The organism is Bradyrhizobium sp. UFLA05-109 (assembly GCF_054185165.1).
Map to the genome: position 1 here is coordinate 1 of NZ_JBBIAR010000043.1, position 56,763 is coordinate 56,763.

A 56,763-nucleotide genomic window follows, 5' to 3' on the forward strand; every position below is an offset into this window, starting at 1 on the left:
TACGGCTTCGACTCGCAGACCGGCGAGTACGGCAACCTCGTCACCAAGGGCATCATCGACCCGACCAAGGTCGTGCGAACTGCGGTCCAGAACGCCTCCTCCGTGGCGGCGCTGCTGATCACAACCGAAGCCATGGTCGCCGAGTTGCCGAAGAAGGCCGCTCCAGGCCCCGCCATGCCCCCGGGCGGCGGCATGGGCGGCATGGGAGGGATGGACTTCTGATCCAGCCGCGTCACGCCGAACAAGAAAATGCGAACCCCGGCAGCAATTGCCGGGGTTTTCTATTTGCGGCGCGCTCACATGCGTCGCTTTGGCTGGCCGCGAGCGACGAAATTTCTCCGAATATTCGAGAACATCCCCGCCTGCATCTTACGGAATGCGGCTCAGTAGACGTCATCGGCAAAGCCGGGAGGAGAATGACCTGTCGTCATGTTCTTAGGCCAAGACGGCGAAGTCTATAGTCGAGCTTTGGTCTACTGATCTTCAAAAGGCGCGCGGCGGCCGACACGTTGCGGTCCGCCTGGGCCAGTGCCGAGCGATAGGCGGCGATCTCCATCTCTGCAAACGACTTATCTGGCAACGATGCGCCTCTGCTGAGTGAGGCGGTGCTCTTGTCTTCAATTAACGGCGCGTGTCCGAGCCGCCCTTCACTGGTGAGCTGGATCGAGAACGGCGGAAGCAGCTCTGAGCCGCTGAACAGATGACCGATATCTATGGTGCTGCCGTCATCTGCATAGACGACACCGCGCTCTATCAGGTTCTGCAACTCGCGAATATTGCCGGGATAATCGTATTTGAGCAGTGCGTCGGTGGCACGACGGCTGAAGCCCATAAGGTGCCGGCCGTGCCGCGCGCAATAGATGCCGAGAAAATGCGCCATCAGGAGTGGGATGTCGTCGCGCCGCTCCCGCAGCGGCGGGATAGCAATCGGGAATACGCAGAGCCGGAAATAGAGATCCTGCCGGAAGCGGCGGCCGCGACCTCGACGGTCAGATCGACGTTGGATGCCGCCACCACACGGACGTCGAGTGAGATGGTTTTCGTGCCACCGACGCGTTCGACCTTACGCTCCTGCAGCGCCCGCAGCACTTTACCCTGCGCCGAATAGGTCACTGAAGCGATCTCGTCGAGAAACAACGTCCCGCCGGAGGCGCGTTCGAAATAGCCCGCACGCGAGGCGATGGCGCCGGTGTAGGCGCCTTTTTCCACGCCGAACAGTTCGGATTCGACCAGCTGCTCGGGGATCGCCGCGCAGTTGATCGCGACGAAAGGACCCGTACTGCGTCGACTCATCGCGTGCAACTGGCTGGAGAACAGCTCCTTGCCGACGCCGGATTCGCCGACGAACAGCACGGTGGCGTCGGTCGCGGCGACGCGCTCGAGCTGGCGGCGGGTGCGGATGAACAGTCGACACGCCGACCGCGACGTTGTTGTTGTCGAGTGCGGGGGCGGGGCTTTCATCGGCTGCAACCGGAACGTTGCCGACCGTATGCACTGAGCGGCTCTTCCATTCCAACCCAAAATAGTTGCGCTCAGGGGCATCGTCGCCCCAGGCATCCGCATGCTGACCAACGATGATGCAGCGGGATGCTCCCATGCCGGCGCATTCGATCTCTCGGAAGATTACCGGACTGCCGAAAAGCTTGGTGGTGTAGCCCGATGGATAGCCCACCTGCATCCAGCAAACCGGCTCGGTTGCGAGGCCGTAGCTTGCGACATGTTCGGCCGCTTCAGATGAATCGTCCCAATAAAACTCGCCGAAATAAACGCCCTTGTCGCGATCGAACTCGAAATGCCGCGTGGTGACCTTGACGAAACCCTCCAGCGTGTGAACGCGCGGTCCTGCGGCGAGCGCGTGAGTGAGATCCTCATTAGGAAAGCGCCTTTGTATCAGGGCCGCATCCCGTGTGCCCTGCATATAGCCAACACGCATGAACAGCGCCTTGGCGGTTTCGATGCCGAATGCGTCGATGATCTCCGTACGCAGGCGACCGAGCACCTGAGACTGCATCAGCACCATGCGCTGTCGTTAAGCCAGATGCGGCCGTCGCCGAGCGCGAAATGCAGCGACTCAGCAAGATCGTTGAATGTCGGAGCCGCGCCATTGTCGAGCTCGCTACTGGCGCCGCGTGTGAGAATGCGGGCGGCTCGGCGGGACGCTTCCGCCAGTGAAATCCGAGAGTCACGCTCCGCCATCTGCGCCTCGATTTTTCATGAAATGGTGAAATGTCTGGTGAAATGACTTTCATTATTTCACGAAAGCCGGACGATGGAAGGCTTATGACGTAGAGCGCGTAGATATTTGTCACCGTTCTGATAAGCACCTGTTTTATCGTGATTAATTTCAGAAATTGCTAGGCGGTCCTGGGGCGCAGGTATGGGCTGGCATCGGTCTTGCTGACTGCTGAGGCGTCGTGGGAGGAAGCGATGCAAGAAGACCGACCAACGGTCTCGACCATGTGTGCGGCACGCGTCACGGCCGCGCGGCGCGCAATGGCCGTCTTGCCCCTCTTTCTCCCCCGCACGGCAAGCCGCGGTCGCAACGACCGCACAGTCAATCGATCCGCACGATGCGGAGGGAGAATCTTTCGATGAACATGCAGGCTCGCGATTTCATTGCCGTCGAGCGTTGGCGCGGCAAGGCGTTTCTCGGCGAATGGTGCGCAACCGACGGCGGCGTGATGGAGATCAGCGAGGCGGCGACGCGCACCGTGCTCGGTTCGGTCGGCATCGCCGATCCGAAAGACATTGCCAACGCCGCACGCGAGGCGCGCCAGGCCCAGCCCGCATGGGCTTTGAGACTGCCGCAGGAGCGTGCAGCGATCCTCAACAAGGCGGCCAATCTGCTTGAGCAGAATGGCGAGGAGCTAATCGGTTGGATCATGCGCGAGAGCGGTTCAATCCAGCCCAAGGCTGCGATCGAGATCGAGCACGGAGCGGCCTTCGTGCGCCATGCAGCGGCGATCGCGATCGAGCCCAACGGGATTATGTTGCCGTCGATGGAGCCGGGGCGGTCGAACACCGCAAAGCGTGTACCCCATAGGGTAGTCGGCGTGATCTCGCCGTTCAACTTCCCGCTGGTGCTCTCCATACGCGCCATTGCCGCGGCGCTCGCAGTCGGCAACGCCGTGGTGCATAAGCCCGATCCCCGCACCGCGGTGTCCGGCGGCATCATCATCGCTCGCATTTTCGAAGAGGCGAGCCTGCCCAAGGGCGTGCTGCAAGTGCTGCCGGGTGGCGCGGCCGACGGATCGCCCACCGGCAGATGCTGCGCCTTCTCGGCGACCTTGCTCGCCAATGCCTCGACAACGCTCGCATGGGCAAGCACGAGACCGGTTGACATGCAGATCTGCCCCTTGATGCAGGAACGCGCCCCAGGCTGCGTTGGATGCTGCGACATCGATGTTCGCATCGTCGAGCACGATCAGCGAATTCTTGCCGCCGAGCTCGAGCTGCACCTTTTTGAGATGGCGCCCGGCGACCTCACCCACCTTGCTGCCGCCTTCTGCCGAGCCGGCGGGCGAGGCGATGTGCGCTGATCCCAACATTGCGATGATCTCCTTCACCGTCAGGCGCCGACATCGCCCTATCTCGCGCCGTTGAACGGCGAGCTGTCGAAGTTGCCCCCGACCTTGATTCATGTCGGATCGTGGGAACTGCTGCGCGACGACAGCATGCAACTCGCTGATCGGCTACATCAGGCAGGTGTCTCCGCCGAGCTGAAGATCTGGGACGGCATGTGCCACTCCTGGCAGCTGTTTGCGCCGATGCTTGACGAAGGCATGGCCTCTATCGAAGAAGCAGCAGTCTTCGCGCGCGAGCGCCTATCGCATTGATCCTTCAGGTGTTCGTTGCAGGTTCACAGCCGGCGGAGCATCTGCCTCAAATCGCGACTTGAACCGAATTGCGGTATTGGTGCTTGCGTCGCACGCGAGATGTCGGGCTTCATCAAGCTGGTCAACCGTTTGGTCAAGGAAAGCGGCAATTGCCAAGTTCACTATGCTAGAATTAAGACACAGCTCGCGCACCGATACGGGCCGCCATGATCGTGCAGCTGCAGCACGCGAACCCGCTCGATCCCCTCAAGGGCCGTGCTGCTTGGCCGTCTTCGCGAGCATCATGCGGCGGGGACAGTTCTGATATGGCTGCAGTGTCGGGGAGCGCTTCCGCCTTCATTCCGACCTTCCGTCTCATAACCTGAAGGTCATAGGTTCAAATCCTATCCCCGCAACCAAGATTTCAAAATGAAATCAACGAATTAGCCCGCCTCTGGCGGGCTTTTTCATATCCTACAAATCATTCGCAATCCGTTCGAACGAAAACCATTATTTTGCAATGAGTTAGAAGAATTCCGGCTTGGATTCCCAAGCTCTCCCAAGAATTCCACGGCACAAAACTGGCACAAAACGGCACAAAAATTTGTGCACCAAACCTGAATTGTTCATGCCGCCGATCGGCACGTGGATACGAGCCGACTTCGTTCGGTGTAAGCTGATACATCGTGAAAACTGGGCGCAATCAAACCTGCCCGTGTGGCAGCGGACTGAAATTCAAAAAATGCTGCGGAAGCTATGCCGCTGGCAACCAAGCGCCCGCGTCGGACCGTACGGCAGACATCCGACGTGCTTTCGAACAGCAAAGAGCAGCCGAAAGAATTCGCGAACAGCAACAGGGTTTCGGCCGTCCGATCGTTGCCTTCAAGGCCAACGATCAGCAGCTCGTTGCGGTTGGAATGACGCTGTATCATTCGCCAACCTGGAAAACATTTCCTGATTTTCTCGCCGATTATATCAAGCAGGTTCTGGACCCCGCATGGGGCAATGCCGAGTTGGCAAAACCCTTTGCCGAGCGTCACCCTCTTATCCAGTGGTACGACACCTGCTGTCGCTATCAGCAGAGCATGATCAAAAAGGCGGGTGAGCCCACCGCCATGACCGTCACCGGCGTCGTCGCCAGTTACCTCGGGCTTGCCTACAGTCTTTACCTCATCAAACACAATGTCGAGCTGCAGGAGCGTCTTGTTCAACGGCTCAAGATCGTCGAACAGTTTCAGGGCGCCTACTACGAGTTGGTGGTGGCAAACATCCTGATCCGTGCGGGCTTTGAGCTGACCCTGGAAGACGAGACCGACGGGAAGACCAAGCACTGCGAGTACGCCGCCGTATCAAAGCGCACGGGAAAGAAATATTGGGTCGAGGCAAAAATGCGCTCGGTCGCGGGCTTGCTGGGTAAAACGCAGCGCGATGGAACAAAGGATATGAATCCACTGAATCGCCTGATCCCCCAGCTTAATGATGCGCTCGCGAAACCGGCGGCGGATGAGCGCCTCATTTTCATCGATCTCAATACCGAACAGATCATCGATGCTGCCGGCAAGCCACCGTGGATTGAGAATGCCGCCAGGCGACTTGAGCAATATGAAAAGCGAGAACTGGCGCCGGGCGTGACCGCCTATGTGTTTGTGACGAACTTTGCGTTTCATCGCTTCCTGAATGATCAAATGCCTCTTGCAGCTTTCCCCTTCGGTCTTGGCTTGCCCGATCTAAACCGACCGGGCATGCGTCGCGTATCCGAGGCGTACCGACTGAAGCAAAAATATATCGACATGCACCATATTGGTGAGGCGATCCTGTCCTATGGTCGTTTCCCGACCACGTTCGACGGCAGTCTGCCATCCGAGGCACTTCAGGGTCGATCACGTGCCATCATCGGCGAGACATACTGCTTTGGTGATCCAGCGAAAGGCGGCATCATCGGAAGAGTTACAAGCGCGTGCGTCAATGAGGATGCCAGTGAAGCCTGCTATGCCATCGTCGATACGAACGGCAACTCCTCGCTTGTCAAAGAGTCGATGTCATCCGACGAATTGGCCGACTATCGCGCGCACAGGGACTCGTATTTTGGAAGAGTTAGGCCAGTGGCGCGGAAGACCGAAGATCCATTTGAGCTATTCGAGTGCTTTGTGGAGAGCCATAGCTCCATCACGCGTGAGCAATTGCTTAGCAATCTCGCGGGCTCTCCTGACATCGCAGAACTTCGTGCCTTAAGCCGTGATGACCTGCTTTACGAATACTGCGAGCGGATGGTGGCCAGTGCGATGGCCCTGCCGAAGGCGTCTTAGCGGCCTTTATCCTGCCCGGAGGGTCTGGGGGCTGAACTCGCAGGTTTCATAATTGACCGGCTTGAGAGCAATGATCTAAGCCATAGTAGGCTCTCACGATGTCAGATTCAGATTTAGATCGTCACTTCCAAGCGGTCTGGAACCGCGCATGCAATGCATCGTCGCATGGCACGGTGACGCCCGAGCTGATTCAACTTTGGGCTACGGAACGCGGCCTCGACGTGACAAGCGTGGAAGAGCGCGAGGTCGGGGTTTTCGCAAGGACTCCCGCCGTTGTGCTTACGGTCGGCGATGTCAAGGCATGCTTCCCGAAGATCCAACCAACCGGCGATCCGAACTGGGAAGCCCGGCGGCAAGCCGCCGAAGCAAAGGCTACGTTGTGGGAGAAAGTGGAGTGGTTCTCTCCCTTTTGGATTCCAAGGGACAAGACGGAGAAAATTCTTGGTGACGCAAGACTCCGATCGCGAGAGCAGGCCATCCAGCTCTTCAATTATCATACATCGACTTTGTACACCTTGTCTTTCCAGGCCGTCTGCATTGCGCAGATCTTGCCGAGTGCGCGGAGCCTGCAAGATGTCCGTGCCTTAGCGCGTGAGGCGTATCTCGCCTTCTATAGTGGCTATCGTGCCGCGAGTATTTCCGCGCTCATTCCGGCCATCGAAGGAGGTTTAACGCGGATCGTTTCCGGCTCGGAAAGCGAGCTGCCCATAGGCGTCAAGATCGATCGCGTCATCGATCGTTGCATTGAAAATGCGGCTCGACTTCACTATGAACGAATGTGGGTACCTCAGGATTATCTGACCAAGGATTACCTGCTTGGTCAGGACGAGCGCATCTTCGCGTTTGAAACTTTCCGACGTTGGCTGCAGAAATCGTTCTTTCAGAAGACGGGCGAGTATGACGGTCTAACGTGGCTCAATCGGCACATGTTCGCGCACGGAACCCACTCCGACTGGCAGGAATCAGGAAACTTCAGCCGTTTGGTCGTGGCCTTGGCAACACTGGCCTTGATTGAATCCTGGTACGACGAGACGCACGTCGTGTCGCTGTTCTTCCCCGAGATGAATGAGGACAGCACGCTGCTGTGGCAACAAGCCTTGTTCCAAGCCAATGCGCAGATGAGCCTCAAGCTGATCGAGCAGCGGCGCTATCAGAAACATGGACGGCTTGTGCCGGAAATGCCGACGGACGATGGTGCCCTTCTGCGAAAGGCACTCTTGTCTGAGGAATGTATCAAAGACCTTGTTCGTCCGTTGCGGGACGCTGGATGGATGGTCGAAGTTGGCGAACCAGATGAAAGCGGCCTTTATGTAAAAGTAGTGGCAAAGGCAGGTGGGCAGCAGTTTACCGTGGCTCTGCTGCACTATTGCGCGACGGAAAACAGCATTTATCGCAAGCTGGCCGAAACCTGCTTCGCAATTCTGTATCGCGGAGCGCCGTACAAGCAGCAGCAGTTTGCCTCCGGAATTAATGTCCACGTCGGTCCAGTCGCGGGGTGGCTGCCGCCGATCGCCCCCAATCGAAAATCGACTTGGCGGTCGCATCCAACATGGAGGCGCCTCCGACGACGGGTCACACGGGGCACGGATTTCATGAAGTCCGCTTGGAAAGCCTGGCGGAGCCGTGGCAAGGGCGCGTTTGGCAGTTGATAGAAGTGGGCTTCGTCACCCAGCAGCCCAGCTAGCTAGCCGGCTTTGCGGCCGCCATCGGGATTGGTGATCTTTTCCTCGACGATGCGTGCTTGGGCGACGCCCGACTGGACCAAGATATCGAGTGAGTTGAACAACTCATCGGCCCGGTCAACCAGGACAGCATGCGACGTGGCATCGTTAGCGAGGGTATGATCGAGCCAGGCGCACACGCGGTTGCCAATGTTCTTTTCTGCCCAGAAATTTCGGTCGACGCCGTACGCCGAGCACCAGGCCGTCATGACCTGAACCACGAATGGAATGAGCGCCCTGTCATGCGACGATTCGACCAAATTCAAGAACAGGCTCGCCAGATAGCCTGACGTCGGAGCTCCAACCACGAGGTCCGTCAGCGTTGCTATGGTCGCCTGCAAGCCCGGCCAATTGACGGGAATTGTCGGACGTCCCGTGTTAGCCCAGCGCGACGGCTGATAGAACATCGCATTCAAAGCGTCGCCGGCATGAGTTTCGCTGGTAAATCCTTTCTCGCGGCCCAGACGCCGATAGTTCCGGGCGCGTTTGATGCGGGACGCGAGCAATTCACGGACACTGGCGGGATTTTCAGGCTCTCGGGTATCCGTTGCGACCGTCGCGCTATCATACCCGCGAAGGAATGATGCCATTACGTCATGAAAGGCTTCGTCGTTGAAGCTCTCGATGCGATTTAAGAACAGGTCTACGGCTTGCGCGTGCGGCAGCGCGACACTCAACACCCCGATAAAATTGAAAAACGCGATGTTCCAAGTGTCGGGTCGATGGTCGCGCTCGCGCACGTCTTCGCCATGCGGGCCGTTCGCCGCGTCGGTCCAAGTCATCAAGTGGACGGCCAAATCCTTAACCCAGACAGGCACGTCGGTGATCGCGAAACGGATAAGATGATGCGCAAGCTTGGCGATCGCGTCTTCATCGACGTAATGACTTGGTAGCTCCTCGCCGTCATCGTCGTCTTCAATATGTTCATCGTTGCCTAGGCGAATGCCCCGACGCGGCGCCGTCCGCCACGATGCCAGCTCGGGCCATGACGGTTCCGTGCCTTCTCCGTCAAGCCAGCGCCGTTCGATAGCGATCGCGGCATCGATTGCGTCGCGGTGAAGGCGGTCATTCTCCTTCTGTCGCTCAAGACCTAGAACGCGGCGCTGATGGACCGCGCTGACCATGACGATGCGGATGATCGACCGCGGAATTCGATCGTTAACTTCACCAAGACGCAACAGAGTTTGAGCCAGCGCTTCCAGCACCGCAGGGTGTTCGTACCCAGCCAGCTCCAAGATCATATCGCGCGTCGTCGTGTCGCGATCTCTCAGGAAGAGAGAAATGATGCCGAGCGCGGCACAGGCCGTAGCGTTATATTCGATCTGATCGTTGCCACGATATTCGCGATCGTTTTGTGCCGATGCTGTCAGCAAGATTGGCCGTGCCCAGGTCAGGGCATCCTCGCGATCCGCGGCCTCGTAGTCGCGTGCCACCAGCGCAGCGGTCATCACTACCGCTCGCCGATTCCATTCCGCGTCGTAGTTGTCGTCGTCCTCGTCTGACTTCGGTTCGACTTCCAGAGGCTGCGCCTTTGCCCACGCGAGGGCTTCCTGGACGAGAGCCGGCGTGGATTTGTCAGGCTCAATAAGAGCCGACTGAATCCGAAGGCGGATATTCATCCGTTGAAGGCCAGCGTTTGCTCGCGAAGCTTGGTCTTCTCGCTTCTGCTGCTCCTCGGGAATTTCCTTGAACTGGTAGACTTCGACTTCTGCGCCGTCCGGCAACGTCCGCGTCACGGCCTCCCAATTGTCAGCCTCCATCATGCGAAGGGCGCGGGTGACCGTCAGGTGAAGCTCTTCGATCCGATTTGCACGCTCGTCGTCCTGACCACTGAGATCATCACGCGATTGTTCCATGGCCGCTCGGAGAAGCCCAAGGGTGCTGGCATCTTCGCGGAAGACGTAACGTCCAATCATGTCGGCCAGGCGCGTCCGTCGAGACGGTTGCGCATCGAGATCCACGCGAACGGCAGCCTGCATCTGCTGACCTCGCACACGAGGAAAGCGATTGACGCCAGAGATGTCGTGCCGGAAGCGATCCTCATCCAATTGAAGCAATCGAGGGTTTGCTGCCAAGGGCCAAGCTACATCAGCAGTCGCTTGCCAATGCGAGAGAGCGAGGTCAACCGCGACGCTGAGAAACGCAACGCTTGAGCCATTAGGACCAAGGATATCCTCGAGGACTTCCATAAACGGGCGTCCAGCCTCGATCTCGAGGTGGCCCCAGGCCTCAAGTGCTCTCAGTGCCGTTGCCGCGATCAGCGAGGGACCGGAGGCCCGCGCCCAGCGATAGACGGTTAGATCGCCTTCGAATCTCTTCGCTTTGCCCGGAAATGGGACATCGATTTGCGGAAACGGCCTTCGTTGTGCTTGATATTGCGCGCGCCGCCAATCCGTCGCGTGCTCGACGAGCCCGCGAACAAGCCGCAATCCGTCCTCGCGCGAGGCCTTCAAAACCGTGAGGAACGGACCGCCATCGGCTGGCGTATCCAGGAAGACATGCTCGTGAATCTCGAACGGACCGTAGTCGCGGCGCCGCCTATAGTAGCGGTCTGGATCATCTTTCTCGATCAACGTTCCCAGCACAAAATCCGCGTATGGCCCAGGTGCGGCTTCAGGCATGGTTCCGGGTGACTTGAGCAGGGTTTCCTGATCATGATGGTTGATCGGTCCCGCGTTGATGCCTGACAGATATCGTGCCGCGGCGGACGGGTTCAGGTTCGCAAAGGTGAACACGATCATTCGGATTTCGCTACGCACGTCATCCGCGTGATCAATGTTAAGGGATGGCGGAACTTCGCTGATGTCCCGATAGACGCGATGCCTCAATCGGGATTCGATAAGCGCGAGCCAGCAAAAAAGAACATCGACGATCTGGGCGTTGATGGGGTGGTTGTGACCTTGCGTCACGATCAACCATGCCTGAGACACCTTCACGGCATCCGGAATGATTTCGGGCGGCAACGACTTCGCCGATATCGCGAGCCAAAGCACGAGCGAAACCCAGGCCGGGCCTTTCGGTGCGATCAAGTCGCCCGCTCCGCCTGGAATGGATATGTCCGGCCTCACGCGCGCGATCAACGCGGCGAGCGGCTCAGACTCGACCGCGATCATTAGCCGGATGACTTCCCGCAGACGATGTCCGCCAGCTTCCAGCAGAACGGGTGTCAGGGTCAAAAAGTAGGTCAGGGCATCTTCCGAGCGCGGAAGCGCCAGCAAGATCGGCCGCTTCCAGCTTCCATGGCATCCTTCGCGCTCGGTGATCGCAAGCAATGCCAGCCAGCGTTGCCCGGTCGGATCATCAGCCAACCCAAGCCTCGCCGCGATCTCAAGGCCGCGTCCCAAAATGGTCGGCAGTGGCCGGTCCATCGGTACCGCCGCCAACAGGCCGGCATCTTCGTGGATCTGAAAGCCGATCGTCCAATCACGAAGCACATCGTGGCGGAACGTTATGCTTGCGCCTCGGATTTCCTCGCGCAGACTTTCGAGACGCAACAATTCGGCGACGGTCGCGGAATCGAGTTCATCGACCTTGAACGTCACCTGCGAGGGATTCGTGATCGCTTGCGCGCCGATTGCACGCAGCAGCCTCAAGCGCGCAAATCTCCGGTCGTCCTCAGATCGTCCGCCGCCGTAACGCCACCACAGGCGCGCGAGATCGAGTTCGGTCGCGATGCCGGCGTCCTGTCCGACACCAAGCTCGATCAGGCGCGACAGATAGAAGAGGTTTTCAGCAATTCCCTTTGCCGGATGGCCGTCGGCCAAAATCAGAGCAAGTGCTTTGTTCTGCGCGGACAGCTCGACTTTTTCTTCATCCGACAAGGCTCCGACCACCAAAGTGCCGATGCCCGCCGTTCGTACGCGCGCGGGAAGTTTGGTTTTCCAGTCATCACTTTCGACGCCGCAGGTTGCGACGACGCGCCAGCCCTGACTCCGGGCCGCTTGCGACAGCAGATCGGTGACGGTGGCCCACTCGCCCGGATCGTCGATCTGGTCGATGTTGTCGACGAACAGTACCGCTCCGCCACCCGTCCCAAGCTCATTGAACAGGTCCGCCTGCGAGCCGGCCCAGCCGATCGTGTGAGCCATCACAGCCCAACCGCCTGGAACAATCCTGCCGCGGCGCAAGGCCAGGATGCAGCCTTCCGCTTGCAGACGTACAGCGAGATGCTTCATGACCGCGGATTTGCCGACACCCGGCCGGCCTTGAATCAGTACCGTAGGATGCTGGTGGATGGCGTCGTACGCCCCATCAATCAGTGTGTTCCGCGCGAGGCGTACACCACCAACGGCTTCGTCGATTTCATCGAGGGCGTGTTCGGCGGCTTCCGCGAGGCGCTCATAGACGGGGCGCAGATAGGCATGCGGTGTGAGCCGAACACCATGCTGCTGTTCCAAGAGCGTGGCGATTGCAGGCCGATCCGTTGTTCCGGCCGCGCGAGCGCTGGCGCCGACATAATCAATGAGAACCGGCCAAAGATCGTTGACGCGGTCGGTTTGGTCGGCGCTAAGCATCCAGCGCAAATTCTCGCGCGCGCGATGTTCGTAATCCGAGCCTGCCGACTCAAAATCAAAAACCAGAATCTGGAAGCGACGAAGCAGCCGCCAAACCGTCTCGTCGTCTGTCGGCGCCTCGGCCAGCCCGAGGTTGGTACGAAAGACTTCGACGAAACTGCGCATGTCGTTCGATGCGAAGGACGGCCGGTTGATATGCGCGGCGAAGGTCGCGCCGTCGGGTAACTGGCGAGCCCAATGCAGGACTTCCTGGCAGGCTTGCTCGATACGCGTTGTCGTTCGCGCGATCGCCGCTGCCAGTTCGTACCGGCTTGCCACGAAATCGGGCTTCTGCGCCGCTTCCCAGATTTGTCCGACGACGTCTCGAAATTCGGTGTCGGAGGCGGTGAAGGTGAGGGTGCGCTTGACCTGGATCTCCAGCGTGGCTGGAGAGCCATCGCGATTGACCGCTTTAATGACCACATCGTCGAGAGGATGGTCCGCGACCCTTTGCTGAAAGGCGACGCTTCGGACGGCGGCTCCGGGCAGGCCACGGGGCTCGCCTCCCGACAGCAGCGGCAGAACGTAGAACGCACCAACCTTGGCCTCAAACTGAGGCCCAGCACCGCCCGTCGCTGCGGGGGCCGCGACTTGGGCTGGTTGATACGTTTCATTAGCCATGCGGCATTCTGTTCCGTATTTGTTCGATTTTCAACGCTTCTTCTAGTATTGTCCCCTTCGGCCAGGTTCATGTCTAAGCAAGTACTTGAAAAATAAGCGAGTTCTGAGAAACTATAGCTTCTTAATCGAGCCTTAATTCGCTTAAGGTAACCTATACCTTATCTATAGGTAGAAAATCTCAAAAAAGGAAGCTATATTTTAGTTCCATGGCCAAAATTTCTCTGAAATCAGAAAGGTTTTAGCATGACCGTGAGAAGCGCAGAAATCCTGTTCAAGGACGAGGTGGCCGGAACCCTTGAGGAAACCGCCACCGGAGGCTCGCGCTTTACCTATAACGCAGACTGGACCACCGAAGTCGGCTGCTGCTTTCCCGTCAGTCGGCGCGAGCACGAATGGAAGCAGGGTCTGCACCCCTTTTTTCAACATCTCGGCCCCGAAGGCTGGCTTCGCGACAAGCAGGCCCACGTTGCCCATCTTCAGGAGCAAGATGACTTCGGGCTGCTGTTACGCTTTGGTGCCGACTGTATCGGCGCCGTCAGCGTGCGCGGCAAGGACGACGCTGCGCAGAACCTTCCACCGGTGAAGGAAGTCACGGCCAGCCCCGGCCGAACAATCTCCGGCGTGCAGCGCAAATTGCTTGTCATAAAGGAGGGCGATCATTTCGCCCCAGCGGCCGCAACCGGTCCGGCGCCTTATATCGCAAAATTCAATTCCGAGCGGCTCGACAGCCTGGTCCGCAATGAAGCCCTAAGTTTGCGATGGGCTGCCGCTCTACTAGGCGCCGATGAGGTAAATACCTTCACGCAAGGGCAAGTTTCCAAACTCAACGAAGTTGGCCTTGTCGTCACGCGCTTCGACCGAACGTCGGACAATCAAAAGATTAGGCTTGAGGATTTCGCGCAGATACTCGTTAAGCCCCGAGGCGCCGACTTCGGCGGAAAGTACGACGCTTCGTACGAAGAGGTCGCCGCAGCTCTCAAAAAGCATTCCGTTCGCCCCGACATTGACCTCCTTAAGTTCTTCCGGCGCGTGATCGTTTTTGTCCTGGTTGGCAATTGCGACGCTCACTTGAAGAATTTCTCGTTGCTAGAAACGGAGCAAGGTCTTCGCCTATCGCCTGCCTACGACATCCTGAATACCGCCTTCTATGATGGCTACGATCAAAACATCGCGCTTTCGATCGATGGCAAGAAGCCCAATCTTGATGAAGTTGCGTGGCCCCTGCTGTCCTCATTCGGCAAAAGTATCGGGCTCTCCCAAGCGGCCGTCGATCAGACTCGCACTGATCTAAAGGCGCGCGTCAAGAAAGCCGCTTCCATTATCGAGCCTCCGCAAGGTGAGCCGCCGGACGGGTTCGTTCATCGTTATTCTGACATCGTGAGGGGCGCATGCCTGCGAATCCTGGAAGAGTAGAGCAGCTCAATTGGAAATCGGTCGTCGCGGAAGCGATCAGGCGCCGAAGGGCCGAAAAGCTGACACAAAAAGAGCACGCCGCACTTGCGGGCGTTTCCATTCCAACGATGGTCGCCTTCGATCGTGGCGAGGAGACGCTCACGCTTGCCAAGGTGTTCGACATTTTGCGCGTCGTGGGTCTCGTCTTTGAGCGCGATTCCAATAGCGTTCAAGGAGCGTTCGTATCGGAGGCATTCGCGCGATGGCGCGAACTGACCAAGAAGCTTCCTGACGATTCACCGGGGCGCTTTCCCGGTGGTTCGTACCAATTTGACTATGCGCTCGAAGGCGACCTTCCAACTTTCGAGCTGCATAAATTCAGAGACCTGCTGGAAAGGGCCGTCGTTCGGCACACGGGTTGGCCTCTGTTCCTGTTTCTTACCCGGCACGAACTGGCACCCTACGAAAAAGATGGCACGATTGAATGTTGGCTTAAGCCGACGGATGAGACGGGAGCGAACCGTCCCCTGGGCGATCCCGCCCATTGCGATTTCTGGCGCGTTGCGCCGACAGGTCGCGCCTTTCTCATGCGAGGCTACCAGGAGGATTCGCAAGATACGTTCGCACCGGCAACGATCTTTGACACGACTCTTCCGGTCTGGCGCATGGGCGAATTGCTGCTGCATGCAGCCGAACTCGCAGCGCTCATGAAACGCGACACCACGGATATAAAGGTCCGCATGCGTGCGCACTACATGGGCCTGACGGGGCGCGTCCTCCGGAATTGGGGTAACCCATCCAGCGACTTGATGTTTGAGGGTGGAGCGGCGCGAAGTGACGAAGCCCTGCTCGAAACCACTGTTTCGGTGGAAGACATCAAGGACAAATTGGCCGACGTGCTCCATCCACTCGTCGCTTCATTGTTTGAACGATTTGGCGTAAGCGGGCTGACCGTTGAGCGCGTTCGGGCGGAAGTGGAGCGCCTCACGTCGAATTCATTCCACTCCGTAAGGAGCTAAATAGCCGCCGACGAGGTTGGAGATCGATATGCTCAAAGACGGTCGCAATCTTCTTTCGCCAGATCCCTACTACGCCGGCTCGGCCGGCTTTGTCGGCAGCACGCTTGACGCCCTGCATGGCGATATGAGCGGCCTAGCGCTGCCTGACTACGTTCCCGAATCCGTTCGAGGCTGTCACGATGGTATTCGCAACGCCTATATCTACTCATACTTCGCCTACGATCTCCTGACGCTCGCCGCCGCCCAGACATTCCCCTGCCTTGAGTTGGCGTTGCGCCTGCGCATCGGCCGTCAGTTCGCGGGACGTACGACGCGCAAAGGAAAGCCCATGCGGCCTGCGATGCTTGGTGAGTTACTTGAGGCGGCCAATGCGCAAGGCTTGATTGCCGCCGATGTCCGTTCGATCACGATGATACGCAACATGTTCGCCCACGGCAGCGACACCGTCCTGAACGCTCCCATGTTCCTTCAGCCCTTTCGTTACGTCACGGCCATGATTGCCGAGCTTTTTGATCCGGCAAAAGCCTCGCATGTTCCGTAGACGCGCCGCCATGAGGATTCGCCCCGTATGACCGAAGCTGATCCAAAGACAAATATCCTCGGCCATTTCGAAATTCAGGGCGTCGACCATGCCGGCGGCCTGAAACTCGATGGGATGGCCACCGAACTGCAAATCTACTCTGAAGATTTTTTCCATCTCAAAGACGAAGAGATGGATTGCGTGCGAGGTGTATCGAACGAAGGTGTCAGTATCTCAGCACTTCACTGCGTCCCGCTCACGCTTTCGGGTAGCGCCACCTATCACGGTAAGCATCGGCACTATATCACGTTGCGTCCCAATTTCGTGACGCTCGGTCCTCGTCACCTTGAGCCAGCCGAGTGCGTGCTTACCTCGATTACATTTGGCTTTTCGGACGCGAATAATCTTTTTTACGATTGGGGAACGTTCGGAAGTATTTTTGAAGATCGCAAGCTGTCGTTTGGACAAGGTAGGGAACTCCTTCGTAAGATTAAGGAGAAGCCGCGCCATCGAAGACGTGGAGGCTGGCTGCGGCTCTACTACCACTGGGATCGAGGCCCCATCGTCGAAACAAATTGTGCGTTCGGTAAGATCAGCGTTTGGAATGCGACGTCGGGAAAATTTCCATCACCCAATGGCATCGAGTTGCGCAACAAAGTGCGTGTCACCTTGGAATTCGGGGCGCCCGTTGATCTCGACGCTGCCTTGAAGGCCATGTATCAAATGGTCTCACTCTTCGAATTGACGGCGCAAGTTCAGCAAGACATCGAAGAGATTAGTTTGCGGCATGCTCATGCTGAGGATCGTGAGGCCTCACTTTCGTTGCATGTCATGCATGCCGAGCACCGCAAGGCCGAGACGCTGCATCCGACGGACGCGCTTCTCAATGGCGGTCTGCAAGAGGACGAGTTCGCCAGGGTTCTCGCGCGGTGGATGGATACGACGGGTAGCCGCGATCCCGCTCGGCAACGCTTCATCGGAGGCTTCCGGCGAGGTTCTAACTACACCACGGATCGTTTGGTCGGCGCTGCGAATGCTTTCGATCTGCTGCCGTCGGATGATTTCATGAAAAAGGTGTCAGCCGAAATAACGAGCCTTGTCGATCAGCTCATAGGACAGGTGCGGTCCGCCGCTAAGGCAAGCGCGACGATCAACGAGAGCAAGGAGATGTTCTTAAATAATCTCGGTCGCATCGGCGACCTCAATCTACGTAGTAAAGTGTTGCAGCGCTGGTCCACAGTGCCCCCGTCTATTTCTTCAAAGCTTGCCGGTATGCCTGAGGCAATTGCTCACAGCGTACAGGCGCGAAATTTCTTCGTGCACGGCAGCGAAATCAAAACATCCAAGGAGGCTGCCTACGAGCTTGCGCCCTTCTTTACCGACACGCTTGAGTTTGTATTTGGCATATCCGAACTTTGCACCTGCGGATGGAATGCCGACCGGTGGGCGACCGAAAGCTACAGTTGGAGCCGCTTCAAGTGGTACATAAGCAATTTTTCTCAGAATATGGAACGGCTCAGCGGGGCGGTTGCTGAGTTTCGGGCGAATGCGAGTGAGGGAGGGGCAGGACGTGACGGCTAAGCGGAAGGGAGACCTCTTGGAAGATCTCGTCGCGATGATGCACGAGGTGCCGGGAGTTGTCGTCGAGAAACGGAAGAAGCTGCCCGTCTTGCATAGCAAGAACGGGCGCCGCCGCGAAATCGACGTTCTGATTACATCCAGCGTGGCGGGCTATCCGGTACGCCTTGGTATGGGATGTAAGAACGAGGCCAAGGCTCTCGACACCGCTGCCGTAGATGGCTTCATCCGCATTCTTGAAGAAGTCGGCATTCCTGTGCAGCAAGGCATACTTATCAGCGCCAACGGATATACGGCTGACGCGCAGGATGCGGCGAAGTCGCGGGGCATCAAGACGCTTGTCTTCGAAGGCCTAAGCGCGGACCGTCTCAAGCAAGAAATCAGTGCGGCGATGCAGTCCACGGTCTTCGTGCTGATAACCCAAACGGCTATCACCGTGCTGCCTTATGTCGAGGAACGCTTTGATGACAATCCACAGTTCGTCAATGCAACCTTAGACCTGCTCGATGAGCCATCCGGCCCGCAGTTACTTTCGTGCATCGCCTGGCTTTGGATGAACGGCGCGATCCCCCTGATCATTGGCCAGCATATCATCAGTCTGAAGTCGGCGCGGGAGGAGGCGACATGGCATGTCATGGCCACGACGACCGCGACCGGTTTGATTGCGTCCCTGCCAGGCACCTTCAGCCAGAGCGTTCTGCGCGATGCCGAGGCCGGGCAAGTCGAGCGCCTGCACATTTCCGCGAAGTTCGAAGAGATCAAGGGCCCGCTGACACTCCAGCCGGTTACTTCTGAGGAAACCTTGTCGGCCATCGCTTACAAGGAGCCGATGTCGCTGGTAACGCGGGTACGCGTCCCGCGGCTGGTGACCGACTTCGGCTACTGGCCTCCCTCCGAGGCGGCAATGCAGAAAGCGAAGGCCCTGTTCGACGCGGGCAAGCCGGTAGCTTTCGAAGACATCGAGACTTCAAATCTCGCGGATGCATGGCCGTTCGGGCAGCGTCGCAAATGACATTTTGTGGGGCATGCGACATCATGTTCAATATTTTTCGAAACTCGGGTTGCAATCTCGGCTGGCAAATTCCCCAAGCACTGAGCGAGCTGTGCGCAGCGCCTTGAGGGCTAGGGGGGTCGCTATCTCCTTCAGCGGAATCTCTTCTCTAGAGAGTTTAATGGCGAGACGCAGAAGAACGGCCATCGCCTCGCGAACGAGATCGAGCGTGGGTTCGTCGGCCCAGAAGTCTCCAAATTCGCGCTTGCGTATCTCGCCATGCCATCTGGAGTTCCTCGCATACACCAGTGTACTACCGAGCGTCATGGCCACGCCGTGCGCGATGTTGTGCCTGATCGTGAAGCCGTCGCGTGCTGACTTGCACCACCCTTCGAGCAGGGCCTTTTCGTCTCCCGGTACCAGGTCGGCTGCAAAACGTTCAAGCATTGAGATCAAATCGGTGATTACTCGTGCATCTGTTTCGGGTTTGACGCCTCTCGGATCGATGCGTCGGAGCCGCCAGAGCGCGCGCTCCAAATTATATTCGATGCTGCCAGCAAAGGTGATGATGGCGGCGAGCTTCTGGCCAATCGACGGACTTAGGCCGAGTCGTTGCTGAATGATGTCCGCCCTGCCGTATTCTTTCATTGCATCTAACATCGGAGGTGCTCCTTCGGCGAAGCTGCACGATATCGCGCGGCAGCAGTCGAGGGCTGGCGGGCCCGCTGCTAGGCGATACGACGAATGTAGCTTTGTCGGGCATTACTTTAGGTGGAAATAAGTCTCTTACCAGAGGCCTCTCCGTCGAGCATACCGTTCACTCATTCAGGTCGCGGGATGGAGCAGCCTGGTAGCTCGCAAGGCTCATTACCTTGAGGTCGCTGGTTCAAATCTGCTCCCGTAACCAACAATCCGAAATAGCGCGTTCGAAAGCTCTATCGCAGTCACCCTACAAGACATTCCCTGTCTCTTCGAATGCTCTCCCAGGTCGCAATGGTAAATTCGCGGGGGCTATTGCCCGTCAGGAGAGCGCCTATGTGGGAGCCGTTAACAGCAACGGGTGAGCGTATATACGGTCCCACCGCTGACCAGCGCGTCGAAGCGGAACGGGCGCAGGCCTGGGCCCATTACGCCAATGGGGGAGGCGGCGAGATCTCTTATTTCGACGGCTACAGATGGTATGAAATGGCCTGCCGGCACATAGCCGAGGACGAGGAACGCAGGCGCGAACAGTCGCGCTAGGCGCTGTACGGCCCCAACGCTTTCGCTCGCGGGAGTGGGAACAATGGGCTTCGTTCAGTTTCCGCCCGCGGTTGCCTTCGACCTCGCTTCGATCCGCTTCAAGGGTTTCCTGCCCTGCTCAAGGATGCTGGCCCTTTTCTGGCCCTTGCGTTCGAGCCTTCTCAAGGCCGCTCGCCGTAGCTCACGCCGTTACAAAGGTGCGAAGCTTAGATATCGCTGTTGTGCTCGAAATTGTCCTCGCCGGCCGCGCGTCCATGCCGTCTCCGGGAGCGATATTCCCTCGGTGGCAAGACGCGTATCTCCTGTGAAGCAATGAAATCCAGTAACACCGACTTGCGTACGCAAAGGATCGCGCCGAGCCTGAAAAACGGAAGCTGGCTGTTCTCCGCAAGATAATAGACCTTGCGACGATTGCGGCCGCGCTCGCGATCGCTCGTACCGCAAAAGAGGAAATCGGCAATCGCTTCCGCTCCTTCAAGTATGTCATCCGCGAGGTGAACATGGTTCTTCTGAGGCGCGGCGTTTGACTGCATATATCCTCCCAGCTGTTTGAGATATCCCTCGCGGTCGCGAAGGCCTTCAGAGATGGGAGCGATCGCTTCTACCTCGCTGGCGGGACTTTTCGTCGCCTGCCAAAAATAGGTAACCCCCTCATTCTTTACGCTCCCTCGGCCAATGAAAGCGCCGAACGAGCAGCCTCATTGTCTTTTTTTGGTAGGCTTAAAGCAAACATAAAATGTTGCATCGCAAAACGTTCCCGATCATTCCGCCAATGAGGACGGCTGTATGCTGGGCGAGTGCGCGCCATCTCGCCAAACGTTGCGAGATATTCCGGAAGATTCCGATTGCTGATCTCGATTCCGAATCTTTCCCGACGGCTACGCCACGATTCCCAATCCTTTCGGTCCTTCTTCGCGCACTCCTTCGCTAGCGTTGTGCCTCGAGCAACCAAGTAAAAAGGAGAATGTGATGAAAGTCGTTACCATCGGAAAGAGACTCGTGCCCGTTGAACAGGTCGCGTTTGTCGAGCACTTCGATCCCGCTGCCAACCCAGAGTTCAAGCCGGAGAAGGAGTTCAAGGCGCGCCTTGTTCTCCTGAACCGCGATATCGTTCTTTCAGAACAGGCCGTACAGGAATTTGCGGCCGAACACGAGCTGCTGCTGTTCGCGGAGGACTGCGTTGCGGTCAATAGGGCGATCCCCTTCCGGGTCGAGACCTTCGAGCCTACCGAGAGCTTCAATCCAGCGAAGCCCTACAAGACACGGCTCAAGTGGAAGGATCTCGCCGGCGGGGAGCAGAGCAAGCTGCTGCTCACCGTGCCCGAGACCGTCATCGGCGAATTGCTTGAGGCCAAGGCCGAACTGGTGAGGGCACCGAAGCGTCCTTCCAAGAAGCCCGGACGCGGTCGGAGCGGTTCGCGCAGGATGGAAGCGTTTCGTGGGTGACGCCGAATAGCAATAAGGCAAGCCAGGCGCCCCTGCTGAAAGTTCGGCAGGGGCGTTCTGCTTTGGTAGCCCTCAGAACTGAAAGCCGCGGATTGTCATGACGCGCCGGATATTTTCGAGGCTTGTCAGAGCGTTCAGTCGCTCGGAGGTGCCGGCCTCGCATTCGGGCAGCCCCTGCTCGATCTCGCTTGCGATCTTGCAAAGTTCATCGCGCGTCAGGTGCATCAGTTCGCTGATTGTCAAAAGTGGCATCTCGTCCTCCCATCGTTTTGACCGCGCCAATCGCGGTCTTGAAGGAAGGCCGCTGCGACGGAGGAGGCAGGCGCACCTTGGCGGGAACGAAGTGGACGAGCGCATTGCGCTTGCGCTGGATGCCGAGGACGGTGCGATAAGGCCGAAGAAGAGCGCGTGGTGCGGCTGGGTTGGGGGCCGCGTGATGCCGGCGAATGACAGCGACGCTATGCTGCGCCGATTAACCGGGAGCCATGCCCATGCGCAAACAGAAGCGCCCTGCTAGGCCGGCGAATGTTGTCGCCTGCTATATCCTTCAGATCGAGGACTGGGATTGGAGCTACAGTTTTGGCGTGAACGATCCTCGCTATGATGAGCGCCCCTACAGCGACTTTCGCCATATGCAGGTTCGCGCGCAGGTGATGCTGCCCACCAAGCTCAAGGCCAAGGCGGCAACGGCAGAGCTGACTTTCATGCCGGATGTGTCACGATCCCGCATCGAGGCGAAGGTTGAGCAGCACCCGCTCGGCGTCGGCTATCTGGATATTCGCGGAAGCAAGATCACCGGAGGCTTCTCCATGACGGCAGACGTTCTGGGCCCTCTCATGCAGATGCTGCTCGCGGGGCGGCTTCGCTTTCTTGTGCTTGACGGGATGACGATGCGTTACGGAAAAGCCCGCATTAGGCACTACAGATTCGAGGAGAGCATAGTTCTGGAAGAGTACCCGGATCATTAATAAAAGCCTCGGCCAGTCCTGGCGTAGATTGGGCTCTTGGGTTCTGGTGCAGCGCAGTATCATTCGTGCTTGAGCTGTAGTTGGCACACGTGCAAGCTAAACGCGTTGCAGCTTGGCTGCGCTCACATTCTGATCCTGAAATTATTGGTCTTCGACGTCATGGCCGAAAAGATAATGTTGTGCCGGCTCGTTTGGGCCGACGAGTACAAGTCGAAAAAGGAAAAGATGTTTCCGGGCAACATGAAATACCCGGCAACACACGGTTTTGCGCTCGAGCAGCTCAATTTTGCGGACGAGAACGGGACGACGTTTGGCTTCGTTGAGAACCGCGGTCAGAATTTCAATCTGAGCAAACTGGGTGCCCGGAAGAGCGATGTCTCCGCCCCCGGCGTCACGATCGTATTCTGCGCCGTCGACCGGCGGAGCATGAAGCTGCGTGTGGTCGGATGGTACGAGAATGCAACAGTCCATCGTGGATTGCAGCCGGCCAAGAGAGGCTCAATTCGCGGCGACTGGGAGTACTATTTCGAGGTCGCCACAAAAGACGCTCACCTGATACCGGCCACCGCACGCGACCTTGTCGTACCCACGAAAAGCCGGATCACCGACAAGGGCTTTATTGGTCAGCGCTGCGTGTTCTATCCGGCTGGCAATCCAAACTATGAGCGCTTCCTGCAAAGTTTCGAGTTACTTAGGGAGGATGCGCTTGCAGATAGTGATGGCGGCATAAACCAGGCCGAATTTCAGGAGGGCCAGCGCTCGTCGCGCGAAACCAAGTACTTCGTGCGAAACCCTAAGCTGGTCAGAGCTGCGAAAGATCACTATGGCACGAATTGCCTTGCATGCGGCTTTAACTTTGCGGAATTCTACGGCGATATCGGCGAGGACTTTATCGAGGTCCATCACAAGCGACAGATGGCACCGTAGGAGTTCGTTTCGCTGCTCCTCGAAGAGAGCCGCGATGAAAGCGTCAACACTCACCTTGCGTTGCAATGAAGCTCTTGATGTCGTCCGTCATCCGGAACCATTCGCGGTTGATCCGAGCCGCATCAAAGCGAGTGTGCAACTCGCCTTCGAGCGATTTCGGACCCGGGATCGTCAGGTGAATGGTGGGATCGACGTGCGAAGCCGTTCGCAATAGTTTCAGTCGCCGCTCAAGGCAAGTGGTGAAACCGATCTTCACGAATTCCGGATTGTCGGTGCTGATAAAGTAGACAAGCGATCCGGATTTGACCGGTTGGCTGTAGATCTCATTGATAATCCGTCGGCACTGGCGACGCACATCGTCATCGAAGCAATCCGTCCGCTCTGGCCGTTCCTCGGGGTACCCATAGGATAGGCGCGCTGCCACCGTTGCCTTATGCGCCAGCGGTTGGTCGGTGCCGTCTCCTAGACCTGCATACGCCTCTCGCGATGACTTGACGGAGGATACAACGTCGTCAATCGAATTGATCGCGCGCTGCCTTAGCAGTCTGTCGTCAAAGACCTCGTTCTCGTCGCTGGAGTCGGACTCTTCTAAGAGTTCGAGCTCCATATCGGTGGGATCGAAGCGAGCATAGAGCCACCGCCGCACGGTTTCTTTTTTTGCCTTCGCCAGCAGCCGCTTTGCCGCTGTCCTAGGCATATAGCGCAGATCATCGTTGTCGCAGAGGATGATCCAATCCTCTGGCAACGAATAGGGTGCGCCGAGATGCTCGAGAGTGCTAGCCAGTGCTTGAACTGCCTGCGTGTTTTCGTCCACTTCCAAGCTCCGCCAGATGAGGAGTCGAGCTCTATATTGGGGTAGCCGAATCTATCGAATGCTGCGTTTGGTGCCAGTCGCTGATCCGCTCACGTAGGCCTTGACTGGGGATAACCCGTAAGCGGGGTGCGTTCTGGAAGTCGACGAAATCTGATTCGCTTCGACTGCCACGACCCTCGGAATAGTTGCGGTGCCACCGGCACAAATAGAACTTCATTGACCCGGCTATGCGCCGTGGCAGTCTCGACGCGAGGGCAGAGAAAGCCTGCCTTCGGGGTATCAGAGCCTCTTGTCTAGCGGTATGTAGCGTTGCCGCAAAACGCTGCCTTTCGTCCCTATGGGCCGGGAGGCGGCGGCGGAGTCCTGCTTAGGCATGACTCTGGATGTCCAAGCCTCGCGGCCAAAGGCCGTCGCAGTCGTCTAGACACGACTTCTGAACTCCCGTGCTCGCCAGTGGAAGGTTCTCTTCCCGGTGTCTTTCCGAGCTTTCCGGAAGGGAGTTTCTGTGAAGCGTTGCGTTTGTATCCTGTCGCTATTCCTGGCCCTGTTCGCGCCCGCTATCAGCGCCGCCGATCAGCCGAAGGCATCTCCGAAAACCGATCCGCTCGGCGGCATGATCTTCTCCGGCGCCAATCATTGTTGCGTCGGCATCGGCACCGCGACTCCAGTCGCGCACCTCGACGTTTATCAGGGTGAAGTTAAAGTCGGCTCGTCAGGCGTCGGCTGCACGGACAAGAATTCGGGCTCTCTCCGCTACACCGACAAGCATCTTCAACTTTGCGACGGAACGAGCTGGCGAAATGTCAGCCTCGATAAAGCTGAATGAAATGGCCTAACGCGCTTCGCGCAGTAGTCGTACTGGCTGGCTTGTCGGTGGCCCTTTGTCCGAACCTGTCGTGGGCACAATATGCGAGCAGGCCCGGCTATTCGGTCGGAACGGCAGGTGCCGCATGCGACGGCACAAATATGCTGTACGGCTGGCCGGATGCCAACGGCAACATCCTGAAATGCGTCTCCAACGTCTGGCAGGCGCACGGCACCACGGCGGCCGCAGGCGGATCGAATGGCCAAGTGCAATTCAATAGTTCCGGAGCACTTTCGGGTAGTAGTAGCTTCGTGTGGGACAACACGAACGGTCGGGTAGGTATCGGAACGGCAACGCCAGCCAACTTGCTTACAGTCTACACCCCAACCACAACAGGAAAGGTCGATGTGCTCGATGTTGTTGGGAACGTCGGGACAGGCGGTAACAACTATCCTCGGATACGCATCGATAACGTCAACGCGGGGAGTTACAAATCGGCGCTCGGGTTTGGCAATGGCGCTGCCTCCCCAAGATGGGAGGTCGGCATCGACGCAAATGGGAGCGCTTCTCAGAATTTCTTCATCTACGACAATGCCGCTTCATCAACGCGGCTCTACATAGACGGTAGCGGCAACGTCGGCATCGGGACAACGTCGCCGAGTTACAAGCTGGTTGTCGATAATGGTAGCGGGGAGCTTGCTTTGTTCGGAGCTAACAGCACCGGTCCTACATATGTAGCCTTCGGTGCAGATAGCGTGAATACAGTTGGACGCGGCTTTTTTGGTTACGACTCAAATGGTGGAAATACGTTTGTTCAGGGCACTTTAGGCAAGGGTATTGAGTTCAACGTCAACAATTCGTCCCCACCTAGCGGGACCGCCATGGTAATCAGTTCCTCTGGCAATGTCGGCATCGGGACGACGACACCATCGGCGTTGCTCGACATTCCGGGAGCTTGGTCTAACGGCAATACGATTGGCCAGTTAGCGCTTGGGAGCGCCAACAATGCAGGCTGTTTGACCCTCCGGCGCGGTAGTGATGGAAGTCAGCAAGGCCAATTCTGTTACGCATCTCCAACCGAAGGTAACGAAATCAGAATCGTCGCCAATGGTGGCAGTGGACTCATGACCTTCTACACCGGCGGCGCAGAGCGCATGCGACTGAGCGCGACTGGCCTCGTCGGAATCGGTACAGCGACGCCGCTGAACAAGCTCGATGTCTCCGGCGGTTCGGTCATCGGAGCAGGTTATGTCGGCACCACCACCGCTCCCGCCAACGGCCTTATCGTTCAGGGTAACGTTGGGATTGGGTCGCAGGCAACATCCTATCCTCTGGACATTATGACTGGCGCCACAGACAATGCCCATCTTGCTTTGGGAGAGTTTTCTGGGAAAGGGCCGCTATTTCAGGTCACCCAACCCGGCTCGTCGAGCGGCTATCTGTATTTCGAGCCATACGGCGAAATAACAGTCTTTTCCGCTACGAATAGTTCGAATGCCACCCTCCAAATCCAAAATGGTGGAGCTGGATATTCAAGACTGCGCTTCTATGGTTCATCGAGCAATATCATCTCAACGAACGCAGGCGATCTGAGCATCACCCCGACCGGCAATACTCTGTTTACAAGCGGCTTTGTCGGCATTGGGACGACAGCACCGCTGAACAAGCTTGATGTCTCAGGCGGCGAGGTTATCGGCGCGGGCTATATAGGCACCGTCACCGCACCCACCAATAGCCTCATCGCGCAGGGGAATGTCGGGATCGGCGTCACGAGTCCAACATCTGCGCTTCAGGTCGCTGGCACGATCCAAGCGTCGTCTGCCGTCGATGCAAACGCAATATACGCCGTCACATACAATTATGGCTATGGCGCTGGGTCCGGAAATATGCATCCCGATTCCGGATCGAAAGCGTTTGGGCTGTATGCGGATAGCGCGAGCACCATTCTCGGCCTCTATATGAATACTTCCGGTCAAATCGGGATCGGTACGGCGTTGCCGCAGGCGACGCTCGATGTCCATGGCTCGATGTTCGTCGAGTCGAACAATGCGGGCTCGTCTACGGCGATCGACTGGTCACAGGGCCTCACGCAATACACGAGTGCGAGCTGTGGCGCCTTCACCTTTACGAATATGAAGGATGGCGGCGTCTATCAGCTTTTCATTGAAGGCACGACCACCGGCACGTGCTCATTCAGCCAGTCCGGCCTGACATTCAAGATGCCCAGCAACCACGGCGCGACGACCTCGGGCACCATGACGGTCTATTCGTTCAGCCGCGCCGGCTCTTACGTTTTCGTCGCATGGATACCCAGCTACTGAGGCTGGCGGTCCTTGTCCTTGCGCTGGCGCTGCCGGCCGGGTTCGCGCGCGCCCAAGTTGGCACGCTCGGTTACTGGCAATCGAACCAGACTTACCGCAACGGCGCGACGCTGGATCTGGACTTCGCAAACGATAGCTACTGGCTGAACGGTACTTCCTATAGCGGCATTGCCAATTTCATCACCGGCGCAGGCGCGACATTTACGCGCTCGGGCACCCACAACATCACGGCGAGCGGCGCGCCCTTCTATCTCGATAGCAGCCAGGGCCAGGTGTTTGTCAGCCGCGCCAGTTCGGCGACCTATTTCAACGGCAGCGGCGTGCTCTCAACCGCCGGCACGAACGTCGCCCGCACCAACTACACCTACAATGGCAGTTCATGGGTGAATGCCGGTACTCTCATCGAGCCGGCAGCAACCAACTACATCTTGCAATCAGGGCAGATCGGTACCAGCCCGTGGGCCGTTGATACCTGCAATGGATCATCTGCCGTTACGATCACCCAGAATGCCGTAACGGCTCCCGACGGGACGACGACGGCGACGCAGCTTGCCGGCTCGTCAGGCTGTGCCGGAATAGTTCAGTATCCCGATCTTGGCGTTGCCATGAGTACGGTGACCGTTGCGGGAAGCGTCTGGATGTGGGCTCCATCCGCCGTGACAGCGCGCCTCTGTCTGCTGGATGGCGGCTATGGGTGCATCAATGCTGCGAACGTTAACCTGACGACGACGCCGACGCGTTTCTCTCTTATCGCGATTGGCTCAACGTCCAACACTCATGCTGGGCTTGCGATCGATACTGCGCCAGTCGGCAGCACCGCCTCTAACACGATTTACACCTGGGGAGCCCAGATCGAGATAGGCTCAAATCTCACAAACTACATTCCTACCGGTACCAGCACCGCTTCTCGGTCGGCTGACGTGTATTCCGTCCCTAATGGCGGGACTTACTTCAACGGCGCCGGGGTGATGAAGAACGCGCCCGCCGATACACCGCGGCTCGACCACGATCCAACCGCTTCACCTTATCCCTCGAAAGGCGTGCTGATTGAAGAGAGCCGAACGAATTTGATCGGCAGCTCGAACGCCTTCAATACATGGAGTACGTCTAGCGGAACACCCAGCGCGACAGTGAGCGCTGTAGCCGCGCTCGATGGTTCGACGAACACGGCGTATTTGCTGACGAATGCAAGTAGTTCATCAAGCGCCTATTTCTATCTGCCGCTGGCGCCGACCGGCGCTTCAGGGACCACGTTCACCTTTTCTGTCTTCGCCAGGAGCCCAACTGGAACGGCCACTGTGAGCTTTGCGGGATTATCGCAATACTCAAGTGCGACGAATTCGAATGTTGGCGCGGGAAGCAGTTGGGCGAGATACAATGTGCAGCTGGTCACGAATACGACGAACGGTAACGTCTACCCCCAAATGGCTTTGGCGGCGAACTCGTCAGTCATGGTTTGGGGTGCTCAGCTTGAACAAGGATCGTTTCCGACTTCATACATTCCCACAGCCGCGGCCGCGGTGACGCGCGGCGCCGATGCCATGACCATCGGTACGACAGCTGCTGGCGCAAATGGCGCGTGGTACACGGCGGGGCAAGGAACGCTGCTGGCGAGCGGCATCATACCTTATGTCGATAGCGCGAATGCGCATCGCTTTGCCGATCTCAGTGATGGTTCGATACACAACATTGTAACGTTATCTGCGACAAACGGGTCAGACAAGGCGGCAATTATCAATGCCGATTCCGTTGTCTATACGCAGTCGTCTCTAAGCACAGTCGCAAACAGTCTTATAAAGGGCGCGATTGCGTACTCATCAAACGTGTATTCCGCCTTCAGTGGTACCGCATACAATACGGGGGCGGGCATCAGTATCCCTGCGATGACAGTACTTTCCGTTGGTAGCGGCCTTGGTGGCGGCGCTTACTTCCTTGATGGTTGGGTCAACCGCGTGACTTATTTCCAATCTGTGCAGCCGAACGCCAGCATGCCGGATTACACGCGTTGAAAGCCGGTCCTGCTGTCCCGATAAAGCGGGCAAGCCAATCTGAATTCTTCGTAAGGTTGCGGCGCGTGCGTTGATTAAAGCGTGTCGATGTTGTACATTGGTGATGCTCCGGGCTCGGGAGATGTGGCCCGCGAGTTTTGCGCCAAGGCGCCTTTGTTTTTGAGCATCTCCCAGGCGGCCAGCCTTCGTCCCTGCGGTCGCCGGTCCTGTTTGTTTCGCGAGCTGCCTCGGACGAGAGGCCCGGCTCATGCAAATCCAAAATCTTATCAGGCAGTTGCACGCATTTGATGCGCGCTGTCTCTATCCAATTTCAAAGGAGATCTTCAATGATCGTTCAAACCTCCAACTATTCTTTCAATCAGGTTTCGATGGAAGTCATCGGCGACGATAACCGCAGCGTGGTCCTCTGCTACTTCAATCTTCAGCAGCTCGACCGGTTCATAAAGACCCTCTCCCAGCACAGAGCAAACCTGGTCGCGGCAAACCAGCCCCGGCAAACCGGCGGCAGCCACGTTCAACACCGCGAGGCGGCTCCCGCGCATGCCGGGATGAATCCTGCCGGTAATACCGGTTGGGACGGCTGTGGCACTCCGGGCGGCGGTTACGGCGGGGGAGGCTGCGGAAACGGCCTCTAAGCAGAACTAGACTTGCCGGGGGCCTCGCGCCCCCGGCCTTTTAGGGCACTGGTCTGGCTTCCAGCTGGGAAAAGGGTCATCTCCACCGGCAACTGCGAACTTTTCTGGAATAGGCCGCAATCGATTGGCGGCGGCCGCAGGAGCGGCGATATCCCCGTCAGTATCGTCCTCGCAGCCGCTCACGCCGTCGGCAGCGAGCGCCCAACGCCTAGGCGAAGTTGTCCTTGAAAGTGGCCATGATCAGGAGCAGGTCCTTCCGATAGTGCTCGATCGTCCGCAGGCGATCCTGAGCGGTCTTGATATTATCAAGCACGGACTGAATCTGATTTGCACGCGCGTTGGCAAAATCTTGCGAGGTTTTGTCATCCCAACGATCGCCAGCACCGCAACCGCGTGAGCCAGTTGCGTTTACCGATTGCGTGAGCTTTTGGTCGTCGATGTTGACAGCGCCATAGAGCACGAGCGTGCAGGGAAACCGACGTTCGAACCCACTCGGCATTATCATTCCGCCGGACATGTTCGACCTGGCAGTATGAAGCTCGACCTCCGGGCCACGAGCGAAGCTCGCCAGCTTCGTTCGGTAGTCGTTGATGGTCTTCCTTTCCTGAGCGATCGCGTAGCCGAAGTTGCCCGGAGTGTCACCGGCCCAAACTTCCATCTTGGCCAACATCTTGTCGAGAAACGCCTTCCGCTCCTCTTTGGTGACATTCCCACTCTTCGCATAGATCGCCAATGTCAGCGTCGTAGCTGCGGCCGTCGCCGGATATACACTCGGGCCTTCCTCGATGAACAACAGTGACAGTTTCTCGGCATCCTCCCGCAGGTCCAACATCAGCTTGGGGCTGGGGTAAGGGTTTTGCACGTAGACTTGAAAGCGATTGACGTAAGAATTTGCCTGCTTTGCGAGCTGGTTTTTGTACTGTGTCTCGAGCGCCTCCGGTACGAACAACCGCAGATCACGGATGTCGGCGATGATCTGCTTGTTTTGCTCAATGATCTGATCGAGCTTTCCCGACGCGGACGCTTCCCACTCCGCGCTGTTCTTGTTGGCGCTGAAGCCCTGAACGGCTTTGATAACTCCCCCAATCACGGCGATTACAGTTGTCGGCTCGACCGCGGAAGACGAAGCGGGGATAGCCAGCGCCCCGCAAATCGTTGCTGCGGCAATCCAGCGAGCGGCAGTACGGTTACTCATTTTGACCCTCGGAAGCGCAAAGCATTTGACGACTACGACCGGGATGGAAGCATGCTCTTTCTGAACCGGTTATGAACCAGTTGCGGCAAATTCTCGCCGGGGATTCCGCAGCCGCGCTGGTGCATGATCACTTTCTTTGGCCGAGGACTTAGTCGGATGGACCTGGGAAACCACCCATTCCTGCGCGCGTCCGCTGTGCGGACCGGGCTCTACTCCACCCGCATGCGCGGGTGTCACCGAGCCCCGCAAGCGCGGGTCTCGGCCAAAGGTAACGATCCCTCGCGCCAGGGCTTATGTGCGCCTCGCCGGGGGCACTCGGGAAAGCGGCTCGCCTGCGGCGAACGCCATCACTGCCGCGTTCCCGGGTGCGCCTTTTAACCGGTCTCGGCGCTGCACTCGTTCCGCGTGCCCCTTCGGGTCGCTATGCTCACGCGGCCCGGGTGCCATTTCACGTGGACGATGCGCCGCTGGCGCACGCCTATTCAGGCTGAATACTGACCAATGGCCGAGTATGGCCCTCGTCAGCGAGGCAAGGGAGCATGCTCCAGTAGTCCTGCTGGGTTCGAGCTGTTCTCGCTGGAGTGATTTAATCGCCTGGGACGCGCTTTTGTCGTCGAGCACGTCCATTAGCTACAGCTCACCGCGCAGTCGAGGGGCTTGCGAGCTAGGGCTTGGCGAACCGCATCTGGGAGTGGGTTATCCTTGCTGTTCCTTATTGCCGATCAGCACTGGCGCAGTCTCCGGCATCAGGCTCATGGCCAGGAGACCGACCACCCCGGCCAACAAAAGATACCACGCTGGCGCCAGCGGATGTCCGGTCACGTGGAGAAGCCATGTAACCACGAGCTGCGCAGTACCGCCGAAACTTGCGATCGCAACCGCGTAGACGGTGGCGAATACACCGCCACGGATCTGTTGCGGTAGTGCCTCGATGAAGGTCGCATAAAAGGCCGTATATGGCACCGATCCGATCAGCGATAGCACGCCGAAGCCGAACAGCAGCGAGGACGTACCAGGTGCCTCGACCATCCAAAGGAAGGTCGGATACGTTAGAAGGAGTGCAATGAGTTGCGGGCCTATCATAACGGGCTTGCGCCCGTATCGGTCCGCGAGCCAGCCCCCCAGGAGTGCCCCAATGATTTGGATGCCATTGCTTACAACAGAGGTGGCGAACGCCACGGGCGGGGGCACGTGAAGCGTATTCTGGGCGTAGGTCGTCACATATTGCGTCACATAGGTCGAAATCGTGCCGCTCGCCAAAATCATCATGGCAAGCACGATTACGCCGATGTATCGGCGCGCCAATCGAAGATGGCCCGACTTCTCGGGATAGGCAGTGCCGCTTTCCGCTTGCGGGATCGTCTCCGGTAGCGTCCGGCGCATCCAGAATCCGAAGGGCAGGCAGATAACCCCGAGCAGGAACGCGATCCGCCAACCGTAAGCGTCAAGCGCCTCGGGCGGCATCGTCTTGCTCAAAATGAACCCGACCAGCGCGCCGGCGGTAGCGGCAACTTGCTGGCTCGTCGGTTGCCACGCGACGACCAAGGCCCGTTGTTCCGGCGGGGCGATCTCCAAGAGATAGGCCGTGGTAGGTCCAACTTCGCCGCCGAGCGCAAATCCCTGAACCATGCGCGCGGCAATCACGATGATCGGTGCTGCGAGGCCGATGGCTTCGTAGGATGGCGTGAGCGATATCGTCAGTATCGCGCTCCCCATCAGCGCAAAACTCAACAGCATCGCCGGCCGCCGGCCTATCCGATCCGAATAAACGCCAAGCACGATGCCGCCGATGGGGCGGGTAACAAAACCTGCGCCGAACGTCGCAAGCGACAGCATAAGGCTGCTATACTCGCTCTGTGTGGGGAAAAAGGTATGTCCAATCTGGATGGCGAAGAAACTGTAGGTGATGAAATCATAAAACTCCAGCATGTTGCCAATTGTGGCGGAGAACGCTGCCCTCCTTACGCTGAATGGTCTCTTTGCAGGCAAGACAAGTGACAAATTGCGTTCCCCTGATGGTGTGGACTGTCCGATGCTCTCGCGCAACGTGAGAGGGACATGTGGTTTCAAACTATGCGCGGGACGCTTTCTGCTCCATTCTGTCGATCATCACCGCTGGAGCAGCCTCGTCCTTGGGGTCGTTCCAATCCTTCATCCAGACATCGCGGACCGCAAGATTCCATCCATTTAGCAGCACGCTGGTATCTACTATGTACATAGCTATCCGAGCCGTCAGCAGGCAGACAATTCCAAAAAGAACCATTCCAATCATCACCCGGATCGTGACCTCCGTCCCGAAGGTATGGGTGAAAATATCTCTCAGGTCCGTAAGAAGATCCAGGAACGATACAGCCGCTGGAAATACGCAAAGGACAATGGTTGTTGCGAGCAAGGGGCGGGAATTGGTCGCAATTATGAAGAGAAATCGCTGCGCGACTACTTGATAAGCGTAGGCTAAATGGGCGCCGGAAAAAATGTCGCCTTGGGGCACAAGATTGAACTTCTTTGGAATCCAGTAGCCATTCCTTCTGTCTGCGTCGGATCTCACAAATGATTCCACTGCCAGATTTTCACGTCGAATTGCGTAGAATGTCCATGACAGGATCAAGACAAATGCCAAGTTGCCAACGATCCCGAGGTCGGTGACGTGAATCTTTCCAAACCCACCCGGAAAGGAAATCAGCCATTGCTCAGAGTAAGTCTTCTCTGCGAAATCTCTGCGAGCGTTGACCAGCGTTTTGCAGTAGTTGAGCCTAAATTCGTCCGATATGCCTACGTGTTCGCCTTCCACCGAAGAAGGCAGAGAAGCTTGTTTCAATACGTAGGCGTCGCAGATATTCTTTAGCAGTTGAGCATCACCAGGATTTCGGGAGTCGACAAGCGAAGAAATGGCGGCGTACCTTGCGCGATAAGTCTGGATATATCCCTGTTCCGTCGCGTATAGCGCCCAAAACCAAAGAAGAGCCCAACTCAAGGCAAGGAGAAAGGGTACGCGTGTCGCAGCGATGACGTCCGATAGTGCTTTGCATCTCGCGTCAACCAGCTTCCACACTACATCGCCATCAACCTTTGCTTTCTCAATTTTTGTTGGAGTACGCGCCATCTGAAAATGCCTCTAAAAATGCGATCCGCGAATTGTTTAACGAGCTCCGGGTGAATCTGCGCTACGCTGTTTCCGGATGAACGTCAGAATGAAGTCTTCATCGTGAGTCCTATCGAGTCTTTAGTCGATGGGAGCGGCGTCGTCCGTAGAGGAGGCGCCACCTCGTGGCTTGCTCAGCCGAAGGCTTACGGCGCCACAAGTGTGACTGCTGCGCCGAGCAACTTGTGACAGAGGATCCCCCACACGACGGCTTTAGAACAGGCAGCTCCCATGCGCAGTGTCACACGCGCCAAAGCCGTACGCAACCGTCACGTGCAAATTTTGTAGCTGGTCCGTCCTGGCGGATAGCAATTTGCGATGGCCGTAAGTTCGAGGGGGGTCGACTTTCACGTCGATACGGACCGACCCGTTCGCTGAGCCGGCGCCCTACCCGCATTCTTCGGCCGCTTCCGCGGGGTTAGGCTTAGGGCTCCGCCCTCGCGCGGCACAAGGGCAGTCCCTTCGGGTTTTGGCTCCCCCGCGCTTCCGCGCGGTCCCCCCAAAAAAGTTGCTGCGCAACTTCCTTCAACCCTTGCGCCTTGCGCACCCGCTGCTCGCCGCGAGGCAGGGGTTATGGCGGCCTTTTGCCGCGCACAACCCCAGCCTTAAGGAGAAAACAATGAGCAACAGAACCAAGACATCCACCGAAGCCCGCAACATCGTGATGGTGCCGCTCGGCAAACTGAAGAAGTCGCTGAAGAATGTGCGCAAGGTGCCGCACACACCTGCGGAAATCGAGGCGCTCGCCGCCAGCATCGCTTCCCTCGGCATGCTGCAATTTCCTGTCATCGAACCCGAACTCGGTCCCAAGGACAAGCCGACCGGCCACTATCTGGTCAATGCAGGCGAAGGACGCCGCCTCGCGCAAGTGCTGCGGGCCAAGCGCAAGGAAATCAAGAAGGACGAGCCGATCCCCTGCATTCTGGACACCGAGCACAACGCGACCGAGATCAGCCTCGCCGAGAACGCCATACGCTCAAACATGCATCCTGCCGACGAATACGAGGCCTTTGCCGAGCTTCACATGGAACAAGGCATGAGCGTCGAGGATATCGCTGCCCGGTTCGGCGTTACTGCCGCCGTTGTCAAACAGCGGCTCTCGCTCGGAGCCGTCAGTCCCGCCCTGCTCGATCTCTACCGTGCTGACGAGATGAACCTCGAGCAACTGACCGCTTTCACCGTTACGGACGATCATGCCCGCCAACAGCAGGTTTGGGAAACGCTGGGCTGGGACAAGAGCCGCCGCGCCATCCTGCATGCCCTGACTGAAGGACAGGTCTCAATCGGCGACCGGCGAGCGGTGTTCGTCGGCCTTGATGTCTATGAGAAGGCAGGCGGCGCCGTGATCCGCGACCTGTTCGATGAGGAAGGCGGTTATCTGGCCGATGCCGCCCTGCTCAATCGGCTCGTGCGCGAGAAACTTCAATCCGCCGCCGAAACCGTCATGGCCGAAGGCTGGAAATGGGTCGAGGTCGATCCGGAATTTGACTACCGCCGCACCTGCTCCATGGCGACCATCGAAACCGTCGAGAGGGAGCTGAGCGCCGAGGATCAGCAGAAACTGGAAGCCCTGCAAGAGCGGCTTGAAACCCTCAGCAGCGAAGCCGAGCAGGATGATCCGTCCGAGGAAACACTCAACGAGATCGAGCGCCTCGAACAGGAAATCGCTGCGCTCACAGAAGAGACCTTTCGCCCCGAAGATATCGCCCGCGCAGGCGTGTTCATCGCCCTTGGCCATGTCGGCGAAGCCCGTGTCGAACGCGGCTATCTGCGGCCCGAGGATGAGCCGCAGGAGGAAGGCGAGAAGGAGAGTGAGGAGGCCGAAGCCTCAGACAAGCCTGCCACCAAAGCCGATGGGCTTTCCGCTGCCTTGGTCGCCGAACTGACCGCGCACCGGACGGCGGCGCTGCGCAATGACCTTGCGCAGGCTCCCGAACTGGCGCTCATCGCGGTTGCCCACGCGTTGGCCGCCAAGGCGTTCTACCGCTTCGAGAACCTGTCCTGCCTTGGCCTGTCGTTCAATGCCACATCCCTTTCAAGCGCTGCTTCCGGCATTGAAGATACGCCAGCGGCTCAAGCGATTGCCGCGCGGCACGAGGATTGGGCAGCAAGAATGCCGAACGAGGGAAGGGCACTTTGGTCCTTTGTGGCTGCGCTCAGCATGGATGAGTTGATGTCCCTGCTCGCGCACTGCGCATCTTTGTCATTGAATGCCGTCCAGCGTCCCGGCGACCAGTCGCAGGCAAATTCCCTAGAGCATGCGGCGGCGCTTGCGCATGCAATGCCGCATGACATGACCCGCTACTGGCACCCGACCGTCACCGGCTATCTTGGCCGCGTCGGCAAGGATCGCATCGCCGAAGCGGTACGTGAAGGTGCTGGCGACAATGCCGCACGCCAGATCACAGGCCTCAAGAAGCAGGCGATGGCCGAACGCGCCGAGCAGTTGCTGGCCGGAACAGGCTGGCTCCCGCTCCTGCTCAGGTCCGGCGAAGTGCCCGAACAGGCCGCAGCATGATCGCAGGGAGAGCCGTTCGCGCCAACTTCCGCTTGATGAGTACATGACCTAGCCGACAACATTCTCTATGAGCTGCGTAAACAGCGTACAGAACTCCAGCATGCCAATGGCCGAAATGGCTGCTCGCCAATGCGGCGCGACAGCGCCCGGCCTCTGATCTTCGAACTCGAGTTCAACTTCCTCGATCGCCGGGCTGTCGGTTGAGAATGTCACCCGCCGATGCGCGATGGCATTGCGCAGGCGATTTCCAAGCTGTCCGAGCGTCTGGCAATGCTCTGCCCCCAGCGAAATATCCCAATGCGGCCAGCCCTGAGCTTCCAACTCCGCCAGGCTGAGCTTCTGAACCAGTTCCGCAAACCCCTTCTCGTAGGGGTAAACGACAAGGCCCAGCAATGAAGTTGTGAGTTGCGTGACGACATGAACAGCGGCGCCATGCTTCTGTCCTTCAACGACATAGATGAGATTCTTGCGCGATCGCCGCGCAAACTCCTCGGCTTCATTGCGCGTTGCATAGGGCAATGTGGCATTTTCAAGCGCAGCTCCCAGCAAGCCCAGCCATTCGAGCACAGCGTGAAGCTCGGTTTTTGCTTGCTCCTTGTCCGAGGGGTTTGCATGGGATGCGAAATGCTTCACAGCGGCATTCAGGTCCGCGAAGGCCTCTGTAACCGACTGAGTCATCTCCAGGCGGAATGACAGCCGTCGCAACTTCAGATCCACTTCTCGTTCACACCGGCTGAGGCTCAGTTTGCCGCTGGCGGCTTCTCGCAGCATTGCCGCGACTGCGTTCAATTCTCTGGCTATGGCCCTGAGCATTTTGATGGACCTCGCGGCTCCTGAAATCCTGCCTGCGGCGGGACTGAGCGGATAGCGCCCGGGCGACCGAATAGTTATGCCACGGCGTTGTTAGCCCGCATCGCAGATCGTGACTTTTGATTTTGAGTCGATCGCATTCCCTCGAAAACACCGGGAGTGTCAGTGTATCAGGGGCAAGCGTCAATGCTCGCGTTCAAGTTAGGCCGCTACGTACAGCTTCACGGAGACGGAAACGCGGGCGGATGGCGCAATGTCCCGCGCCCATCGTTGCCGGTTGCCGGCGCGGCAGGACGATTATCTTCCTTCTGCGAGGCGGCGATGGCGGTTTTCCGTTTCCTCGGGCAGCTTGAGCTCGCGAAGCTTTGAGAGAGTCTCCTCTCTGCCCAGATATCAACTGGCTCTTTCGAAACGTGGACGCGGTTGCTTTGCGGCGTCGGGCTCTACAGCTCGCCGAGCCCCTAGGAGATAGGATCGGCGGGTTCGATCGACCGGCGTGCATTGTCTCCCGCTGCGAATGGAAGGCTTGTAGTCATCCGACCAGCACTTAACTAGGAGCTAAGGCCTGCACCAAACCGTGGACCAGAACGCCGATGCAGCTCTTCCTTTCCAATCAGCCTGGCTCTGCCGAATGGGCCTACCAGGAGCTGGAGACCGGTCGGAGAGCGGTTTTCACGAATGTCAAACTTGTTCCGCTCTCTTATGCAGACCTCGTCAACGCAGCGAACGGTGACCGGCTCATCATCCCTCTCAATTGGCAGCATGCTGAAGTCGTTAGAAGTGAGATACCTGGAATAGAGCCGGGACAAATAGCATCGGTGTCGACGTCGCTGGAGACCGATTTCAAATCGAAAGGAATCGGTCTGGTTGCAGGTGGTTGGCTTCCATCCGGCCTGGCTGTTACTGCAGGCATGACGGTTTTGCTCGACCGTTGCATCGTTGTCGACCTTGTAGGGCGCTTCCGGAACGGTGAAAAGAAGAGGATTCAAGACAAAGATTTTCTCGACCTCTTCAATCAGACAGGGCTCCGTATCAATCCGGTCCTCTACACATTCGAAGGTAAGGCACAGGACAATCCGACACTCGCGGTGATGAGGGATCAACTCGAATGGGCTGCAAGGGCTTTACAAGTGGCGCTCCCCAAGGCGTTTATTGCCGCTGCTGACGAGTTCGGATTGAAAGGTGCAATCGGCCTCCTTCAGGACGGCCAAGCCAAAATGACGCGCGAAAAAGCCTTCCTTCTGGACATCGCGCCTCATTTGGCGGGACCGATCGCGGGGAAGAAAAGGGATGCGATTTGGGAACTGATAGTCGGGACGGCGCAAACCCATGGCGTGGAGAAGAACTCGCTTGTCGTTTTGGCGGCGCTGAGCGCCGTGTCGGTGGCCAATGGCAAAAGTCCTGCGCGCGGTTTGCTAAAGTTCAAACCGGCATATTCTTCGAAAGAAGCCAACAACGCCCTGGCCGATTTGCGCTCCATCAAACTCCTGATGGCTATGTTCGGGTTGATTCCCAAGCATCCAACGATGCTTTGTACCTCTGACAAGGACCTAGCGCTCTTTTGGTTAGGTATTGGGGCTTCAGGATTTACCAACGACGAGGGCCGCGCGAGCTGTCTTCTATCTCCGACCACCGATTTGTTGCCCGGCGACTCGCTTGCCAAGTGGAGCACGCTCGTAGGCGCGCATGGAAGCGCAAATGGCGGGTCAGTCTCCGCTTGACGCTACAGCACGTCGCCTTTGCACGCGTCCCATGTGAGAGGGCGCGTCCGCTCATGCGGACCGGGCTCGATGGGCAAGCTCGCCGAGCCCCCGTAAGCCAGCCGGGGTCTCGGCCCGTCGGGTAACGATCCCTAGCGCAAGAGGGGCGAATTTATCAGGCCGCTTTCCAGAACGGCGTCATAAATATGTCGATTGGCGTCGCGCCGCATTTTGGACAGTGCCACAGATTGTCAGCCATCTGCGCGGCGGCAAACGCGCCGTCGCAGTGGAGGCAATACCATTTGCTCGCTACACCCTTCGACAAAGGGTGTTGTGCATTGCCGTCCGCATCCGGCTTCGTCGAGCGCCGGGGCCAATCCGCCGCAATACGGGCACGCAATCTTTCAACGCCATCGTTGCAAATGGCGAGTGCCTTTGCCCTGAATTCCGGATTTAAGATCGGATTGTCGGCGCTTTGATCATAAACCTCGATATAGGGCTGTTCGGATGGCGCGTGCTCCAACAGAATGGACCACCAACCGATCTCTGCCATGACCACCTCGAAATCGATCGTGAGGATATAGGGACGGCCGTCGATGAACCCGTGCTCCTCGACTCCCTGGCCGATGCCCAACACCGGAATTGCCATCACATCGGCGTCGATGGTCTTCTCTGAGCTGGCGAGCATGTCAACAGCGTCAGGCTCGGGCCTCCAGCCTTTTTCCCATGCGGACACTAAAGCCTTCCAGTGTGGTTGGCCTAACTTGCCTGCGATCAGATCGAGCGCTTCGTGATGCGCAATGCGCTTCGCGCGCGCGATGCGCTTAGCAATTATTTTCAGTGATTGTAGTTCATTACGGAGTGTCATGGTCCATTCCTTCGATCACGGACCAGACTGCGTGCCCACTGCCAATCAAGTCCGCCCAAAGGGAAGGATCTTCAGAGCTGGTTTGGAAAAGCACCGCATTGCTTCGCGTGGTGGGCACACCGGCCTGTGCTTGAGGCCAATACAAACCTAAGAAGGTTCTCTCAGCCCGTCAAGCGAAGCGTTTCGCTCATTGCTAGCGCGTGCCGACGGCACCGGGCTCTACTCCACCCGCACGCGCGGGTGTCACCGAGCCCCGCAAGCGCGGGTCTCGGCCAAAGGTAACGATCCCTCGCGCCAGGGCTTATGTGCGCCTCGCCGGGGGCACTCGGGAAAGCGGCTCGCCTGCGGCGAACGCTATCACTGCCGCGTTCCCGGGTGCGCCTTTTAACCGGTCTCGGCGCTGCACTCGTTCCGCGTGTCCCTTCGGGTCGCTATGCTCACACGGCCCGGGTGCCATTTCAGCGGGGCGATGCGCATTCGCGCACGCCGGTCTTAAGGTGGGATCTAATTCGATGCAGGCCAGTCGTATTTTAACAGGAGCCGGTAGCCGTGCTCGGTCATCCACCTGGCGCGTGCCAGATGGCTGTCATAGGCCTGTTTAGCGCGGGACGGTTCGCGAGCGGCGTCGATATGCAGAACGGTCAGCGTCACCTCGCGCCAATCAGCCCCTTCCGCGCCGGCATCCAGCAGACGCAGATAGGTGATTGCGTGTTCGTGATCGTAAGGGGTGAGGGCAACCGGGTCGGCCGGCGCCGTGTCCGCGACGTCGGGATCGAGAGGGACCATTCGCATTGTCATTGAGCCTCGGGGATGTGAGAGCAGGCTCACTATTCTGCGCGATTGGCACGCCACGCATAGTGTCGTTTTCAGCACCACGCGGTGCGCCACCCCCACCACTCGCCGGGCTGTCGTAGAAAATCCTGCTCTTGGGACGCGCCGCGCGCGGCATTTTCTTTGAGCATTCTTTCGCCACTGCCGTGGCCGGTCGCTTAGGGCTCCGCCCTCGCGCGGCACAAGGGCGGGCCTTCGGTTTTGGTTCCCCCACGCTCCGCGCGGTCCCCCCAAAAATCTTGCTGTGCAAGATCCCTGACCCTTGCGCCTTGCGCACCCGCTGCTCGCCGCGAGGCAGGGGTTATGGCGGCCTTTTGCCGCGCACAACCCCAGCCTTGAGAAGAAAAACAATGAGCATCACCCGCGATAGTCCTTCTGACAACCGGACAGGTCCGTCAACCGCAATCGTTCCCCGCGAGACCGTAGAAATCATTGTGGGCAAGCGCAATCATGCACTCGCTCTCTACGATGAAGCGCACAAGGCACTTTCCCTGGCGGCGAGCGCCGTCGAGGCGGCCAGCCTTGCCGCACGTGCGGTATATTCCGGCGAGGACCGCTACAATCACCATCTCCGGGATGAAAAGGCGCGCTTTCTTACCCCGCCGGAGCTTCCGAATTTGGCAACTTACAGCGGTCAGGCTCGCCGGATGATCGATACAGACGTATGGAGCCATATCATAAGGATATGCGACCTCGAGCAATTGATGGACAAGCGAGCCAAAGACCAGTTGCATCAGCAACTCCTTAGCGATCCACCGGAAGCCACGGTTGAGAACATTTACGCCACCCTTCACCAGTTCGCGGAGGATGCCGGCACCATCTTCCGGCGCGGCATTGCGGACTGCTTCTCAAATCTCGACCGTCGCTTTCGCAGCCATGACGGCTTCAAGCTCGGCAGCCGCGTGATCCTCGCCCGCATGTTCGATGAAAACGGATGGTGGAATTATCACCGAAGCCTCGACGCCACACTCCTCGATATCGAACGTACTTTCACAGTCCTCGATGGGCAGCTCATGCGCGAGAGCTACACGGGAATCGTCGGAAAGCTTCACCACTCTCGGAATGGAGCATTCGGACCCCGACAAGGCATCGTGGAGTCCGAGTACTTCAAGGTCTGCGTCTACAAGAACGGAAACGCCCATGTCTGGTTTAAGCGCGATGATCTAGTCGAAAAGGTCAACAAGCTTCTGGCCGAGTATTATGGCGAGGTCATCCCCGATGGCCAAACGCCCGACGATGACGGAGGACTATTCACTGCCAAGACTACTCCCGCCAGGAATTACGGCTTCTTTCCCTCGCCCGATGCCGTTGCCGAAGTGGTCATCAACAAGACGCCACTACACAGGGAGAAGGATGACGCCCCATTGACCATCCTCGAGCCAAGCGCCGGGAGCGGAAGCCTCGCGCGGCGCTGCGCTGCGGGGCGAACGAGCTTCGAGCGACACAGCAGTGAACGGAGAGAATACACTTACCGCGCCGTCGTGGATTGCGTGGAGATCCAATCCAGTCTTGCCGAGGCGCTGCGTGGGGAGGGACTCTTCCGCCGCGTGCTGGCATGCGATTTTCTAAGCCTCAAACCTGACGCCAGTTCGCTCTACGATCGCGTTGTTATGAATCCGCCCTTTGACCGCGAACGCGACATCGACCACGTCATGCATGCTCTCACATTCCTGAAGCCCGACGGCTTTCTCATTGCGGTCATGTCGGCAGGCACGGAGTTTCGCGAAACCCGCAAGGCACGCGCTTTCCGTGAGCACATGAAACGACTGAACGCACGCTGGGATGATCTTCCGGCAGGCTCATTTGCTCCAGTCGGTACCCATGTTAACACGATCACGCTGCGCGTATGGAAGGATGGCCGCGCATTCCGATGAGGCTCGCCCGCGAGATGCCGCCCTGCTCAACCGCCTCGTGCGCGAGAAGATTCAATCGGTCGCCGCCCCCGTCATGACCGAAGGCTGGAAATGGGCAAGGTCGATCCGGAATTTGATTACCTTCGCACTTGCTCCATGGCGACCATCGACACCGTCGAGAGGCAGCTGAGCGTCGAGGATGTGGGCGGGAAGGGTTGGCTGCCATCCCTGTTTAGACCCGCCCCTCCTATGTTGCGTGTTTCCACCCGGCGTCGCTGCGATGACCTGAGCGCCTTCGGAAGCTCAAGGCCGCGTTACGAGACATTCCGCGACGCAATTTGTCGAAGTCGGATAGGATCGGCACCAAGGAGTCGGCCATGCCTCACGATCTCCAGCATGAAATCTGGAATCCCTTCGACGAGCGCATCGTCTCGGGGGATTGGTCCCGCGATGAAATCCTCGACATGGAGCGGGGGGCAGAGCTTGGGCCGCCTACATCAATGGAGGTGCCGGCGAGCCTTATCATTTCGACTATTCGACTTGGCCAAAGATGCAGGAGCGCTCGCGCTGAAAGGAACTATCGGTCTGCCGGAAATGGTGCCGACCCAAATAGCCGCTTCCAGTTTGAGCGCAGGCAGTCGACATATTTGGCTTCGACGACCTGCGGGCTATTGCCTGCCTGGACGGCGGGTAGCCGCGCCTCAAATACGCATCTGAATTCGAGGGCCGGCGGCACCTTGCCGACGGTGTCCGCCGACGTCTTTGCTCTTCGGGCGGTCAGCTTTGCCAAATCGGCTTTAGCTGCGGCATGGCCCTGTGCGGCAGCTTTAGCGAACCAACTTCGTGCCTTCTCCATGTCGGCCGGAACACCTAATCCGCCCTCGTACAACAGGCCAACACCATATTGAGCATCGCTGTTGCCTGCGTTTGCCGCTGCCAGAGACCAACGCATTGCTTCTGCATAGTCCCTCTTCGTCCCGATGCCATTCATGTACATCGTGGCGATCATGTATTGGGCTTCGGGGAGGCCCTGATCAGCCGCTTTCTGAAACCATGGAAACGCCGCCGCAGCGTTCGTGGGGGTGCCGATCCCATTGAAATGCATCCATCCGATACGGAGTTCGGCATAGAGGTAGTTGTGAGCGGCTGATCGCGCATACCATTGCATCGCCTGCGCATAATCAACCTTCGTGCCCTGACCCTGCTCGTACATGCGCCCGAGCATATACTGCCCTTCCGGCTCCTCCTGTTGCGCGGCCTTCATGAGCCAGCTCATGGCCTGAACGTGATCGACGGCGACACCTTTCCCATCCAGATACAATTCCCCAATCTGCGTGTTGGCCGCAGCTTTTCCTTGAGCCGCCGCGCGCTGGTACCAGCTCATCGCCTGCTGGTAGTCTTGGGGCACCCCAATCCCCTGTTCATAAATTGCGCCAACAACCATTTGCGCCGATGCAACGCCGCGCTCCGCCAGCGGGCGATAGTAGGTAAGGGCAAAGGCGTAGTCCTTCCGGTCCAACGCCTCCTTCCCTTTTCTTGCGAGCTCTTCATCCGACAAGGATGCGCCCTTCACCGAATTATCGGCCTGCGCGTGCACGCCCGTCATTGTCCAATGCGGAACGGCAATTTCACTTGATAGTAGGGTTCCAAGAAGCAGAGCCCAGCGCGGCGCCTGCTGAGAATTGAAAATGCGCCTCATCAAGGCATGAAGCGGAGCGGCGCCTGGAAGCGATCGAGGCCAAGCATAACAGAATGGCCGATAGTGTTTCAGACTGCCGAAAGACTCTTGATATTTGCTGGTGAAAGCCGATAGACTCTGAGGCGAGTTTTCTGCCGATTGCACGTTCTTCGCAGATTTTTAGGGGACTTCTCGTGCTGAAACACTATCGGCCATTTTGTTTCAGCCGAGGCGACGATGCGCGAGCGTCCCTATGGAAACGGAAGCCTGTTCGGTCCGGCCGGTAGCCGGAAATACCTAAACATCTTTGAACTTCGCCGCTTCGTCGCGGCAGCCCGCCGAGCACCTCCCAAAATCCGGCTCTTTTGCCTTGTGTTGCGTTGGACCGGCGCCCGCACTTCCGAAGTGCTCGCGTTGGTGCCGGGGTCAATAGATTTTGAAACCGGTGTCGTCAGCATCGTCACGCTGAAGCGCCGAAAACGTGGGGTGGTCCGGCAGGTCCCGATCCCGCCGTGGCTCGTCGCAGAGCTAGCCTCGGCCTTCAACCTGCGGGCGACGCAACGCGATCCGCGCCTTGCAGCCAAACGGCTTTGGCGATGGAGCCGTACGACGGCCTGGCGTTATGTGAAGGCGGTCATGTGCGGGGCCCAAGTCGTCGGAACGCAGGCGATGCCGAAGGGGCTGCGGCATGGGTTTGGCGTTGGCGCCATTCAGGCCAAGGTGCCGCTCACCCTGCTTCAGCGCTGGCTTGGCCATGCCTCTCTGCGTAGCACAGCCGTCTATCTCGATGTGTCGGGCGACGAAGAGCATGAGATCGCACGGCGTATGTGGCGCAAGCCATGCCGACGTCGATGAGCCGAAATGTTCCAACGCCTCTTGGACCGTATCTGCCCCTTCGCTACAGCAGCTTTGGGTAATAGCGACCCAACGCACGTCCTTTTCTTGTCTGCCTGCGGTCGGCGATCTCTCATCATCGCCGTTCAGCATGCAAGGCGGCGCTCGCCGTCAATAGCGAACGGTGCCCGCCTACGGCCTGCCTCCCATTACGCTTTTGACCGCTTCGCTCATTCCGCCTCGCAGGTCCGAACGGCAACGAGATCGCCAATCCCGGCAGTCTCACAGCCGAAAGGGACTCGCTATGAAGCTCTTCACCGAAACCCAACGCCAAACCCTGATCGCGAATGGTCAACGTCAGGCCGCAGCTAAGGGCACATCCGACGAACTTGACCTCGAACCCGTCGTGAAACTGTTCAACCCGTGCGGAGCTGGTACGTGGCTTCTTACCGAGATCGATCCGTCTGACGAGACCATCGCCTGGGGCCTTTGCGACCTCGGCATGGGGTGCCCTGAATTCGGAACGGTCAGCCTGATCGAACTCGCCGAATATCGCAGCCGTTTCGGCCTCGGTATCGAGCGCGACCTGCACTTCAGAGCGCACGGCCCTATCTCGGCTTATATCGATGCCGCAAACAAGGCGGATCGCATCGTCGAGGATATCGGCGGTTAGCGCGACGGGGGAGGCGATCGCCGAGCGCCTCCCTTCTACGCCATCTGAGACACCCCCAAATCGGCACGCGGCTTATGAGACGTACCTGTCAGCCCTGCTCCTTGCCCGATCCTCGCGCCGCGTGGGAAGCATATGCTGCGACGGTTGCGGATGCTTCTGCTGCTGTCTCTTAGTGTTGGCCGCGACGAATTGTTCGAGGCCGGAGCCCATGAGCGCGAGGCCCTGACAGCCAATGATAGCGGCCAGGATATCCCAGAACCACGATCCACCATCGGGCCATACGAGCCGAATCGCAAAGCCCACCAGAAGACCCCCAAAGCCAAGCCAGATAAGGGCCTTCACGATGTTGCCAATATAGAGTGTGATGTTTGCGGCGCGCACGACAGCTTGCATGTGAGCCTCCCTTTGTGATCTGCATGATGTTTAATGCTCTGGCGACTTGGGAAAACGGCGCGCTTCCTGCTCCTCGATATGTTTGAGGAGCGTGGACTTCCGCGCATAGATAGTCGCGGTGCCGAGATGGAAGGTCGGTAACCGCTTCCGCGACACCAGGTAAAAAACCTTGCGCTGATATTTGGCGTTGCCATAGAGGAAGATTGCGATTGCGCGGGCGCCCTCTAGGATGTCCTCGGGCAGTTGGTTGGGCTGGTTGGCAGACATGTGTGTCCCCTTGATTGCGAGATGACTGGCTAGGCGGCAGGCGGCGGAAGATGGCCGTTAAGGGGTGATTTCCTCGGGCGGCCTCTCTTCCTGCGTGGCTCGGGCGCAGGTGGCTCGGTATCGGGCGGCTCGGGCTCAGGCCGCTCGTCCTTCTCGACCTCGCGCGGGTCCTCGCGCGTCGGCTCGTGCGGCTCGAACAGCGCCGCGCCCTGACGGGCCAGTGCCGTCGTCCGCCGCAGATGGTCAAGGGCCATCGCCGCCGCATATGCCGAGGGCACATAGATCCAGTGCGCAAGCACCGGCGCAATCTCGATGCCGAACGCGATCGCCTCGATGGCGCCCACGATAACAAGCCGCAGCGGATTCTCGCGCAGGATTTCGGAGAACGCGGTCACGCGGCCCAGAAATCCGTCACGCTTCGGCTTTCGGTCGGTCGAAGAATCCACCGCCTGCTGGATGCCCGTGTTGCGGTCCTTGATCAGCCGGTCCAGATCAGCCTTGAGGCCGTCGAGCCGCACGTTCTCTGCCGTGCGTTTTGCCTCCAGCGCGGCAAGCTGCGCCGCCCCGTTGTCAGTGGTTGTCGAGGACGTGGCCTTCGCGTTTCGGCTCGCGCGCACTGTAGTCCGGATGACATTCTGCTGAAGGACAGCGATCTGGCCATCGAGGTTGTGGGTCAGCGCCGCCTGCTCATTGACAGCACGCGTGGCGCGGGCGATGGACGCTTCGTAGACGGGTGTTGCCTGCGCAATGACCGCCCTGTTCTCCGCGAGATAGTCGCTCTCGATCTTCGCTCCGATGTCGGCTCTGTACGCCATCATGCTGACGAAGAAGGCGACAGTCGCGCTGGTGGCCACGGCCTGGCCGATCCGAAACGTCGTCACGATAGCTGAGACGTGCCCGCCGAGGGCGGTGCAGCGCAGCCCCGCTCTCCGGAGCTCCTTGAGGCCAATCCGGTGCAGCGGAAAGCGGTACAGGCAGCAGACATCGGCGACGCCGACGAACAAAGCCGCACCGCTGCCGATCGCAAACAAGGGAAGGCTGAAATGCCCGTCGCCGTAGAGGGTGTGCGCGATGAGGGTGAAGCCACCGACGTTGCTCAGCGTGCTGCCGACTGAAATCAGTCCTCGGCCAAGGATATCGCCGATCTCCTTGGGCGCAGCATGGTGGGGCAGCTGCGATGGCGTGGCACCTCCGGCTCGTGCAAGCAGCCGAGCGAGAAATCCAAGTTTGACGAGCCCGCTGTCGTCGGAGAAGGCGCTCGGCCCGTCGCCGGGGTCAGGATTGTAGCCGTTCGAATGGATGGACATTGCCTTGGTCTCCGTTGAGGGAGACCGAAAAAGACAGCATGGGGCGGGAGTAACTCCACGAGCCCAAGTCCACCTAAATTTCCCCGAATATACCGGGCCTTACCAGTGCCCACCGGTAAAGTTACCGGTCTGTACTGTAGCGAGGCTTGGGACCCGGTAAACCGGCACGCATCAATAAAAACAGTGGATCGTAGGGGCCGGCACTTCGGGCACGAACTGTTGCTCGCTAACGTTGTACGATTCAAATGTATTTGGGACAGATATTTTATGGCTGGTAAGGAAGCCGAACAGCAGGCCGCTCAAATCCATGGTGCGGTCATCCAGATCATACGGCAGTTGCAGAACACGCCGAGCATCAAAGAGTCGCAACTCAAGGAATTGTTTAGAAAATACGCGACGCGCAATGCTGAGAAGATTCCCGAAAAGTTCAATCCAGCAACGTTCGAGTGCTGGGAGCTTATCATCTTTCGCGGCAGCTTTCAAAAGGCCAAGAAAAACGGCATCAAGCAAACGCATCTCAGTCGCATCGAGGATACGCTTCGCTATCTGAAGCTGCTACCTGCCGATATCGTGATGGGTGAAAACACCTGGCCGAAGTATCTGAGCGAGATCCTTGGTCATCTCAAGAAGCAACCTTCGAAGCCGCAGGATGACCAGCAGGATCGCAATCCGGAAAAGGTGAAAGCTGCACTCTCGCTTCTTCTCGGGATGAACAGTCGGCACTACAGCGTCAATGATGCGCTGGTCGGGGAGTATTTTGGCTATCGCCGCAGCTCGACGCGCGGCCGCATCGTTCGTTTCTATATAAAGATTGATCCCTCCGAAGGGACGGGACTACTAAGTTTCACTAATCATTACTTTCAGGAGCCCGATCATTGGCTCGTTAAAGGCTGCGGGTTCAAGGTCGATGACCTGACTTATCTTGTTGGCCAAGCTCATCCGGCGGACGACGAATCCACGAGCCTTGGTCTCAGATATTTTGTGCTGGAGAAATTCCGCAGGCTCGGCTGGTTTGTGGGCCTCCTGAATTCAATGGATAAGCATGGGCGCCCCATTGCGTCGCGAATCGCCCTGATACCGGCCGCTCAACACAAACCGGTGCGTCGCAACGACGGCGTAATGCTATCCCAGGACGAGGTCCTGCAATTCATTTCGAGCAAGAATCTGGCTGCTGATGATCTAGACAGTCAGATTGAAGTGCCGCGTCCTGCTGACCTCAATGGACTCCCGGTCTCGATCTTGATCCAATCGCTTATCTGGAACGGTACGCTACGCACGCTGCATGGCGCCCGCGCCGAGATACCTGATAAGGCCAGGCGCAAGGAATACGAGGATGTCTTCGCATTTCAAAGAAAAGCGCTTGAGAGCAAACTCAGCCCGACAAACGATATCGACTTTTTTGCCCGTCTCCTCGCCTACGATGATGTTCGCGAGGCAGTTATGTCCAAGCTACCTTTGCCATAAAGTGTTGGCCTTTCCGTCGCCTGATAATTCAAGTCAGATCAACGGGATAGAATGAAACTTTTGGAGCCGAATGTCCCCTCTGGTATGATCCTGTCAGAACAATCCCATGGGGGCATTCATGATCGAAGTGCACAAAATTCAAGATAGCCAAACCGGCGAATTTACCTTCGAGCAATATCTCAAGGACGGCGTGCTTCACCGCGATCCCAATGTCGGCCCGGCGCTCGTTCGTCGCACGCCGAAGGGTACTGGCATTCTGAGGGCGTATTATTGGAAGGGTAAACTGCACAGCCCCGATTATGGACCGGCTATCACCGAATGGAATGAAGGCGACATCATGCCCTGCAAGAAGGGGTGGTTCCGGAACGGCTATTTGCATTCTACGCGCGGACCGGCCGTTTGGTCCCTCAAGAAGGACCACGATGATGGGCCATTTGCACTGACTGATGCGTATTTCGTTCATGGCTACAATTATCGCGACCCCGACCAAGGACCGAAGCTTATCCATCGCGACTGGCAAACGGGCAGTACGACGGTCTGCCAATTCACCTCCAAGAAAAAGTTCATTGGTCCCAGTCCAAGCGAAGCGGCACTTTCAAAGCTCTTCAAGCGTCGCGCGGACCGGGCAAACTACGACCTGATGCCGTAAGGCATTTGGGAACGTTCCGTAGAGCATTGTAAGCGTCGGTACTCGCTCTTGTTCCGTCTTGCCGCAGAGCTAATCTGCCTGAATGAACATCGAATTCGTCTATGTGCCGCCTCGCATGGAATTTGATCCGCAGCTTGCGGACGAAGTCGCGCGCCTTGGGCGGCTCTCGCCGCCCGTGGAGGCGGACGATCCGACGCCACTCACGAGGCGCAGTCCGTTCGATGGCTATTCTCGTTCGCTAACGTCGGACGGCGGGATCTTGATCACTTACAAGGATCTGAATCGCAGTCTCGTCTGCAAGAGCTTGAAGATCTCTGCATGCCTTGCAGTCACGCTCCCGTTGCTCAGCCCTATCCTCGATATGCCGCTGCTTTCATCCACTCAGCTTCTCAGCGCTGCCGCGCTGGGGCTCGTCGACTGGATCATTCTGAAGTCGAAGGTGAAGAAGAGGCATTCCGTCGAAATCCGGCCCGATTGCATGATCATCGACCGTAAGGACATCTTCTGGGCGGAGGACATCGGTGACAACTGGCCCGAGTTGGTGCCGGATCAGGAAGAACCGACGAAAATCAGCATCTCCGGTATCTGCGGAACGCGGTACATCGAATACATGACTGCCAATCGCATCGATGACAACTGCCCTATGCCGGAAGTGCTGATGGCTCATCTGCAGGAGGCGATGGAACAGCTCTGGGGCCGACGCGAAGTAACCTTCGCATCGGCCTCCTAGACCTCACTCGCTCGCAAACATGGGGCGCAGGTCGAGCATGCCGCGAGCCGTCTGCATCGCACGATCCCGGATCATCTGCACTTCGGCATGCTCGAGCCGCAGCGCGGCCGCGGGCGGCATACCTTCCATCAGCAGCAACTGGCTGTGCCGTTGCCGTGAAAAAGCGGTGCGCAACTCAAACGGCGCAATCAGCTTTTCCATGCGACCCGCTGCGTAGCGCAGCGTCTCCTCGTCGCCATTTGCGAAGAATTGTAAAAGTCCGGCATTGCCGAGGAATGTTTCCCAACCGGTCTTGTAGTGGCGCTGCAGCTGCGTGATATCCTGAAGCACCACCCACAATTTTACGCCAAAGCCGGGGAAGTAAGCAGCCGCACGCTCCATGATCTCCATATGACCAAGAGTCGCGAACTCTTCCATCATGAAGAGGATCGGCGGACGCGTGCGCGGGTATGGCCCCATCCCTTCAAGTACCGTGCAGGCGAGTTGCACGATGAGCCTCAGCCAGCGCGAATGCTTTTCCATACGGCCAACCGGCAGGCACAGGAAGATGGTGGCGGGCTGGTCGCCGCGTAGCGCCGACAGATGGAAATCCGAGTGCCGCAAGATGCGCCGAAGCATCAGACTGTCGAGAAAGTCCGTCTGTGTTGCTGCTGTGCTGAACACGCTCCCACGCTCCGTCTGGGGTGTGTTGAGGAAACGGTTCGCGGCCCGCCGCCGCAATCCCGCCGAAGCGATCCCCAAGCGCTGCCATGCGATTGAGGAGCGCCTGCACGGCAATCTTGTTCGCATCGAAGTAAGCCTGCTTTTCCTCCTTGGACGCCTCGGCAAGCGCCTTGGCTGCCGCCACCTTCACGGCGTCGGCGAGCGGCTTGTATGTCAGGCACAACAGTTCACGCACCGTAACGAGATTACGTTCCTCCTCTTCCAACGATAGCGCCAGGAGAATGATGCCGGTCAGGAGCGTGCGCGCGCTGTCGTTCCAATGCTGCGAACGGCCATCTCCATCTGAGACAACGAGTGCGTTTGTGATCGATGCGACGTCATCGATCAGTGTGGGACTGTCAGGATCGAGCTCATCCAATGGATTGTAGCATGCGCTCGGCTCGCCTGATTGGCCGAATGGGTCGAGCGGATAGACCTTGTGGCCCATCGCCCGACGGAAATTTGCTGAGCGTGCGAGTTCGCCCTTCGGGTCGAGGATCAATGCTGATCCCGGGTAAAGATAGAGATTCGGTTCGAGGACAGTCGAGGTCTTGCCGGCGCGCGAGCCGGCGATCGTCACCATCGGGCGATCATCAAGATGCCCGAGGAACTCGCCACCCAGTTTGCCGACGATAATCTGACCCATCTCGAACCGGTAGCGCAGCAGCTCCGATGGCGACATCCAGTAATTGACGCGCTCCCGGTCGGCCTCCAGCCTCGGCAACAGCACACCGCGCGGCAAGGCCTTGCCGAACAGCTCTTGGGTCCTCGCATCGAAATTGGGCAGCGTCGGGTATGCCCTTAGCCGCACATCGCTCGCCAAAGTCCGCCACTTCCTTCGTTCACTTCTAAGCCACTCAAACATGGTCACCTCCGTTGTTGACCATTGACGGCTACCGTGAGGAGCAAGGTTCGTCGTTCGGAACGTCTGGGAAAGATCGGTAAGATCGATGGCGCTTGTTGTGGGCGAAGGCCGCGCCGATCATGTAATTTAGTTTTGCCTTGGCGTTCCTTGACGCTGCCGGCGGCGGTCGCCTGTTACTCACGAACTCCTTTCTGAGAAGCCACCGGGGGCTTGAAAGACGCGGGTTCTATTGTCCCTTCCGCCGCTTGGCCCATCCCTCAAAAAAGACAGAAGCCCTTTCGCTCACGCGAAGAGGGCTTTGCTTTTTTGACCTGACGGCAAGGGGAGGGCCGCGTCGTAAGGGCCAATGACGAACCGCATCAAGCCCCGCTGTGGGGCTTCTTTTCAGCAAGGAGAATATCATGAGCAATAGTCAACCGGCCTTTATCGCCTATAGCGTCAAGGAACGCGAAGGCAAACAGGCCATCTGGCGGAAAATCGGCGCAGTCTTCGCCCACAACAAGGGCGTAGGTTTCAACATCGAGCTTGACGCCCTGCCTCTCGGCGACCGCATCGTTCTGCGCGAACCGAAGGAAGACAAGGCCGAAGTCAAAACTGAAGCCGACAAGGGGGGCGCTCAATGAGCGCCCCTTACTCACTCAATACGCCTTCCAACATTCGCGGCTTGTCAATGTGGAAGCGTCTCAGAGAGTTATGGCGTCCCTACATGATGGACGGCGATGGTAGCCCGGAGCCGTTCACATGGGCCGCCAATGGCGGGTACGCAGCTTGTTTCGATCCCAACAGCGGACGCATCTTTGCGACTATCTGGAATGACGGGCACGGCAAATTTTACCCTGTCGTCTTTGTCCCAATGCGTTCGGCCATCCGGATCATCCGCTATGAGCCGGTGATGAACATTCGCTTGCGCGCGCTTCCCCGCATCGCCATCGAACTGTTGCGCTTGAAGTGCAGCTCGATGCGCGAAGCTCAATATGAACTCGAAATGTTCTTGATGTTCTGGGAAGTAGTGTAGCGCCCGCACATCAGATCAATGAAAGAGCTCGCCTGACAAGCGGGCTCTTTTTTTGTTTGCGCGGATAAAAATCGAAAATCCGGGAATGTCTCAGATTACAAATCCTTTCGGTACGAATGAGAAATGCTGAAGCGTAAATTGGGCAAAAGGTAGCGAGTTGTGTTTCGCGGACCGCGAAACCTCGTTTAGGGGCCAATTTGTATGGCCCCTAAAAACCCAGGACGCATGCGCTCTGCAAAGAAAGATAAAAATGGCCCGACCTCGATTGCCCAATCCACGAAATACGCAACTGAAGCTGTATTTCACCGCAGGTGAACTCGCCAGCATAAAGAGCCGTGCAGAAGCGCTCGGCATGCGTCCGGTGCATTTTGGACGGGCGGTACTGCTCGCCGGTGGACCTTTTGCGGTCCAAACCGAACGCGCGTCGAGTGCCACAGGCCAGATCTTGGTGCAACTCTCGCGGCTCGGTAACAACCTCAATCAGATGGTGCGTCATCTACATATGATGAATGACCCGTTGCCTGCCGATCTTGAACCGCTGCTCGCCGATATTCGCGCGATCCTTGCTAGGGAACAGAGCCGATGATTCCGAAAATCTCCGGTAGCGGCTCGTCCTTCAAAGGGCTCTCCGATTACCTGATGCACGATCCAAAGGCGCAGACGGATGAGCGCGTCGCCTGGACCCATACGCACAATCTCGCGAATGACTACGTGCCGGCTGCTGTCAATGAGATGTACATCACCGCGGAAAGCGCCGAGTGGTTAAAGCACCAGGCCGGCGTCCGCGCCGGCGGGCGTCCAACGGAAAATCCCGTCAAACATGTCAGCCTCAATTGGGCCGTCGAAGATAAGCCCTCACGCGAGCATATGATCAAGACCGGCGAGGATTATCTACGGCATATGGGCTGGTCAGACCATCAGGTCATCATGGTGGCACATCAGGATAAGCCTTATGCGCACCTTCATATGATCATCAATGCCATTCATCCGGAGACCGGAAAGGCGCTCGATGACAGCTTTGAAAAGCGCCGCAGCCAGAAATGGGCCCTTCTTTATGAACTGAAGCAAAATCGTGTGCATTGCACGGAGCGGCTGAAGAATGTCGGGGAACGCGAGCAGAATATGCCCCGCAATATCTGGATGGAATTTAAGCCGAACGAGCAGGAATTTCGTAAATCCGAGCAGCAATTTCTGCAAAATCCGGAAATTGAACAATATCGGCCAGAAAATCGGCGCGCGGCCGAATGGGAAATCTTCAAGCAATTCCAACGTGAAGAGCGAGATGAATTTATTGCTGAAGGGAAATCGAAATTCAAGCAGTTGCGGTCCGAGATTTATCGGGAAGTGCATGGCGAATTTCGAGAGCGCTGGGCCGAATATTATAAGGCCGAGAAAAATAGGACGGAGACTGCCCCTGCGCAGCTGGCCGCCGTGAAGGCAAAAATCGTCGCCGACGAAAAAGCGGCCCTTGAACCGAAGCGCGAAGCGGCCTTCAGGCAGCTTCGCGAGCAGCGTGACGTTGAGAGGGAAGCTTTGAATGCTCGGCAGCGGGAGGTAAAGGCTGAGTTCAGATCGCGGCTCGAAACCGGCATGGACAATTCCGACCTCTTTGCGGGTTTGGCAGCGAGGTCAGGCAATAAAGCAGCGATGCGTACAGGTTTTCGTGAAGCCGGGCATGAGGCGACATCGCGGCGGATTGACACCGTTGAGACGCCGTTCATTGGCAAGCTCATTGATGCTCGCCTCGAGCCGATTTCCAGGGCGCCATGGAGACCCGATGCCCGAAAGGGCCAAGCCAGGGAAAAGGATGCCGGCGACGCGGCGAAGCGCAGGACGATCGGTGCCGTAGGTGGCCTTGTCGACGGCGTCTTTTCCATGCTGACCAATCTGGGCTCGGCACGGCCGGAGCCTGTTTCTGCCGCGGAAAGGGCGGACCAGTTCCGCGAAGCCGCCGAAAATGCCCTTAAGCAGGAGCAGCACCGAGGGCGCGAAGAGGAGGACGCCGCCTGGCGCGAGCGTCAGAAGGTTCATACCCGAGAATGACCAAGGGGCCGGTCCAGCCACGACCGGGCCCCCAGCGAGCTCGGCACCTAAGGCGGAGGAACGAGACGTCCAAATAAGATCTTTATTGGCCTCGCGTGAGGGTCTGCCCGAGGAAAGCGCTCAAATCGAGCGTCCGGATTCAGCAATGCCATCGGACGACGGAGCGTTATTTGAGATCAATGCTGAGTTTCGACGGAAGTTGGCAGGGCTGCGCTTTCTGCCGCGCCACGCTCGCGCTGGGGCCCGGCGCGAAGCGCGCGAGTGGAGAAGGATTGCGCTTAAGGCCATCCGCGAAAGGCACGCCGGCGAACGGCATGCTGAGCATCAGCGGAGACAAGTGCTTACCCACTGTAGGGCGCGCCAGCATCGAAGTTTTCGCCCAGGATTATAGGATTGCGCAGGTGAATCCCGTTCGTCTAGAATCGATTTTGGAACGCGTGGGAATGTTTTGCAATGCGTGCTCCCATCGACAAGTTTTTTTGTGAAGCTCTCACTGCGCGCGTGTTAGTTTGTTTCTGGAGTAGCAACTATGTCGATCCGCAAGCGTACCTGGAAGAATGCTGACGGCAACACAACAACGGTGTGGATCGCCGATGTCGCGGACGCGACCGGCCACCGCGAGCGCCGCCAGTTTGAGAGCCGCAAGGAGGCTGATGCCTTCCGGATCGCGACCGAAGGGCAAATGCGCGCTGGTACCTTTCGAGGCGACGCATCCAAATTTACGATACAGGACGCCGCTATTGTGTTTCTCGAGTATTGCGAACGCCGCCGCCAGCGCCGCCAGCGTGGCGAGCGCATGACGACCAAGAACTACAGGGTGATGGAAGGTCATATCTACAATTACATTTGCCCCGACCCGAAACGTCATGAAGGGAAGAAGCGGCCAGCCAACCAGCGCGAATTTGACGGGGGTGTCGGCAGCATACGGATGTCGCAGCTCAGGAGCCGAGTCGTGACGGACTTTCGCGACCGGCTGCGCGAGACAGGTGTATCCGTAGTGACCACCCGCAAGATCCTGAGCACGCTCCAGCAGCTGGTTGGACATGCTGTCGGCCTTGACTGGATCGGCGTCAATGTCGTGAAGGGGGTCAAGGTAATCGGTCGGCGCGACGAAGGCGCCCGAAAGATCGTGCCGCCCAGCAAGGAAGCGATGAAAGCCCTGCTGAGCGTCGCCGACGACAATTTTCGTATCAAGCTCGTTTTTGCAAGCGCGACCGGCGTCCGGGCCGGCGAGCTGCACGCGCTGCGCTGGCGTCACTTGGATTTTGCCACGGATGAAGTAACGGTCGAGACCCGCGTCGACGCTTACGGCGAAGAAGACGTAGCGAAGACCGCGGCAGGTATGCGGACGATCCCGTTGGCTCAGCCTCTTGTGTTGATGCTCAAGGAATGGAAGCTCCGGACGAAGCGCAAGAAGCCTGACGATCTCGTGTTCCCGAATGAGAGCGGTACCTACACTAACCACGATAATATGGTGAAGCGTAAGTTCCTTCCCCTGTTCGACCGCGTTGCGGCGAAATACCGGGAAGAACGGTTGAATTCA

At 58.1% G+C, this 56,763-nt stretch carries 46 protein-coding genes, 1 tRNA gene and 7 pseudogenes (1 of these 54 only partly in view); 31 read left to right on the top strand and 23 right to left on the bottom strand.

What is annotated here, in order from left to right:
• Nucleotides 1-222, top strand: a pseudogene (gene groEL, locus Q3C01_RS27920) (chaperonin GroEL); the annotation flags it as partial.
• A gap of 205 nt (nucleotides 223-427) precedes the next feature.
• Here groEL and Q3C01_RS27925 read toward each other — a convergent pair.
• From Q3C01_RS27925 to Q3C01_RS27940, 4 genes and pseudogenes are all read right to left on the bottom strand, one after another.
• The gene (locus Q3C01_RS27925; protein ID WP_458148509.1) at nucleotides 428-880 is read right to left on the bottom strand and encodes an AAA-type ATPase lid domain-containing protein; all 453 of its coding nucleotides are present in this window, start codon (nucleotides 878-880) and stop codon (nucleotides 428-430) included.
• Nucleotides 880-1,461 carry a sigma-54 factor interaction domain-containing protein gene (locus Q3C01_RS27930; protein ID WP_458148510.1) on the bottom strand — a complete coding sequence of 194 codons (582 nt, stop codon included), beginning with the start codon at nucleotides 1,459-1,461 and terminating at the stop codon, nucleotides 880-882. The genes Q3C01_RS27925 and Q3C01_RS27930 overlap by 1 nt, the downstream gene beginning before the upstream one ends.
• A gap of 169 nt (nucleotides 1,462-1,630) precedes the next feature.
• Nucleotides 1,631-2,020 (bottom strand): annotated as a pseudogene (locus Q3C01_RS27935) (XylR N-terminal domain-containing protein); the annotation flags it as partial.
• Nucleotides 2,011-2,196 carry a hypothetical protein gene (locus Q3C01_RS27940; protein ID WP_458148511.1) on the bottom strand — a complete coding sequence of 62 codons (186 nt, stop codon included), beginning with the start codon at nucleotides 2,194-2,196 and terminating at the stop codon, nucleotides 2,011-2,013. The pseudogene Q3C01_RS27935 and the gene Q3C01_RS27940, both read right to left, overlap by 10 nt.
• A 401-nt stretch (nucleotides 2,197-2,597) precedes the next feature.
• On the opposite strand from Q3C01_RS27940, the pseudogene Q3C01_RS27945 reads away from it, so the two are divergent.
• A pseudogene (locus Q3C01_RS27945) lies at nucleotides 2,598-3,233 on the top strand (aldehyde dehydrogenase family protein); the annotation flags it as partial.
• Between the two features lie 59 nt (nucleotides 3,234-3,292).
• Here the strand turns inward: Q3C01_RS27945 and Q3C01_RS27950 are convergent.
• Nucleotides 3,293-3,412, bottom strand: a pseudogene (locus tag Q3C01_RS27950) (hypothetical protein); the annotation flags it as partial.
• Nucleotides 3,411-3,641: pseudogene (locus Q3C01_RS27955) on the bottom strand (aldehyde dehydrogenase family protein); the annotation flags it as partial. The pseudogenes Q3C01_RS27950 and Q3C01_RS27955, both read right to left, overlap by 2 nt.
• Between Q3C01_RS27955 and Q3C01_RS27960 the strand changes: the two are divergent.
• The 3 genes and pseudogenes from Q3C01_RS27960 to Q3C01_RS27970 form a co-directional block, all read left to right on the top strand.
• Nucleotides 3,576-3,836 (top strand): annotated as a pseudogene (locus Q3C01_RS27960) (alpha/beta hydrolase); the annotation flags it as partial. The pseudogenes Q3C01_RS27955 and Q3C01_RS27960 sit on opposite strands and share 66 nt — an antisense overlap.
• Before the next feature lie 665 nt (nucleotides 3,837-4,501).
• Nucleotides 4,502-6,121, top strand: a complete 1,620-nt coding sequence (locus Q3C01_RS27965) for an SEC-C metal-binding domain-containing protein (RefSeq protein WP_458148512.1) — start codon at nucleotides 4,502-4,504, stop codon at nucleotides 6,119-6,121.
• Nucleotides 6,122-6,219: 98 nt separating this feature from the next.
• Complete coding sequence (locus tag Q3C01_RS27970) at nucleotides 6,220-7,770, top strand: hypothetical protein (protein WP_458148513.1); 1,551 nt, start codon at nucleotides 6,220-6,222, stop codon at nucleotides 7,768-7,770.
• Between the two features lie 35 nt (nucleotides 7,771-7,805).
• On the opposite strand, the gene Q3C01_RS27975 is transcribed toward Q3C01_RS27970, so the two are convergent.
• Nucleotides 7,806-13,016 (bottom strand): hypothetical protein, encoded by a 5,211-nt coding sequence (locus Q3C01_RS27975; protein ID WP_458148514.1) that lies wholly within the window; start codon nucleotides 13,014-13,016, stop codon nucleotides 7,806-7,808.
• A 243-nt stretch (nucleotides 13,017-13,259) separates the two neighbouring features.
• On the opposite strand from Q3C01_RS27975, the gene Q3C01_RS27980 reads away from it, so the two are divergent.
• Genes Q3C01_RS27980 through Q3C01_RS28000 form a run of 5 tightly spaced genes read left to right on the top strand, consistent with a single transcriptional unit; the run spans nucleotide 13,260 to nucleotide 18,537 of the window.
• Nucleotides 13,260-14,429, top strand: a complete 1,170-nt coding sequence (locus Q3C01_RS27980; protein ID WP_458148515.1) for a type II toxin-antitoxin system HipA family toxin — start codon at nucleotides 13,260-13,262, stop codon at nucleotides 14,427-14,429.
• Nucleotides 14,405-15,427: a helix-turn-helix domain-containing protein gene (locus tag Q3C01_RS27985; RefSeq protein ID WP_458148516.1), complete on the top strand. Its 1,023-nt coding sequence runs from the start codon at nucleotides 14,405-14,407 to the stop codon at nucleotides 15,425-15,427. The genes Q3C01_RS27980 and Q3C01_RS27985 overlap by 25 nt, the downstream gene beginning before the upstream one ends.
• Nucleotides 15,428-15,455: 28 nt before the next feature.
• Entirely contained in the window at nucleotides 15,456-15,968 is a 513-nt protein-coding gene (locus Q3C01_RS27990) for a hypothetical protein (protein ID WP_458148517.1), read from the top strand.
• 27 nt (nucleotides 15,969-15,995) lie between these two features.
• Nucleotides 15,996-17,528 carry an ApeA N-terminal domain 1-containing protein gene (locus Q3C01_RS27995; protein WP_458148518.1) on the top strand — a complete coding sequence of 511 codons (1,533 nt, stop codon included), beginning with the start codon at nucleotides 15,996-15,998 and terminating at the stop codon, nucleotides 17,526-17,528.
• Nucleotides 17,529-17,544: 16 nt separating this feature from the next.
• Nucleotides 17,545-18,537 (top strand): restriction endonuclease, encoded by a 993-nt coding sequence (locus Q3C01_RS28000; protein ID WP_458148519.1) that lies wholly within the window; start codon nucleotides 17,545-17,547, stop codon nucleotides 18,535-18,537.
• Between the two features lie 27 nt (nucleotides 18,538-18,564).
• Here Q3C01_RS28000 and Q3C01_RS28005 read toward each other — a convergent pair whose 3' ends face one another.
• A complete protein-coding gene (locus Q3C01_RS28005; RefSeq protein ID WP_458148520.1) occupies nucleotides 18,565-19,176 on the bottom strand; it encodes a hypothetical protein in 612 nt (203 codons plus the stop codon).
• Nucleotides 19,177-19,347: 171 nt separating this feature from the next.
• On the opposite strand from Q3C01_RS28005, the gene Q3C01_RS28010 reads away from it, so the two are divergent.
• Nucleotides 19,348-19,423 (top strand) — tRNA-Met (locus tag Q3C01_RS28010).
• A gap of 541 nt (nucleotides 19,424-19,964) precedes the next feature.
• Here the strand turns inward: Q3C01_RS28010 and Q3C01_RS28015 are convergent.
• Nucleotides 19,965-20,291 carry a hypothetical protein gene (locus tag Q3C01_RS28015; RefSeq protein WP_458148521.1) on the bottom strand — a complete coding sequence of 109 codons (327 nt, stop codon included), beginning with the start codon at nucleotides 20,289-20,291 and terminating at the stop codon, nucleotides 19,965-19,967.
• A 436-nt stretch (nucleotides 20,292-20,727) separates the two neighbouring features.
• Here Q3C01_RS28015 and Q3C01_RS28020 point away from each other — a divergent pair, with 436 nt between their 5' ends.
• On the top strand, nucleotides 20,728-21,204 hold the full coding sequence (locus tag Q3C01_RS28020) for a hypothetical protein (protein ID WP_458148522.1): 477 nt from the start codon (nucleotides 20,728-20,730) through the stop codon (nucleotides 21,202-21,204).
• 72 nt (nucleotides 21,205-21,276) lie between these two features.
• Here Q3C01_RS28020 and Q3C01_RS28025 read toward each other — a convergent pair whose 3' ends face one another.
• Nucleotides 21,277-21,456, bottom strand: a complete 180-nt coding sequence (locus tag Q3C01_RS28025; protein ID WP_458148523.1) for a hypothetical protein — start codon at nucleotides 21,454-21,456, stop codon at nucleotides 21,277-21,279.
• A 239-nt stretch (nucleotides 21,457-21,695) separates the two neighbouring features.
• Between Q3C01_RS28025 and Q3C01_RS28030 the strand changes: the two genes are divergently transcribed.
• Entirely contained in the window at nucleotides 21,696-22,172 is a 477-nt protein-coding gene (locus Q3C01_RS28030) for a hypothetical protein (RefSeq protein ID WP_458148524.1), read from the top strand.
• 159 nt (nucleotides 22,173-22,331) lie between these two features.
• Nucleotides 22,332-23,099, top strand: a complete 768-nt coding sequence (locus Q3C01_RS28035; RefSeq protein ID WP_458148525.1) for an HNH endonuclease — start codon at nucleotides 22,332-22,334, stop codon at nucleotides 23,097-23,099.
• A gap of 43 nt (nucleotides 23,100-23,142) precedes the next feature.
• On the opposite strand, the gene Q3C01_RS28040 is transcribed toward Q3C01_RS28035, so the two are convergent.
• Nucleotides 23,143-23,913 (bottom strand): GIY-YIG nuclease family protein, encoded by a 771-nt coding sequence (locus Q3C01_RS28040; RefSeq protein WP_458148526.1) that lies wholly within the window; start codon nucleotides 23,911-23,913, stop codon nucleotides 23,143-23,145.
• Nucleotides 23,914-24,418: 505 nt separating this feature from the next.
• Between Q3C01_RS28040 and Q3C01_RS28045 the strand changes: the two genes are divergently transcribed.
• The 4 genes from Q3C01_RS28045 (at nucleotide 24,419) to Q3C01_RS28060 (ending at nucleotide 29,683) form a co-directional block, all read left to right on the top strand.
• A complete protein-coding gene (locus Q3C01_RS28045) occupies nucleotides 24,419-24,739 on the top strand; it encodes a hypothetical protein (protein WP_458148527.1) in 321 nt (106 codons plus the stop codon).
• Nucleotides 24,736-27,039: an autotransporter outer membrane beta-barrel domain-containing protein gene (locus Q3C01_RS28050; protein ID WP_458148528.1), complete on the top strand. Its 2,304-nt coding sequence runs from the start codon at nucleotides 24,736-24,738 to the stop codon at nucleotides 27,037-27,039. Before Q3C01_RS28045 ends, Q3C01_RS28050 begins: the two co-directional genes overlap by 4 nt.
• Entirely contained in the window at nucleotides 27,021-29,048 is a 2,028-nt protein-coding gene (locus tag Q3C01_RS28055; protein ID WP_458148529.1) for a phage head spike fiber domain-containing protein, read from the top strand. Before Q3C01_RS28050 ends, Q3C01_RS28055 begins: the two co-directional genes overlap by 19 nt.
• Before the next feature lie 326 nt (nucleotides 29,049-29,374).
• Complete coding sequence (locus tag Q3C01_RS28060; protein WP_458148530.1) at nucleotides 29,375-29,683, top strand: hypothetical protein; 309 nt, start codon at nucleotides 29,375-29,377, stop codon at nucleotides 29,681-29,683.
• A 208-nt stretch (nucleotides 29,684-29,891) separates the two neighbouring features.
• Here Q3C01_RS28060 and Q3C01_RS28065 read toward each other — a convergent pair whose 3' ends face one another.
• From Q3C01_RS28065 to Q3C01_RS28075, 3 genes are all read right to left on the bottom strand, one after another.
• Nucleotides 29,892-30,878 carry a hypothetical protein gene (locus Q3C01_RS28065; RefSeq protein WP_458148531.1) on the bottom strand — a complete coding sequence of 329 codons (987 nt, stop codon included), beginning with the start codon at nucleotides 30,876-30,878 and terminating at the stop codon, nucleotides 29,892-29,894.
• Between the two features lie 696 nt (nucleotides 30,879-31,574).
• The gene (locus tag Q3C01_RS28070; RefSeq protein WP_458148570.1) at nucleotides 31,575-32,867 is read right to left on the bottom strand and encodes an MFS transporter; all 1,293 of its coding nucleotides are present in this window, start codon (nucleotides 32,865-32,867) and stop codon (nucleotides 31,575-31,577) included.
• An 82-nt stretch (nucleotides 32,868-32,949) separates the two neighbouring features.
• Nucleotides 32,950-33,981, bottom strand: coding sequence for a hypothetical protein (locus Q3C01_RS28075; protein WP_458148532.1), 1,032 nt, complete (start codon nucleotides 33,979-33,981; stop codon nucleotides 32,950-32,952).
• A gap of 658 nt (nucleotides 33,982-34,639) precedes the next feature.
• Between Q3C01_RS28075 and Q3C01_RS28080 the strand changes: the two genes are divergently transcribed.
• On the top strand, nucleotides 34,640-36,538 hold the full coding sequence (locus Q3C01_RS28080; RefSeq protein WP_458148533.1) for a ParB/RepB/Spo0J family partition protein: 1,899 nt from the start codon (nucleotides 34,640-34,642) through the stop codon (nucleotides 36,536-36,538).
• 48 nt (nucleotides 36,539-36,586) lie between these two features.
• On the opposite strand, the gene Q3C01_RS28085 is transcribed toward Q3C01_RS28080, so the two are convergent.
• Nucleotides 36,587-37,309: a HEPN family nuclease gene (locus Q3C01_RS28085; protein ID WP_458148534.1), complete on the bottom strand. Its 723-nt coding sequence runs from the start codon at nucleotides 37,307-37,309 to the stop codon at nucleotides 36,587-36,589.
• A gap of 632 nt (nucleotides 37,310-37,941) precedes the next feature.
• Between Q3C01_RS28085 and Q3C01_RS28090 the strand changes: the two genes are divergently transcribed.
• On the top strand, nucleotides 37,942-39,069 hold the full coding sequence (locus Q3C01_RS28090) for a hypothetical protein (RefSeq protein ID WP_458148535.1): 1,128 nt from the start codon (nucleotides 37,942-37,944) through the stop codon (nucleotides 39,067-39,069).
• Between the two features lie 154 nt (nucleotides 39,070-39,223).
• On the opposite strand, the gene Q3C01_RS28095 is transcribed toward Q3C01_RS28090, so the two are convergent.
• Both Q3C01_RS28095 and Q3C01_RS28100 read right to left on the bottom strand, forming a co-directional pair.
• Nucleotides 39,224-39,916: a hypothetical protein gene (locus Q3C01_RS28095; RefSeq protein WP_458148536.1), complete on the bottom strand. Its 693-nt coding sequence runs from the start codon at nucleotides 39,914-39,916 to the stop codon at nucleotides 39,224-39,226.
• 504 nt (nucleotides 39,917-40,420) lie between these two features.
• Nucleotides 40,421-40,708, bottom strand: coding sequence for a DNA -binding domain-containing protein (locus tag Q3C01_RS28100; protein ID WP_458148571.1), 288 nt, complete (start codon nucleotides 40,706-40,708; stop codon nucleotides 40,421-40,423).
• Between the two features lie 389 nt (nucleotides 40,709-41,097).
• Between Q3C01_RS28100 and Q3C01_RS28105 the strand changes: the two genes are divergently transcribed.
• Nucleotides 41,098-42,621 carry a DUF4942 domain-containing protein gene (locus Q3C01_RS28105; RefSeq protein WP_458148537.1) on the top strand — a complete coding sequence of 508 codons (1,524 nt, stop codon included), beginning with the start codon at nucleotides 41,098-41,100 and terminating at the stop codon, nucleotides 42,619-42,621.
• A gap of 556 nt (nucleotides 42,622-43,177) precedes the next feature.
• On the opposite strand, the gene Q3C01_RS28110 is transcribed toward Q3C01_RS28105, so the two are convergent.
• Entirely contained in the window at nucleotides 43,178-44,206 is a 1,029-nt protein-coding gene (locus tag Q3C01_RS28110) for a tetratricopeptide repeat protein (RefSeq protein WP_458148538.1), read from the bottom strand.
• 309 nt (nucleotides 44,207-44,515) lie between these two features.
• On the opposite strand from Q3C01_RS28110, the gene Q3C01_RS28115 reads away from it, so the two are divergent.
• The gene (locus Q3C01_RS28115; RefSeq protein ID WP_458148539.1) at nucleotides 44,516-45,133 is read left to right on the top strand and encodes a tyrosine-type recombinase/integrase; all 618 of its coding nucleotides are present in this window, start codon (nucleotides 44,516-44,518) and stop codon (nucleotides 45,131-45,133) included.
• A 283-nt stretch (nucleotides 45,134-45,416) separates the two neighbouring features.
• Entirely contained in the window at nucleotides 45,417-45,785 is a 369-nt protein-coding gene (locus Q3C01_RS28120; protein ID WP_458148540.1) for a DUF2958 domain-containing protein, read from the top strand.
• A gap of 72 nt (nucleotides 45,786-45,857) precedes the next feature.
• Here the strand turns inward: Q3C01_RS28120 and Q3C01_RS28125 are convergent, their stop codons facing one another.
• From Q3C01_RS28125 to Q3C01_RS28135, 3 genes are read right to left on the bottom strand one after another with little or no spacing between them, the layout of a single operon-like run.
• The gene (locus tag Q3C01_RS28125; RefSeq protein ID WP_458148541.1) at nucleotides 45,858-46,178 is read right to left on the bottom strand and encodes a hypothetical protein; all 321 of its coding nucleotides are present in this window, start codon (nucleotides 46,176-46,178) and stop codon (nucleotides 45,858-45,860) included.
• Nucleotides 46,179-46,208: 30 nt separating this feature from the next.
• Nucleotides 46,209-46,445, bottom strand: a complete 237-nt coding sequence (locus Q3C01_RS28130) for a DNA-binding protein (RefSeq protein ID WP_458148542.1) — start codon at nucleotides 46,443-46,445, stop codon at nucleotides 46,209-46,211.
• 29 nt (nucleotides 46,446-46,474) lie between these two features.
• Nucleotides 46,475-47,752 (bottom strand): DUF4407 domain-containing protein, encoded by a 1,278-nt coding sequence (locus Q3C01_RS28135; protein WP_458148543.1) that lies wholly within the window; start codon nucleotides 47,750-47,752, stop codon nucleotides 46,475-46,477.
• A 267-nt stretch (nucleotides 47,753-48,019) separates the two neighbouring features.
• Here Q3C01_RS28135 and Q3C01_RS28140 point away from each other — a divergent pair, with 267 nt between their 5' ends.
• The 3 genes from Q3C01_RS28140 (at nucleotide 48,020) to Q3C01_RS28150 (ending at nucleotide 50,595) form a co-directional block, all read left to right on the top strand.
• On the top strand, nucleotides 48,020-49,216 hold the full coding sequence (locus tag Q3C01_RS28140) for a hypothetical protein (protein WP_458148544.1): 1,197 nt from the start codon (nucleotides 48,020-48,022) through the stop codon (nucleotides 49,214-49,216).
• Between the two features lie 118 nt (nucleotides 49,217-49,334).
• Nucleotides 49,335-49,865 (top strand): hypothetical protein, encoded by a 531-nt coding sequence (locus Q3C01_RS28145; RefSeq protein WP_458148545.1) that lies wholly within the window; start codon nucleotides 49,335-49,337, stop codon nucleotides 49,863-49,865.
• An 82-nt stretch (nucleotides 49,866-49,947) separates the two neighbouring features.
• Nucleotides 49,948-50,595, top strand: coding sequence for a hypothetical protein (locus tag Q3C01_RS28150; RefSeq protein ID WP_458148546.1), 648 nt, complete (start codon nucleotides 49,948-49,950; stop codon nucleotides 50,593-50,595).
• A 3-nt stretch (nucleotides 50,596-50,598) separates the two neighbouring features.
• On the opposite strand, the gene Q3C01_RS28155 is transcribed toward Q3C01_RS28150, so the two are convergent.
• Both Q3C01_RS28155 and Q3C01_RS28160 read right to left on the bottom strand, forming a co-directional pair.
• Nucleotides 50,599-51,384, bottom strand: coding sequence for a type IV secretory system conjugative DNA transfer family protein (locus tag Q3C01_RS28155; protein WP_458148547.1), 786 nt, complete (start codon nucleotides 51,382-51,384; stop codon nucleotides 50,599-50,601).
• Nucleotides 51,385-51,391: 7 nt separating this feature from the next.
• Nucleotides 51,392-52,162, bottom strand: a pseudogene (locus Q3C01_RS28160) (type IV secretory system conjugative DNA transfer family protein); the annotation flags it as partial.
• Between the two features lie 401 nt (nucleotides 52,163-52,563).
• Here Q3C01_RS28160 and Q3C01_RS28165 point away from each other — a divergent pair.
• The 5 genes from Q3C01_RS28165 to Q3C01_RS28185 all read left to right on the top strand — a co-directional run.
• Nucleotides 52,564-52,785: a hypothetical protein gene (locus Q3C01_RS28165; RefSeq protein WP_458148548.1), complete on the top strand. Its 222-nt coding sequence runs from the start codon at nucleotides 52,564-52,566 to the stop codon at nucleotides 52,783-52,785.
• The gene (locus Q3C01_RS28170) at nucleotides 52,782-53,177 is read left to right on the top strand and encodes a hypothetical protein (protein WP_458148549.1); all 396 of its coding nucleotides are present in this window, start codon (nucleotides 52,782-52,784) and stop codon (nucleotides 53,175-53,177) included. Before Q3C01_RS28165 ends, Q3C01_RS28170 begins: the two co-directional genes overlap by 4 nt.
• Nucleotides 53,178-53,427: 250 nt before the next feature.
• On the top strand, nucleotides 53,428-53,763 hold the full coding sequence (locus Q3C01_RS28175) for a plasmid mobilization protein (protein ID WP_458148550.1): 336 nt from the start codon (nucleotides 53,428-53,430) through the stop codon (nucleotides 53,761-53,763).
• Complete coding sequence (locus Q3C01_RS28180) at nucleotides 53,760-55,220, top strand: relaxase/mobilization nuclease domain-containing protein (RefSeq protein ID WP_458148551.1); 1,461 nt, start codon at nucleotides 53,760-53,762, stop codon at nucleotides 55,218-55,220. The genes Q3C01_RS28175 and Q3C01_RS28180 overlap by 4 nt, the downstream gene beginning before the upstream one ends.
• A 529-nt stretch (nucleotides 55,221-55,749) precedes the next feature.
• Nucleotides 55,750-56,763, top strand: partial view of a tyrosine-type recombinase/integrase gene (locus Q3C01_RS28185; protein WP_458148552.1) — the 5' portion only. Its footprint extends 204 nt past the window's final position; only the first 1,014 of its 1,218 coding nucleotides appear in the window; it begins with the start codon at nucleotides 55,750-55,752; its stop codon lies off the right edge, out of view.

What these genes read in the sequence shown, in the direction of transcription:
- Q3C01_RS27925 (WP_458148509.1), bottom strand. Translation starts at nt 880, where the DNA reads ATGGCGCATTTTCTCGGCATCTATTGCGCGCGGCACGGCCGGCACCTT.
- Q3C01_RS27930 (WP_458148510.1), bottom strand. Translation starts at nt 1,461, where the DNA reads ATGAAAGCCCCGCCCCCGCACTCGACAACAACAACGTCGCGGTCGGCG.
- Q3C01_RS27940 (WP_458148511.1), bottom strand. Translation starts at nt 2,196, where the DNA reads ATGGCGGAGCGTGACTCTCGGATTTCACTGGCGGAAGCGTCCCGCCGA.
- Q3C01_RS27970 (WP_458148513.1), top strand. Translation starts at nt 6,220, where the DNA reads ATGTCAGATTCAGATTTAGATCGTCACTTCCAAGCGGTCTGGAACCGC.
- Q3C01_RS27975 (WP_458148514.1), bottom strand. Translation starts at nt 13,016, where the DNA reads ATGGCTAATGAAACGTATCAACCAGCCCAAGTCGCGGCCCCCGCAGCG.
- Q3C01_RS27980 (WP_458148515.1), top strand. Translation starts at nt 13,260, where the DNA reads ATGACCGTGAGAAGCGCAGAAATCCTGTTCAAGGACGAGGTGGCCGGA.
- Q3C01_RS27985 (WP_458148516.1), top strand. Translation starts at nt 14,405, where the DNA reads ATGCCTGCGAATCCTGGAAGAGTAGAGCAGCTCAATTGGAAATCGGTC.
- Q3C01_RS27990 (WP_458148517.1), top strand. Translation starts at nt 15,456, where the DNA reads ATGCTCAAAGACGGTCGCAATCTTCTTTCGCCAGATCCCTACTACGCC.
- Q3C01_RS27995 (WP_458148518.1), top strand. Translation starts at nt 15,996, where the DNA reads ATGACCGAAGCTGATCCAAAGACAAATATCCTCGGCCATTTCGAAATT.
- Q3C01_RS28005 (WP_458148520.1), bottom strand. Translation starts at nt 19,176, where the DNA reads ATGTTAGATGCAATGAAAGAATACGGCAGGGCGGACATCATTCAGCAA.
- Q3C01_RS28015 (WP_458148521.1), bottom strand. Translation starts at nt 20,291, where the DNA reads ATGCAGTCAAACGCCGCGCCTCAGAAGAACCATGTTCACCTCGCGGAT.
- Q3C01_RS28020 (WP_458148522.1), top strand. Translation starts at nt 20,728, where the DNA reads ATGAAAGTCGTTACCATCGGAAAGAGACTCGTGCCCGTTGAACAGGTC.
- Q3C01_RS28025 (WP_458148523.1), bottom strand. Translation starts at nt 21,456, where the DNA reads ATGCCACTTTTGACAATCAGCGAACTGATGCACCTGACGCGCGATGAA.
- Q3C01_RS28030 (WP_458148524.1), top strand. Translation starts at nt 21,696, where the DNA reads ATGCGCAAACAGAAGCGCCCTGCTAGGCCGGCGAATGTTGTCGCCTGC.
- Q3C01_RS28035 (WP_458148525.1), top strand. Translation starts at nt 22,332, where the DNA reads ATGGCCGAAAAGATAATGTTGTGCCGGCTCGTTTGGGCCGACGAGTAC.
- Q3C01_RS28050 (WP_458148528.1), top strand. Translation starts at nt 24,736, where the DNA reads ATGAAATGGCCTAACGCGCTTCGCGCAGTAGTCGTACTGGCTGGCTTG.
- Q3C01_RS28055 (WP_458148529.1), top strand. Translation starts at nt 27,021, where the DNA reads ATGGATACCCAGCTACTGAGGCTGGCGGTCCTTGTCCTTGCGCTGGCG.
- Q3C01_RS28060 (WP_458148530.1), top strand. Translation starts at nt 29,375, where the DNA reads ATGATCGTTCAAACCTCCAACTATTCTTTCAATCAGGTTTCGATGGAA.
- Q3C01_RS28065 (WP_458148531.1), bottom strand. Translation starts at nt 30,878, where the DNA reads ATGAGTAACCGTACTGCCGCTCGCTGGATTGCCGCAGCAACGATTTGC.
- Q3C01_RS28075 (WP_458148532.1), bottom strand. Translation starts at nt 33,981, where the DNA reads ATGGCGCGTACTCCAACAAAAATTGAGAAAGCAAAGGTTGATGGCGAT.
- Q3C01_RS28080 (WP_458148533.1), top strand. Translation starts at nt 34,640, where the DNA reads ATGAGCAACAGAACCAAGACATCCACCGAAGCCCGCAACATCGTGATG.
- Q3C01_RS28085 (WP_458148534.1), bottom strand. Translation starts at nt 37,309, where the DNA reads ATGCTGCGAGAAGCCGCCAGCGGCAAACTGAGCCTCAGCCGGTGTGAA.
- Q3C01_RS28090 (WP_458148535.1), top strand. Translation starts at nt 37,942, where the DNA reads ATGCAGCTCTTCCTTTCCAATCAGCCTGGCTCTGCCGAATGGGCCTAC.
- Q3C01_RS28095 (WP_458148536.1), bottom strand. Translation starts at nt 39,916, where the DNA reads ATGACACTCCGTAATGAACTACAATCACTGAAAATAATTGCTAAGCGC.
- Q3C01_RS28100 (WP_458148571.1), bottom strand. Translation starts at nt 40,708, where the DNA reads ATGCGAATGGTCCCTCTCGATCCCGACGTCGCGGACACGGCGCCGGCC.
- Q3C01_RS28105 (WP_458148537.1), top strand. Translation starts at nt 41,098, where the DNA reads ATGAGCATCACCCGCGATAGTCCTTCTGACAACCGGACAGGTCCGTCA.
- Q3C01_RS28110 (WP_458148538.1), bottom strand. Translation starts at nt 44,206, where the DNA reads ATGACGGGCGTGCACGCGCAGGCCGATAATTCGGTGAAGGGCGCATCC.
- Q3C01_RS28115 (WP_458148539.1), top strand. Translation starts at nt 44,516, where the DNA reads ATGCGCGAGCGTCCCTATGGAAACGGAAGCCTGTTCGGTCCGGCCGGT.
- Q3C01_RS28120 (WP_458148540.1), top strand. Translation starts at nt 45,417, where the DNA reads ATGAAGCTCTTCACCGAAACCCAACGCCAAACCCTGATCGCGAATGGT.
- Q3C01_RS28125 (WP_458148541.1), bottom strand. Translation starts at nt 46,178, where the DNA reads ATGCAAGCTGTCGTGCGCGCCGCAAACATCACACTCTATATTGGCAAC.
- Q3C01_RS28130 (WP_458148542.1), bottom strand. Translation starts at nt 46,445, where the DNA reads ATGTCTGCCAACCAGCCCAACCAACTGCCCGAGGACATCCTAGAGGGC.
- Q3C01_RS28135 (WP_458148543.1), bottom strand. Translation starts at nt 47,752, where the DNA reads ATGTCCATCCATTCGAACGGCTACAATCCTGACCCCGGCGACGGGCCG.
- Q3C01_RS28140 (WP_458148544.1), top strand. Translation starts at nt 48,020, where the DNA reads ATGGCTGGTAAGGAAGCCGAACAGCAGGCCGCTCAAATCCATGGTGCG.
- Q3C01_RS28145 (WP_458148545.1), top strand. Translation starts at nt 49,335, where the DNA reads ATGATCGAAGTGCACAAAATTCAAGATAGCCAAACCGGCGAATTTACC.
- Q3C01_RS28150 (WP_458148546.1), top strand. Translation starts at nt 49,948, where the DNA reads ATGAACATCGAATTCGTCTATGTGCCGCCTCGCATGGAATTTGATCCG.
- Q3C01_RS28155 (WP_458148547.1), bottom strand. Translation starts at nt 51,384, where the DNA reads ATGCGAACAAGATTGCCGTGCAGGCGCTCCTCAATCGCATGGCAGCGC.
- Q3C01_RS28165 (WP_458148548.1), top strand. Translation starts at nt 52,564, where the DNA reads ATGAGCAATAGTCAACCGGCCTTTATCGCCTATAGCGTCAAGGAACGC.
- Q3C01_RS28170 (WP_458148549.1), top strand. Translation starts at nt 52,782, where the DNA reads ATGAGCGCCCCTTACTCACTCAATACGCCTTCCAACATTCGCGGCTTG.
- Q3C01_RS28175 (WP_458148550.1), top strand. Translation starts at nt 53,428, where the DNA reads ATGGCCCGACCTCGATTGCCCAATCCACGAAATACGCAACTGAAGCTG.
- Q3C01_RS28180 (WP_458148551.1), top strand. Translation starts at nt 53,760, where the DNA reads ATGATTCCGAAAATCTCCGGTAGCGGCTCGTCCTTCAAAGGGCTCTCC.